56 protein-coding genes and 1 riboswitch (1 of these 57 only partly in view) are annotated in these 54,891 nt (G+C 70.2%); of the genes, 29 read left to right on the top strand and 27 right to left on the bottom strand.

Annotated elements, in window-relative coordinates:
- The 4 genes in view from ABF401_RS14570 to ABF401_RS14555 are tightly spaced (at most 37 nt apart) and all read left to right on the top strand, a layout consistent with a single transcriptional unit that may run on beyond the window.
- A protein-coding gene (locus ABF401_RS14570) for an acetyl/propionyl/methylcrotonyl-CoA carboxylase subunit alpha (RefSeq protein ID WP_353510293.1) crosses the window boundary here: on the top strand, nt 1–1,550 show its 3' portion. It extends 532 nt beyond the left edge of the window; the window shows 1,550 of its 2,082 coding nt (coding positions 533–2,082); the start codon falls outside the window, past its left edge; its stop codon occupies nt 1,548–1,550.
- Nucleotides 1,547–2,338, top strand: a complete 792-nt coding sequence (locus ABF401_RS14565; protein ID WP_353510292.1) for an enoyl-CoA hydratase family protein — start codon at nt 1,547–1,549, stop codon at nt 2,336–2,338. Before ABF401_RS14570 ends, ABF401_RS14565 begins: the two co-directional genes overlap by 4 nt.
- Before the next feature lie 37 nt (nt 2,339–2,375).
- Entirely contained in the window at nt 2,376–2,984 is a 609-nt protein-coding gene (locus tag ABF401_RS14560; RefSeq protein ID WP_353510291.1) for a TetR/AcrR family transcriptional regulator, read from the top strand.
- Nucleotides 2,985–3,007: 23 nt separating this feature from the next.
- Nucleotides 3,008–4,174 (top strand): NAD(P)/FAD-dependent oxidoreductase, encoded by a 1,167-nt coding sequence (locus ABF401_RS14555; RefSeq protein WP_353510290.1) that lies wholly within the window; start codon nt 3,008–3,010, stop codon nt 4,172–4,174.
- An 18-nt stretch (nt 4,175–4,192) separates the two neighbouring features.
- On the opposite strand, the gene ABF401_RS14550 is transcribed toward ABF401_RS14555, so the two are convergent.
- The 3 genes from ABF401_RS14550 to ABF401_RS14540 form a co-directional block, all read right to left on the bottom strand.
- On the bottom strand, nt 4,193–5,389 hold the full coding sequence (locus ABF401_RS14550) for a cytochrome P450 (RefSeq protein ID WP_353510289.1): 1,197 nt from the start codon (nt 5,387–5,389) through the stop codon (nt 4,193–4,195).
- A gap of 62 nt (nt 5,390–5,451) precedes the next feature.
- A complete protein-coding gene (locus ABF401_RS14545) occupies nt 5,452–6,654 on the bottom strand; it encodes an NAD(P)/FAD-dependent oxidoreductase (RefSeq protein ID WP_353510288.1) in 1,203 nt (400 codons plus the stop codon).
- A gap of 2 nt (nt 6,655–6,656) precedes the next feature.
- Nucleotides 6,657–6,845, bottom strand: a complete 189-nt coding sequence (locus tag ABF401_RS14540; protein ID WP_353510287.1) for a ferredoxin — start codon at nt 6,843–6,845, stop codon at nt 6,657–6,659.
- A 96-nt stretch (nt 6,846–6,941) separates the two neighbouring features.
- Between ABF401_RS14540 and ABF401_RS14535 the strand changes: the two genes are divergently transcribed.
- Nucleotides 6,942–7,898: a LysR family transcriptional regulator gene (locus ABF401_RS14535; RefSeq protein WP_353510286.1), complete on the top strand. Its 957-nt coding sequence runs from the start codon at nt 6,942–6,944 to the stop codon at nt 7,896–7,898.
- Nucleotides 7,899–8,043: 145 nt separating this feature from the next.
- Nucleotides 8,044–8,955 (top strand): alpha/beta fold hydrolase, encoded by a 912-nt coding sequence (locus ABF401_RS14530; protein ID WP_353510285.1) that lies wholly within the window; start codon nt 8,044–8,046, stop codon nt 8,953–8,955.
- Nucleotides 8,956–9,078: 123 nt separating this feature from the next.
- Here ABF401_RS14530 and ABF401_RS14525 read toward each other — a convergent pair whose 3' ends face one another.
- On the bottom strand, nt 9,079–10,344 hold the full coding sequence (locus ABF401_RS14525) for a GNAT family N-acetyltransferase (protein WP_353510284.1): 1,266 nt from the start codon (nt 10,342–10,344) through the stop codon (nt 9,079–9,081).
- A gap of 32 nt (nt 10,345–10,376) precedes the next feature.
- Nucleotides 10,377–11,939 carry a CYTH and CHAD domain-containing protein gene (locus ABF401_RS14520; protein ID WP_353510283.1) on the bottom strand — a complete coding sequence of 521 codons (1,563 nt, stop codon included), beginning with the start codon at nt 11,937–11,939 and terminating at the stop codon, nt 10,377–10,379.
- Between the two features lie 144 nt (nt 11,940–12,083).
- On the opposite strand from ABF401_RS14520, the gene ABF401_RS14515 reads away from it, so the two are divergent.
- Nucleotides 12,084–12,602, top strand: coding sequence for an SRPBCC family protein (locus ABF401_RS14515; protein WP_353510282.1), 519 nt, complete (start codon nt 12,084–12,086; stop codon nt 12,600–12,602).
- A gap of 116 nt (nt 12,603–12,718) precedes the next feature.
- Nucleotides 12,719–13,216, top strand: coding sequence for a hemerythrin domain-containing protein (locus ABF401_RS14510; RefSeq protein ID WP_353510281.1), 498 nt, complete (start codon nt 12,719–12,721; stop codon nt 13,214–13,216).
- Nucleotides 13,217–13,233: 17 nt separating this feature from the next.
- Here the strand turns inward: ABF401_RS14510 and ABF401_RS14505 are convergent, their stop codons facing one another.
- Nucleotides 13,234–13,974, bottom strand: a complete 741-nt coding sequence (locus ABF401_RS14505; protein ID WP_353510280.1) for a YqjF family protein — start codon at nt 13,972–13,974, stop codon at nt 13,234–13,236.
- Nucleotides 13,975–14,092: 118 nt separating this feature from the next.
- Between ABF401_RS14505 and ABF401_RS14500 the strand changes: the two genes are divergently transcribed.
- Complete coding sequence (locus ABF401_RS14500; protein ID WP_353510279.1) at nt 14,093–16,435, top strand: molybdopterin oxidoreductase family protein; 2,343 nt, start codon at nt 14,093–14,095, stop codon at nt 16,433–16,435.
- The gene (locus tag ABF401_RS14495) at nt 16,432–16,923 is read left to right on the top strand and encodes a hypothetical protein (RefSeq protein ID WP_353510278.1); all 492 of its coding nucleotides are present in this window, start codon (nt 16,432–16,434) and stop codon (nt 16,921–16,923) included. The genes ABF401_RS14500 and ABF401_RS14495 overlap by 4 nt, the downstream gene beginning before the upstream one ends.
- Nucleotides 16,924–16,940: 17 nt before the next feature.
- Here the strand turns inward: ABF401_RS14495 and ABF401_RS14490 are convergent, their stop codons facing one another.
- From ABF401_RS14490 to ABF401_RS14475, 4 genes are all read right to left on the bottom strand, one after another.
- Nucleotides 16,941–17,576, bottom strand: coding sequence for a LysE family translocator (locus ABF401_RS14490; protein WP_353510277.1), 636 nt, complete (start codon nt 17,574–17,576; stop codon nt 16,941–16,943).
- A 175-nt stretch (nt 17,577–17,751) separates the two neighbouring features.
- Nucleotides 17,752–18,192, bottom strand: coding sequence for an aromatic ring-opening dioxygenase LigA (locus tag ABF401_RS14485; RefSeq protein WP_353510276.1), 441 nt, complete (start codon nt 18,190–18,192; stop codon nt 17,752–17,754).
- Between the two features lie 124 nt (nt 18,193–18,316).
- Nucleotides 18,317–18,970: a CueP family metal-binding protein gene (locus ABF401_RS14480; RefSeq protein ID WP_353510275.1), complete on the bottom strand. Its 654-nt coding sequence runs from the start codon at nt 18,968–18,970 to the stop codon at nt 18,317–18,319.
- Between the two features lie 23 nt (nt 18,971–18,993).
- The gene (locus tag ABF401_RS14475) at nt 18,994–19,200 is read right to left on the bottom strand and encodes a hypothetical protein (RefSeq protein WP_353510274.1); all 207 of its coding nucleotides are present in this window, start codon (nt 19,198–19,200) and stop codon (nt 18,994–18,996) included.
- 145 nt (nt 19,201–19,345) lie between these two features.
- Between ABF401_RS14475 and ABF401_RS14470 the strand changes: the two genes are divergently transcribed.
- Nucleotides 19,346–20,086: a response regulator transcription factor gene (locus tag ABF401_RS14470; protein ID WP_353510273.1), complete on the top strand. Its 741-nt coding sequence runs from the start codon at nt 19,346–19,348 to the stop codon at nt 20,084–20,086.
- A 5-nt stretch (nt 20,087–20,091) separates the two neighbouring features.
- The gene (locus ABF401_RS14465; RefSeq protein ID WP_353510272.1) at nt 20,092–21,219 is read left to right on the top strand and encodes a sensor histidine kinase; all 1,128 of its coding nucleotides are present in this window, start codon (nt 20,092–20,094) and stop codon (nt 21,217–21,219) included.
- Between the two features lie 20 nt (nt 21,220–21,239).
- On the opposite strand, the gene ABF401_RS14460 is transcribed toward ABF401_RS14465, so the two are convergent.
- From ABF401_RS14460 to ABF401_RS14450, 3 genes are all read right to left on the bottom strand, one after another.
- Nucleotides 21,240–21,890: a TMEM175 family protein gene (locus ABF401_RS14460; protein ID WP_353510271.1), complete on the bottom strand. Its 651-nt coding sequence runs from the start codon at nt 21,888–21,890 to the stop codon at nt 21,240–21,242.
- Nucleotides 21,891–22,015: 125 nt separating this feature from the next.
- Nucleotides 22,016–23,608, bottom strand: coding sequence for an FAD-dependent monooxygenase (locus ABF401_RS14455; RefSeq protein ID WP_353510270.1), 1,593 nt, complete (start codon nt 23,606–23,608; stop codon nt 22,016–22,018).
- Nucleotides 23,609–23,621: 13 nt separating this feature from the next.
- The gene (locus tag ABF401_RS14450; RefSeq protein ID WP_353510269.1) at nt 23,622–25,097 is read right to left on the bottom strand and encodes an amidohydrolase family protein; all 1,476 of its coding nucleotides are present in this window, start codon (nt 25,095–25,097) and stop codon (nt 23,622–23,624) included.
- 215 nt (nt 25,098–25,312) lie between these two features.
- Between ABF401_RS14450 and ABF401_RS14445 the strand changes: the two genes are divergently transcribed.
- The 9 genes from ABF401_RS14445 (at nt 25,313) to ABF401_RS14405 (ending at nt 33,653) form a co-directional block, all read left to right on the top strand.
- A complete protein-coding gene (locus tag ABF401_RS14445) occupies nt 25,313–26,122 on the top strand; it encodes an IclR family transcriptional regulator domain-containing protein (RefSeq protein ID WP_353510268.1) in 810 nt (269 codons plus the stop codon).
- Nucleotides 26,123–26,198: 76 nt separating this feature from the next.
- Nucleotides 26,199–27,440: a CaiB/BaiF CoA transferase family protein gene (locus tag ABF401_RS14440; RefSeq protein WP_353510267.1), complete on the top strand. Its 1,242-nt coding sequence runs from the start codon at nt 26,199–26,201 to the stop codon at nt 27,438–27,440.
- The gene (locus ABF401_RS14435; RefSeq protein ID WP_353510266.1) at nt 27,437–28,240 is read left to right on the top strand and encodes a citryl-CoA lyase; all 804 of its coding nucleotides are present in this window, start codon (nt 27,437–27,439) and stop codon (nt 28,238–28,240) included. Before ABF401_RS14440 ends, ABF401_RS14435 begins: the two co-directional genes overlap by 4 nt.
- A gap of 35 nt (nt 28,241–28,275) precedes the next feature.
- Entirely contained in the window at nt 28,276–29,139 is an 864-nt protein-coding gene (locus ABF401_RS14430; RefSeq protein WP_353510265.1) for a DODA-type extradiol aromatic ring-opening family dioxygenase, read from the top strand.
- Nucleotides 29,136–29,498, top strand: coding sequence for a hypothetical protein (locus ABF401_RS14425; RefSeq protein ID WP_353510264.1), 363 nt, complete (start codon nt 29,136–29,138; stop codon nt 29,496–29,498). Before ABF401_RS14430 ends, ABF401_RS14425 begins: the two co-directional genes overlap by 4 nt.
- On the top strand, nt 29,495–30,478 hold the full coding sequence (locus ABF401_RS14420) for a quinone oxidoreductase family protein (RefSeq protein ID WP_353510263.1): 984 nt from the start codon (nt 29,495–29,497) through the stop codon (nt 30,476–30,478). Before ABF401_RS14425 ends, ABF401_RS14420 begins: the two co-directional genes overlap by 4 nt.
- 37 nt (nt 30,479–30,515) lie before the next feature.
- Nucleotides 30,516–31,034, top strand: a complete 519-nt coding sequence (locus tag ABF401_RS14415; RefSeq protein WP_353510262.1) for a DUF488 domain-containing protein — start codon at nt 30,516–30,518, stop codon at nt 31,032–31,034.
- Between the two features lie 142 nt (nt 31,035–31,176).
- Nucleotides 31,177–33,285, top strand: a complete 2,109-nt coding sequence (locus ABF401_RS14410) for a SpoIIE family protein phosphatase (RefSeq protein ID WP_353510261.1) — start codon at nt 31,177–31,179, stop codon at nt 33,283–33,285.
- Nucleotides 33,282–33,653, top strand: a complete 372-nt coding sequence (locus ABF401_RS14405; protein WP_353510260.1) for an STAS domain-containing protein — start codon at nt 33,282–33,284, stop codon at nt 33,651–33,653. Before ABF401_RS14410 ends, ABF401_RS14405 begins: the two co-directional genes overlap by 4 nt.
- Nucleotides 33,654–33,692: 39 nt before the next feature.
- Here the strand turns inward: ABF401_RS14405 and ABF401_RS14400 are convergent, their stop codons facing one another.
- The 4 genes from ABF401_RS14400 to ABF401_RS14385 all read right to left on the bottom strand — a co-directional run bounded on the left by ABF401_RS14400 (nt 33,693) and on the right by ABF401_RS14385 (nt 37,597).
- Nucleotides 33,693–34,376: a DsbA family oxidoreductase gene (locus tag ABF401_RS14400; protein WP_353510259.1), complete on the bottom strand. Its 684-nt coding sequence runs from the start codon at nt 34,374–34,376 to the stop codon at nt 33,693–33,695.
- Between the two features lie 103 nt (nt 34,377–34,479).
- Entirely contained in the window at nt 34,480–35,277 is a 798-nt protein-coding gene (locus tag ABF401_RS14395) for a C40 family peptidase (RefSeq protein WP_353510258.1), read from the bottom strand.
- 6 nt (nt 35,278–35,283) lie between these two features.
- A riboswitch (cyclic di-AMP (ydaO/yuaA leader) is annotated at nt 35,284–35,450 on the bottom strand.
- Between the two features lie 187 nt (nt 35,451–35,637).
- Nucleotides 35,638–36,351, bottom strand: coding sequence for an iron-dependent transcriptional repressor DtxR (locus tag ABF401_RS14390; protein ID WP_353510257.1), 714 nt, complete (start codon nt 36,349–36,351; stop codon nt 35,638–35,640).
- A 28-nt stretch (nt 36,352–36,379) separates the two neighbouring features.
- Nucleotides 36,380–37,597 carry an MFS transporter gene (locus ABF401_RS14385; RefSeq protein ID WP_353510256.1) on the bottom strand — a complete coding sequence of 406 codons (1,218 nt, stop codon included), beginning with the start codon at nt 37,595–37,597 and terminating at the stop codon, nt 36,380–36,382.
- Nucleotides 37,598–37,844: 247 nt separating this feature from the next.
- On the opposite strand from ABF401_RS14385, the gene ABF401_RS14380 reads away from it, so the two are divergent.
- Nucleotides 37,845–38,987 (top strand): hypothetical protein, encoded by a 1,143-nt coding sequence (locus tag ABF401_RS14380; RefSeq protein ID WP_353510255.1) that lies wholly within the window; start codon nt 37,845–37,847, stop codon nt 38,985–38,987.
- Nucleotides 38,988–39,084: 97 nt separating this feature from the next.
- Here ABF401_RS14380 and pdxH read toward each other — a convergent pair whose 3' ends face one another.
- Entirely contained in the window at nt 39,085–39,780 is a 696-nt protein-coding gene (gene pdxH, locus ABF401_RS14375; RefSeq protein ID WP_353510254.1) for a pyridoxamine 5'-phosphate oxidase, read from the bottom strand.
- A gap of 51 nt (nt 39,781–39,831) precedes the next feature.
- Here pdxH and ABF401_RS14370 point away from each other — a divergent pair, with 51 nt between their 5' ends.
- Entirely contained in the window at nt 39,832–40,236 is a 405-nt protein-coding gene (locus tag ABF401_RS14370; protein ID WP_353510253.1) for a hypothetical protein, read from the top strand.
- A 496-nt stretch (nt 40,237–40,732) separates the two neighbouring features.
- Here the strand turns inward: ABF401_RS14370 and ABF401_RS14365 are convergent, their stop codons facing one another.
- Complete coding sequence (locus ABF401_RS14365; RefSeq protein ID WP_353510252.1) at nt 40,733–41,374, bottom strand: pentapeptide repeat-containing protein; 642 nt, start codon at nt 41,372–41,374, stop codon at nt 40,733–40,735.
- A gap of 114 nt (nt 41,375–41,488) precedes the next feature.
- On the opposite strand from ABF401_RS14365, the gene ABF401_RS14360 reads away from it, so the two are divergent.
- A complete protein-coding gene (locus tag ABF401_RS14360) occupies nt 41,489–42,610 on the top strand; it encodes a citrate synthase 2 (protein WP_353510251.1) in 1,122 nt (373 codons plus the stop codon).
- 156 nt (nt 42,611–42,766) lie between these two features.
- On the opposite strand, the gene ABF401_RS14355 is transcribed toward ABF401_RS14360, so the two are convergent.
- Nucleotides 42,767–44,098 carry a vanadium-dependent haloperoxidase gene (locus tag ABF401_RS14355; protein ID WP_353510250.1) on the bottom strand — a complete coding sequence of 444 codons (1,332 nt, stop codon included), beginning with the start codon at nt 44,096–44,098 and terminating at the stop codon, nt 42,767–42,769.
- Nucleotides 44,099–44,304: 206 nt separating this feature from the next.
- Here ABF401_RS14355 and ABF401_RS14350 point away from each other — a divergent pair, with 206 nt between their 5' ends.
- Nucleotides 44,305–45,060 carry a helix-turn-helix transcriptional regulator gene (locus ABF401_RS14350; RefSeq protein WP_353510249.1) on the top strand — a complete coding sequence of 252 codons (756 nt, stop codon included), beginning with the start codon at nt 44,305–44,307 and terminating at the stop codon, nt 45,058–45,060.
- A gap of 127 nt (nt 45,061–45,187) precedes the next feature.
- Here the strand turns inward: ABF401_RS14350 and ABF401_RS14345 are convergent, their stop codons facing one another.
- Nucleotides 45,188–45,460, bottom strand: a complete 273-nt coding sequence (locus tag ABF401_RS14345; protein ID WP_353510248.1) for a hypothetical protein — start codon at nt 45,458–45,460, stop codon at nt 45,188–45,190.
- A gap of 207 nt (nt 45,461–45,667) precedes the next feature.
- Here ABF401_RS14345 and ABF401_RS14340 point away from each other — a divergent pair, with 207 nt between their 5' ends.
- The 3 genes from ABF401_RS14340 to ABF401_RS14330 all read left to right on the top strand — a co-directional run bounded on the left by ABF401_RS14340 (nt 45,668) and on the right by ABF401_RS14330 (nt 48,570).
- The gene (locus ABF401_RS14340) at nt 45,668–46,420 is read left to right on the top strand and encodes a helix-turn-helix transcriptional regulator (protein ID WP_353510247.1); all 753 of its coding nucleotides are present in this window, start codon (nt 45,668–45,670) and stop codon (nt 46,418–46,420) included.
- Between the two features lie 180 nt (nt 46,421–46,600).
- Nucleotides 46,601–47,746, top strand: coding sequence for a phosphoserine transaminase (gene serC / locus ABF401_RS14335; RefSeq protein ID WP_353510246.1), 1,146 nt, complete (start codon nt 46,601–46,603; stop codon nt 47,744–47,746).
- A 176-nt stretch (nt 47,747–47,922) separates the two neighbouring features.
- Complete coding sequence (locus ABF401_RS14330; protein WP_353510245.1) at nt 47,923–48,570, top strand: dihydrofolate reductase family protein; 648 nt, start codon at nt 47,923–47,925, stop codon at nt 48,568–48,570.
- A gap of 86 nt (nt 48,571–48,656) precedes the next feature.
- Here the strand turns inward: ABF401_RS14330 and ABF401_RS14325 are convergent, their stop codons facing one another.
- The 3 genes from ABF401_RS14325 to ABF401_RS14315 form a co-directional block, all read right to left on the bottom strand.
- Nucleotides 48,657–49,937, bottom strand: coding sequence for an MFS transporter (locus tag ABF401_RS14325; protein WP_353510244.1), 1,281 nt, complete (start codon nt 49,935–49,937; stop codon nt 48,657–48,659).
- A complete protein-coding gene (locus tag ABF401_RS14320) occupies nt 49,934–50,380 on the bottom strand; it encodes a MarR family winged helix-turn-helix transcriptional regulator (RefSeq protein ID WP_353510243.1) in 447 nt (148 codons plus the stop codon). The genes ABF401_RS14325 and ABF401_RS14320 overlap by 4 nt, the downstream gene beginning before the upstream one ends.
- Before the next feature lie 193 nt (nt 50,381–50,573).
- Nucleotides 50,574–52,070 (bottom strand): NCS2 family permease, encoded by a 1,497-nt coding sequence (locus ABF401_RS14315; RefSeq protein ID WP_353510242.1) that lies wholly within the window; start codon nt 52,068–52,070, stop codon nt 50,574–50,576.
- Nucleotides 52,071–52,153: 83 nt separating this feature from the next.
- On the opposite strand from ABF401_RS14315, the gene ABF401_RS14310 reads away from it, so the two are divergent.
- Entirely contained in the window at nt 52,154–52,402 is a 249-nt protein-coding gene (locus ABF401_RS14310; protein ID WP_353510241.1) for a DUF2530 domain-containing protein, read from the top strand.
- Nucleotides 52,403–52,430: 28 nt separating this feature from the next.
- Here ABF401_RS14310 and ABF401_RS14305 read toward each other — a convergent pair whose 3' ends face one another.
- The 3 genes from ABF401_RS14305 to ABF401_RS14295 all read right to left on the bottom strand — a co-directional run bounded on the left by ABF401_RS14305 (nt 52,431) and on the right by ABF401_RS14295 (nt 54,788).
- Nucleotides 52,431–53,345 (bottom strand): DUF3027 domain-containing protein, encoded by a 915-nt coding sequence (locus ABF401_RS14305; protein ID WP_353510240.1) that lies wholly within the window; start codon nt 53,343–53,345, stop codon nt 52,431–52,433.
- A gap of 4 nt (nt 53,346–53,349) precedes the next feature.
- Nucleotides 53,350–53,745 (bottom strand): cold-shock protein, encoded by a 396-nt coding sequence (locus tag ABF401_RS14300; RefSeq protein WP_353510239.1) that lies wholly within the window; start codon nt 53,743–53,745, stop codon nt 53,350–53,352.
- An 89-nt stretch (nt 53,746–53,834) separates the two neighbouring features.
- Nucleotides 53,835–54,788: an aldose 1-epimerase family protein gene (locus tag ABF401_RS14295; RefSeq protein ID WP_353510238.1), complete on the bottom strand. Its 954-nt coding sequence runs from the start codon at nt 54,786–54,788 to the stop codon at nt 53,835–53,837.
- Between the last annotated feature and the right edge of the window lie 103 nt (nt 54,789–54,891).

Here is a 54,891-nt window from a genome sequence, read left to right as displayed (position 1 = left end):
GCACCGTCGCCGGGGTTGCCGACGCCGTCGAGAGCGCCGCGCGCGAAGCGGCGAGCGCCTTCGGCGACCCGACGGTCTTCTGCGAGCGCTACCTCGACGCGGGGCACCACGTCGAGGTCCAGATCATGGCGGATGCACACGGCACGGTGTGGGCCCTCGGGGAACGCGAGTGCTCGCTCCAGCGTCGTCACCAGAAGGTCATCGAGGAGGCTCCATCCCCGCTCGTCGACCGGATTGGTGGCGACCTGCGCGAGCGCCTGCTCACGGCGGCCCGGAACGCCGCGGCGGCCGTCGACTATCGCGGGGCAGGGACGGTCGAGTTCCTCGCTGACGCACGCGGCCACTTCTGGTTCCTCGAGATGAACACCCGGCTGCAGGTCGAGCACCCGGTCACCGAGTGCGTCACGGGACTCGACCTCGTCGGGCTCCAGCTCGACGTCGCCGCCGGGCTCCCGCTGAAGGGCGCCGAGCCGACGATGACCGGCCACTCGATCGAGGCCCGGCTCTACGCGGAGGACCCGGCCCGCGACTGGCAGCCGCAGAGCGGCACCGTGCACGCCCTGCGCGTTCCGGGCGTCACCGCCGAGTTCGCCATCCCCGAACTGCACGGGATCCGCGTCGACTCCGGCGTGCAAGACGGGAGCGTCGTCGGCGTCAACTACGACCCCATGCTCGCCAAGGTCATCTCCCGTGCGCCGACTCGCGAGGAGGCGGCCCGAGAGCTCGCCGCTGCCCTGCGACGCGCCCGCATCCACGGCCTCACGACCAACCGGGACCTGCTCGTCGCGAGCCTGCTCCACCCCGAGTTCCTCTCCGGGAGCGCCGACACCCGGTTCTACACCGAGCACGACCCAGCCCTGCTGACGAGGAGCAGCGGGCTCGACCCGACCCTCGGCTCGATCGTCGCCGCGCTCGCCGACGCCGCGTCGGAGCGTGCGGAGGCCCAGGCGCTCCGGTCCATCCCGAGCGGATTCCGCATCGTGTCCGGAGAGTTCCAGCGACGTACCTACTCAACCGGTGACAACGAGCTGGTGGTGGGCTACCGCTTCGGCCGCGAGGGTCTCGAGCTCGAGTGGCTCCCGGATGGCCACAGCAGCATCAGTCTCCTCTCGGCGGAGCCGGACCGCGTCGTCCTGGAGCTCGACGGGATCAGGCGTCAGTTCGCCGTCAGTCGCTTCCCGTCCGGCGGTGCGACCTCTGTCGTCGTCGATGGCTCGGGCGGCAGCGTCACACTCGCGCGGGTGGCCAGGTTCACGGACCCATCGGCCCAAGCGCACGCGGGCGTGCTCGCGGCCCCGATGCCCGGGACCGTGGTCCGGGTCGCCGTCGAGGTGGGCAGCCGGGTCGAGGCCGGCCAGCCACTCCTGTGGCTCGAGGCCATGAAGATGGAGCACGCCGTGACCGCGTCAGCGGCCGGGGTCGTGACCGATCTCCACGTCGTCAAGGGTGAGCAGGTCGACCAGGGCACGACGCTTGCCGTCGTCGAGGACACGATGGACCGCCTGCGGGACCCGGACGAGGACGAGACGATGGAGGAGACCACGCCATGACCGATGCACCGACAGCCCGACGAGTCGCCGTGGAGACTGCGGACGGCGTGACCCGCATCGCCCTCGACTCCCCCCACAACCGCAACGCCCTGTCGGACCAGCTCGTCCGCGAGCTGCGCGACGCGCTGGCAGCCGCCGAGTCGGACCCGTCCGTTCGCGCCGTCGTGCTCACCCACACCGGTGGCACGTTCTGCGCCGGAGCCGACCTCACCGAGGCGTCGAGCCGCCCGGTCGGCGACCCAGCTCGCGAGCGCGCCGTTCAGCTGATCGACCTGCTCCATGCAATCATGGCGCTCGGCAAGCCCGTCATTGGGAGCATTGACGGCCACGTGCGGGCGGGAGGCATGGGACTCGTCGCGGCGTGCGACATCGTCGTCGCCGGCCCGCGGTCGACCTTTGCGCTGACCGAGTCCCGGCTGGGCCTCGCCGCATCCGTCATCTCTCTCACGGTGCTGCCCCGGCTCGCCAACCGCGCCGCCACGGAGCTCTTCCTCACCGGTGACATCTTGGCCGCCGGGCGCGCCGCGGAGATCGGGCTCGTCTCCCGCGCCGTCGACGCCTCGGACGATGTCGACGCGGCCGTCGCCGAGTTCGTCACCTCGTTCGCAGCATGTTCACCGCAGGGCCTGCGCGAGTCGAAGTCGCTCGTCAACCACCACACCCTCGCCGGCTTCGCCGCCGACCGCGACCGCCTTGCCGACCAGTCATCGCGGCTCTTCGCGAGCGAGGAGGCCAGGGAGGGAATGACCGCGTTCCGCGAGCGCCGACGGCCGCGGTGGGCCACGTGACGGGCCACGGTGCGCGGCTCTGGCACGATCGGACCCGATGAGCACCGCCACTGAGCCCAAGCAGGACCGCAGCCGCCTCACGCGCCAGCGGATCCTCGAGGCGACCGTCGAGTCTCTCGCGATCCGCGGCTGGGAGGCGTCATCGGTCTCGGTGATCGCCGCCGAGGCGGGGGCCAGCCGCGGCGCGCTGCAGCACCACTTCCCCACCCGCGAGGACCTCATCATCGCGGCGCTGGACTACATGTTCGAGCAGCGCACCAGGCTGGCCACCACGATGACCGTGCCCGACCTCAGCGGCACCGAGCGGGTCGCGCACGTCCTGAATGCCGTCGTCGATCTCTACGTCGGCATGCTGTTCAAGGCAGCACTGCAGGTGTGGAACGCAGCAGCGGCCGACCCGGCCTTGCGGGACCGCATCCTTCCGTTGGAGCGCAAGTTCGGCAGCGGTGTCCACGAGATGACGGTCCGGTTGCTCCACGTGGACGATGCCGATCCACGGGTGCGCGCCCTCATCCAGGGGACGCTGGACATGGCCCGCGGCCTCGCGCTGGCCGACGTCCTCACCGACGACTCGCGGCGTCGCCGTCGCGTCGTCGACACGTGGGCGGAGCAGCTCGCCGCCGGCCTCGGGCTGGCCGGGAAGTAGGCCTTCTTCGATTGAGTGACGAGGTGAGGTCCGCTGCAGCCGCAGATACCTACGACGTGGTCGTCGTGGGGGGTGGGGTGGCCGGCGTGTCGGTGGCCTACGAGCTGGCACTCGACCACACCGTGCTGCTCGTCGAGATGGAGCCGACGCTCGGCTACCACGCAACCGGTCGGTCGGCCGCGATGTATCTCGAGACCTACGGCGGGCCGCAGGTCCGCGCGCTGACGATCGGCAGCCGTGCCTTCCTGGAGGACCCGCCCGCCGGCTTCGACAGGACGCTCATGACGCCCCGTCCGCTGCTGCAGATCGCGCGGTCCGGGCGCGGCGAGATCATCGACGCCCTCCACGAGCAGGTTCGGGCCCTCGTGTCCGACGCGAGCACCGTCGACGCAGCCGTGGCGGCCCAGTTGTGCCCGATCCTCCGCCCGGAGGCCGTGGCCAAGGGGCTCTTCGAGCCGCATGCGATGGAGCTCGACGTGCATGCCCTCCACCAGGGCTTCGTCAAGGGACTGCGCGCCCGTGGCGGCACCGTGGTTCGGCGGCGGCCGGTCGAGCACCTGAGACAGTCGGATGAGGGGTGGCAGGTGCACGCTGCCGACGGGGTCGTCGCCCGGGGCCGCGTCGTGGTCAACGCGGCTGGGGCCTGGGCTGACCAGGTGGCCAAGGCCGCCGGGTGCGCTCCGGTGGGGCTCAGCCCACGACGGCGCACCATCTTCACGGTCCCCGGGGATGGTGCGCCGCAGGATCCACTCATGCCCCTGCTGTACGACGCGGAGGAGACCTTCTACGTCAAGCCCGAGGGCGAGCAGTTCCTCTGCTCTCCGGCTGATCGGACAGGCTGCGAACCGGCCGACGTCAAGCCGGACACCATGGAGATCGCCCGTGCACTCGACGAGATTCGTGAGGTCACCACGCTGGCGGCCAGGTCCGTCCGGACCTCATGGGCCGGCCTGCGCACGTTCGCACCGGACGAGGAGTTCGTCGTCGGTTTCGACCCGGAGGCGGACGGCTTCTTCTGGCTCGCGGGTCAGGGCGGCTACGGGATCCAGACGGCGCCCGCCACCGCTCGGCTGGCAGCGAGCCTCGTCCGTGGTTCGCAGGCCCCCGGCGACCTCACCCGCCTCGGGCTGGACGCTCCCCTGCTGTCACCGGGGCGCTTTCGGCGGCCCCCATGGCAGCACGCCCGCTGAGCGGTATCGAGACGCGAGTCAGGTCGTCTCGACGATCGTCACCGGCAGCGTGTCCAGGCTCCGCATCATGTTGCTGAGGTTGCGCGTCGACGGGCCGACCTCGAAGCGTTTGACCCGCGTGACGAGAGCGTTCAGCACCGCGTGGATCTCGAGGCGAGCCAGTCCCTGGCCGGCGCAGCCGTGCACTCCATAGCCGAAGGACAGGTGGTCGAGCGGGTTGCGACGCACGAGGAAGCTGTCGGGGTCCTCGTAGTGGCGGGGGTCGCGGTTGCCGGAGCCGAAGAGAACGGCAATCTGCTCGCCCGCCGGGATGACCGTGCCGTCCACGTCGACGTCCTCCTTGACGAGGCGCCCGAAGGCGTGCACCGGGCCCTCGAACCGCAACACCTCGTTGAGGGCCGACGGGATGAGGGAGGGGTCCTCGGACAGGAGCTCGTACTGGTCGGGGTGGGCACCGAGGTGTGCCAGGGCGTTGCCGAGCGTCGCGATCGTCGAGTCCACACCGGCAGCGACGTACTGGTGGATGATGTGGCCGCAGCTGTCCATCGGGATGTCGCCGCGCTCGGCCGCAGCGAAGATCGCTCGGCCCATGCTGCCCTCGCTCAGGTCCTTCGCCTGGACCGTCGTGGCCCACTGGAACAGCTCGCCGGCGATCGGGAAGTTGTCGATGGTGCGCTGGTTCATCGGGCCGAGCACGTTGAAGGCTGCCTCGCCCCACCGCAGGATGTTGGCCCGCACCTCGCCCTGGACACCGATCAGGTCGGCAACGATGAGGATCGGGAACGCCCGGGCCAGGTCGCCGATCCCGTCGAAGCTGCCCCGCTCGACGAGGCCGGCCACCATCCGGTCGGCCTTCTCGTCGATCTCGGACTTGAGCGAGCGCAGCGCGCGGGGCGACAGGTTCTCGGTCAGGGCCGCGCGCAGCCGGCCGTGGTCCGGCGGGTCGGTGGTGAGGCTGGTGCCCTCGAGCGCGCGGTTCATGTCGTCGTTGAACGCGACCTTGTTGGAGGAGAAGGTCGCCGGGTCGCCAAGGGCGTCACGGATCGCGTCGTAGCGGGTCAGCGCCCAGGCCCGGTTGGTCTCGAGGTAGACCACCGCGGCAGTCTCGCGGAGCTCGGCGAACGCCGGGTAGGGGTCGATCAGCACCTCGTCGGAGAAGAGGTCGATGGCTGAGGTCGCGGGAGCGGTCGATGCGGTGGCGGGGGTAGTGGTCATGTCAGTACCTCTGTCGTGGGTGGGCGCAGGGTTTGGTGGTCGAGGGCGAAGGGTCGTGGCAGTCACACGGCAATGCGGTCCGGAGCCGGCGTCCCGTGGGCCAGGCGGCGCAGACGTGGGACCGGGATCCGGTAGTTGAGCGCCACCGCGGCGCCCGGTCCCGCGGGGGCGTCCCCGGCCCAGCGGAGGAGGGCCGAGCCGGCGCTGAGGTCACGGTCGACCACCTCCGGTGATCCGACTGGTGGCAGCTGGCCGCTCGCCTTGAGGTTGAGGCCCCACTGCTCGGTCCAGAAGTACGGACGGAAGTCGAGCTCGGGCGCTGCGTCGCCGAGCAGCAGGGTGGGCGCGGCAACCTTGGCCTGGTCGATGGCCGCCGTCCACAAGGGCACCCGCATGGTGCCCCGCACGGTGGGGAACGTGGCCACATCGCCGGCGGCGACCACGTCGGGACGGGCCCGGCCGCGCATAAGAACCCTGCCGCGCGAGTCCACCACGAGCCTGCCGTCGGTCAGCAGCCCGCTCGGCGCGAGGAGCTCGAGGTTCGGCAGGTCCCCGGCTGCCGTCACCACCACCTCGCCCTCGAGGATTGAGCCGTCCTCGAGCACGACGCTGGGGTGCGGGCCGTTCCACCGGATCGCGGCACACGAGGTCGTCACGACGTGCAGGCCACGCTCGATTGCAGCCGTCACGAGCAGCTCCGAGAGGTCGGGGCCGAGGTGGCGCAGCATGGGCGGCTCGTCCGAGACGAGGGTGACGGTGCAGCCGGCGTCCACCGCACCCGAGGCGATCTCCATCCCCAGGGGCCCACCTCCGACGACGACGACCGACGGCCGGCCCTCGAGCCGGCGGCGCAGCAGCCTGACATCGTCCAGGCCGCGGAGTGTCAGCTCTGGCGGCGCGTCCAGGCCCGCGGCGTGGCCGGTCGGGACCAACCTGCGAGCCCGCGAGCCGGTGGCGATGACGAGTCCGTCCCAGGCCAGCTCCTCGCCGTCGTCGAGTCGCACGAGGGAGCGGTCGAGGTCGACGTCAGCTGCGCGCCTGCCGAGCAGCTCCGTCGCGCCGTGGCTGGACGCCGGGAGCCTGAGGGCAGTCAGGTCGTCGTCGATCAGGGCAGCCTTGGAGAGCGCGGGTCGGCTGTACGGCTCATGGGGCTCGTCGCCGACGATGGTCAGCTCACCGTCGAAACCGGTGTCTCGTAGGGACTCTGCGGCAGTGAGGGCGGCGATGCCGTAACCGAGCACGACGATCCGCTCTGGGCGTGCCATGGTCACTCGAGTCGCAGCGCGGCGACCGGGCAGACCCGGACGGCCGCCCTGGCAAGGTCGAGGTCACGGTCGTCGACCTGCTCGACGTCGAGGACGAGATCGCCGTCGTCGTCCAGGTGCATCAGCCTCGGTGCGGCCTCCTCGCAGAGGCCGTGGCCCTCGCAGCGCGGCTGGTCGAGGATCAACTGCATGGCGTTCTCCACTACATCGTGTCGGCTCACTTGACGGTGTATCAAGTGTGTGCGGAGAAGCCGGCTGTCGTCCAATGCATGTCTAGCATGATTAACATGTCTGAGATTCATGAGGTCTCGAAGGAGACGCTGCCTCCGCGTGCCGGAGCGGAAGACGCCGAGCTGGCCCGGCTCGCGGCGATCGACCTCAACCTGCTCGTGCCGCTGCTGGCACTCCTCGAGGAGCGGTCGGTGACCCGGGCCGCGTCGCGCGTCGGTATGACCCAACCGGCGATGAGCCACGCGCTGCGGCGGATGCGGCGGCTCCACGGGGACGAGCTGCTCGTCAGACAGGGTGCGACCATGGCCCTGACTCCCCGCGCCATGGAGCTCGTCGCGCCGCTGCGGCGAACGCTGCGGCAGGCGGTCCAGGTCGTGCGCCCGACGCCGTTCGACCCGGCCACCGACCGGCGCGCGGTCACGCTGGCGATGACGAGTAGCACCGCGTCCGTCCTCGGCGGCGAGGTGGCGCGGTTGCTGGCCGAACGCGCACCCCAGGCCGTGCTGCGACTGCGCACGATGCCAGTGCTCTCGGTGTCGGACTCGGTCTTCACCCAGGAGGGGCTCGACGCGATCCTCCTCTCGGACGTCTTCACCGCCCCCTTCCCCCGCGAGCGCCTGTACGACGACCGGTGGGTCGTCGTGACCCGGCCGGACGTTCCCGACGAGCCGGTGGCCGAGCTGCTCGAAACCCTCCCGCACGTCGTCCTCGAGTACGCCACCTTCCGCACCCGCCCCTACGAGGTCCTCGAGGAGCGAGGGGTGCGCTACACCGTTCGCGCCCGGGTCTCGGACACGCTGCTCATTCCCCACGTCATCGCGGCCGCCGGTGGCGTGGGGTTCCAACGGAAGTCGGTCGTGGCGGCGCTGCGGCACCTCGGGCTGCGCACGCATGAGTTCCCGTTCCCGATCGGCGGGCTGGGGATGGACGTGGTCTGGAACCCCTGGCTGGCGGACGACGAGCTGCGCACCTGGCTGGGCGCACTGCTGCGAGAGGCCGCCCCCAAACACTGAGCCCCCTTCAGCGACAGACGAACTCAGCTCAGCCAGAAGCAGTGCACGTCATCACGCTCCAGCTGGCTGCGGCATGGGCGGGTGCCTCGCAAGGCAGCGGTGTGGATAGCGTGGGGCCGTTGTGTCCCCGCTCGGAAGGGTGCCGATGAGTGACCATCCCCGCACTGCCGCGTCCACGCCAACTCACCTCCGCATCGAGTCGGGCGACGTCGTGCTCGCCGCAGATGCCTTCGGTGACCCGGCCGACCCCGCCGTCGTGCTCTTCCACGGTGGTGGGCAGACCCGGCACTCCTGGGGATCCACCGCGGCCGACCTCGGAGCCGCCGGCTGGCACGCCATCACCGTCGATGTTCGCGGGCACGGCGACAGCACGTGGTCGCCGACCGGCGACTACACCCTCGACAGCTACTCGAGCGACGTGCGGGCGGTCATCGACCACCTCGGCCGGCCCGCGGTGCTCATCGGGGCCTCACTCGGCGGCAACGCGGCGCTGGAGGCGATCGGTCGTTGGCCGGAACTGGCCCTGGGCCTCGTTCTCGTTGATGTCTCCCCGTTTCTCCAGCCGGAGGGCGCGCATCGGATCAGGGAGTTCATGATGACCCGGGCCGAGGAAGGGTTTGCGTCGTTGGAGGAGGTCGCGGACGCGATCTCGCTGTACCTGCCGCACCGCCCGCGTCCCAACAGCCTCGAGGGCCTGCGCCGCAACGTCCGCGAGCGGGACGGGCGCCTCTATTGGCACTGGGACCCGGCCATGTTCCGCTCCGACCGCGACGAGGCGGTCCAACGTGACCGGCTCGTCGACCCGGCTCGGCTCGGCGCCGCGGCCGAGTCGCTGCGGGTGCCGACACTGCTCGTGCGGGGCGGGGCCTCGGACGTGCTCAGCCCGCAGGACGCGGCGCGCTTCCTCAAGCTCGTCCCGCACTCCGAGTTCGCCGAGGTGTCCGGAGCTCACCACATGGTCGCGGGCGACGACAACGTCGCCTTTGAGTCCGTCCTCGGGGACTTCCTCGACCGACGAGTCCGCATGCGTCTGGACTTCATCGCCGCCTACTCCTGAGCCGATCCCAGCGGCGAGAATGACTCGGCCACAGGCCAACCGAGCCGTATGCCGCTGAGCAGGCTCAGCGGCATACGGCTGAGTTGGTCTCCTCCCGCACTCACCTGGCAGGGAAGGGCGGGGTCAGAACCCCACCGCCGCGGTGGGCGCGGCGTCGGTGCGCAGCGCGCGCCAGAGCTCGGCAGCGGCGCCGCGCCGGCGTTCCTCCACGAGCCCGGCACGCTGCATCGCGACGAGGTTGCCGCCACCGAGGTACGCGGCCCCCAGCGCCCCGACCGGCAGGTGCAGGTCGGCCTCGGCGGAGGTCCGTTCGACGGCTGCCTCGCCCTCCCCGCTGACAGCGATGCGCCACGTGGCCTGGTTCCACGGCGCGGTGGTGTCCTCGACCTCGACCACGACGTCGCACGGCGCACGCCAGGTCCGGTCCTGCAAGGACTCGGGAAGGTCGACGAGGCGGAGCCACAGGCTGTCGTAGGTCTCGACGTCGGACGTCGCTCGCGGCCCCCCGGCCCAGTGCAGCAACGGGGCATCGACGCCGACGGTGCGCACCTTGACGGTTCCCATCAGGTCGAAGTCGACCAGTCGTCGGATCAGGGCCAGCTGGGCGGCCGCCTCACCGATCACTGCCCACACCTCGAGGTCGCCGGCCGGGCGGGCCTTCTCCCACTTGTGGCTGCGGCGGAACATGGCGAACCCGACGTCGTTCCCGTCGCGCCGGGCGAACAGGATCCGCCACGGCTCGCGGTCTCGGAGATGCTCTGGCTGCTGCTGGCAGATCCGCGAGTAATAGCCCGCGTCGCCCACCACCGACCCGAGGTCGGCATGGGCCAGGTGGCACTCGCGCATGCGCTTGGAGACATCCGGATCCGAGGTCGTCGCCAGCTGCGTCGTGATTGCTGCAGCCGCCTCGTCGAGATGGGGTGCCGTCATCGTCGTGCCGCGGCCCAGGCTGACGGACAGCTCCGTCGACGCCAGCCCGTAGCCGTAGCGGCCGTAGATGGCCGGCTCGCTGGCATGGAGCGCGGAGACGTGGGTGCCCGGCACCTCGTGAACCCGCTCGAGATGGTCCTTGATCATGGCGGTGAGCACGCCCTTGCGCCGCTGGTCGGGATGCACACCGACCCACGTCAGGCCGGCGCAGGAAACTGGCCGGGTACTCGTCTGTGGCCCGGGGATCGCCAGTGTCAGTGGAAAGACACCGTAGATCCCGGCATAGCTGCCGGGCTCGGCGCCATCCACCTCCGCCGCGAACCGTTGGTTCTCGGCCAGGCCGAGCAGCTGCTCCTCCGCGGGGCGGTCCGGTATCTCGTCGAACCAGACGATGTGGTCCGTGCTCACGTAGCGGTCGGCGTCCGTCGCGGTGTCGACGCGGATCCGGTTCTCAGTCATGGGCCCAGCCAATCCCCCGTCGGCCCCGTGGTTCAAGCCGGTTTCCCGGTCCAGCGGCGCAGCTGCTTGCGGCGGAACGAGCGCCAGCGGTCCTCGAAGTCCGCCTCGACACCGTCGGCCCGGGCCTGCTCCAACGCGTGCAGACGCCCATAGGTGAAGGCGTTGTCCCCAGCCAGATGCGCCTGCATGGCCAGCTCGCGCAGCCGCTGTCGCGCGACAACCGTGTCCTGGTGCACCCCGAGTGCCGTCTGGATCTTCTTGGTCGCCTTGGTCAGGGACCGGGCCCGTTTGCCCAACGCAGGTGTGGCCATCTCGGCGGCGTAGCGCAGGCGCTTTGCCTTCTTGCGCGCCTCATGGAAGGCGTGGTCGCGTGCCGTCGAATCCTCGGCCGAGTCGATCGCACGGACCTCCCGGCGCAGCCGCTTGGCGTCGCGCGCCAGGAGTCGAGGCATGACCTTCCTGGCGGGCGCGTCTGCCTCTTCGGTGAACGGGGGTGATGCGACCAGCTCGTCGAGGGCGTCGAGCAGGCGCAGGTATCGGGCACTGTCGAGCGACTCCAGGGCGCGCTCGCGACCGGTCTGGAAGTCGGCACTCAGCTGGTCCTCGACCCGGGCGGCCACCGCGCCGACCACCAGGTCAGCGGGCTGCTGGTCCAGCTCATCGTTCAGGTGCTCCCGCAACACTTGGGCATCCCGAGCCGGGGCGAACACCTCCCCGAGCCAGCGCAGCTCGTCACGCACGGGGTCGGTGACCTCGCGGTTGAGCAGGGGACGGCACGTCGTGAGCGCCGATCTCAGCCGACGTGCGGCGATCCGCAGCTGGTGGACGCCCTCGGCCTCACCGGTCCGCACGGCCGCGTCCTGGGCCTGCAGCCGAGCGATGTGCTCGGCCAGGCGCGCCACGAGCAGCTGCCCGGCAGTGCCCTTCCGCAGCTCCTTGTCCGACGGCTGTGCGTGCGTCTCGGGCGACACGTCGCCGAGGGTTCGGCTCAGCTTCGACGCGGCCGTGGCCGGGGAGGCACCCGCGGCCAGCAAGTGTTCCTCCACGACATCGAGCAGGTCCCCGGCCGCGCCGTCGAGCTCCAGCTCCCACTCGCGCCACGTCTGCACCGCGCCGGAACGGCTCGAGCCCTCGAGGCCCTGCGGGACGGCCAGCACGGTCGCGTGCACCTCGTCGTCACAGACCGTCGCCATGATGGTGCCGTCGCCGTCCTGCAGCGCGTACTCGCGCCGGAGGGTGTTCACCTCGGCAACCGGGACGAGCGGACGGTCGCGGATGATGCCGCGCACGCGGGCCTGCAGGGCGGCGGGCACGCCGTCCTCGGCATCCCCGAGCGGCTCGTGCACCTCCGTGCGGGAGTCGCCGGACCGAGGCAGCTTGAGGTGCCATCCGGCGTCGCCGCCCCCGATGCGCCGTCTCAGGGTCAGGCCCTTGCGCGCGAGGTCGAGCTCCGGCGTATCGAAGTAGACCGCCTCGAGCTGGAGCTCCTCCGGCTGACGGACCGAGCCCACTCCCTCGACGAGAGCCAGGTTCGGGAACACGACGTCCGAACCGACGTCGTACTTGCGCTCGATCTCCTCGTGATCCTCAGCCATACCCCCACCTTGCCCTACCTCTTCCGGCCACGGAACCGGCGGAACCCGGTGAGCCGGACGCGGCCCATGCGAGCGGGTGGACCTCGGGCGGGCACGCGTCGGAGACTGGAGCGACAGCCCAGCCAAGAGCGAGGAGCACAGCGCATGACCATGGAAGCAACCGGCCGTGTCGTGCAGTCGGTGAGCGGAGCCGTCATCGTCATCGAGCGCACCTTCGGCGCCCCGGTCGCGAAGGTGTGGGACGCCATGGTGGACCCGGATCAGATGAGTCGCTGGATCGGCACCTGGACGGGGAAGCCCGGCGCAGGCAGGCGAGTGGCGTTCGTGATGACCGCCGAGGGCGCGAGCGAGCCCGAGGACGTGCTGATCCATGGCTGTGAGCCACCGACCCACCTCGACGTCGAGGCGTTCCAGGCGGGCACCTCCTGGCGGCTCATGGTCGACCTCATGGAGACCGAGGGCGTCACCACGCTGGTCTTCCGGCAGGGTGTCGACCCGTCTGACGAGGCAGCGAGCAGCTACGGGCCCGGGTGGGAGTACTACCTGGATCGTCTCAGTGCCGTGCTGGAGGGCAGGGACTTCGCGGCCTGGGATGACTACTACCCGGCGCAGCAGGCCTACTGGCAGGAGCAGCTCCGGGGGCTCACCTCGGACGAGCCCTGAGGGCGGATCGGCGCTGCGGCCGCTACGACGGCGCGCGACGGGGTAACCCATGGTCGTGCTGGTCCGCCTTCGGCGAGCCGGCACAGCGCTTGTCCACCCGCCACCGAGGAGGCACCATGTCCACCGACGCCATCGTCATCCTTCGCGACGACCACCGCGAGGTTCGCGCCCTCTTCCGCGAGCTCGAGAAGAGCTCGACCACGGAGGCGCGCCGCGGCCAGATCGTGGGCAAGGTCATCGAGCTGCTCACCGTGCACACCTACATCGAGAACGAGGTCATGTACCCCCAGGTCCGCGCCCTGCTGCCCGACCTCGAGGACGAGATCCTCGAGTCCTACGAGGAGCACCACGTGGCCGACGTGCTGACGATGGAGCTCTACGGGATGAGCCCGGCCGACGAGCGCTTCAGGGCCAAGACCATGGTCCTCATCGAGAACGTCACGCACCACATGGACGAAGAGGAGAGCGAATGGTTCCCCAAGGTGCGTGACAAGCTCGGGCGCAAGCAGCTCCAGGAACTCGGCACACAGCTGTTGGAGGCGAAGAAGCGCGCTCCCCGCTCACCAGCGCAGCCCAGCGCGCTCAAGAAGGCGGTCGACGCCGTCGTCTCGTGAGGTCAGCCGGGGACCGCTCACCGCACGACCCGGGGCAGCCCGACGCGCACCCTGGTCACGCCATCGGAGAAGTGCACGACGGGGTCCTCCACGCTGGGCAGGCCCGCCGCAGCTGTGAGGCTCTCGCTGCAGGACCGCAGCGTCCCTGACCGCAGTGGCCAGGGCTCGTGCTCGACCGGCGTGGCCAGAAGGCTGCCCAGGTGCTTGGTGTAGGCGAGCCAGCGCCCGGTCAGCCAGTCGTCCCGCTCGGACGGCTCGATGAGTGCACCCGGTTCGATGGTCAGGTCGAAGAGCTCGGGCCGTCCCGCGCGGGCCCCCGCATACCGCACGCAGCCGCCGTTGCGCTCGATCCGCAGCCGGGACGCGAAGTAGGGGGCACCGACGAAGGCGCGAGCAGCCGCGGCCACAGCCGTATTGGCCACGTCCAGCGAGAGGAACCACAGGCCATCCCTTCCCTCCGGCCCGCGTACGTAGGTGCGCAGGTTGATCTCCGGAGCGCTCGAGAGATCGGGCAGGCACCGTCCGGGGAGCTGCGAGAGGTCCGGCAGCAGCCGGAGCCCCAGCGGCCGCAGGTCCCACATGACATGTGGGACCAGCGTGACCCATGCCGACCCGTCATGGACATCTGCAGTGAGGCCCGGCGGCAACAGCGCGTCAATCGAGGGTGGCGGCACTCGCCAATGCACGAAGCCGGCCTCGAGCCACGACGTTCGCAGGACCGGCGCGGTGACGCGCTGCTCTGCCCTCGGGCCTGCCATGCCTGGACCGTACCCAGTGACGGTGCGGACCCGATCACGGGTTCCGGTCAGGCGCCGCGCGGGTAGAGAAATGGTCAGGGACCGCAGCGCGCCTGCTGCGGTCCCGTGGGAGAGAGCCATGAGCACCGATCGCATCCAGGACATCTGGGGAACACGCAGTCCCCACCGTGCCGGCGAGACGTGGCCGAGCCGCGTCGACATGTTCCTCGATGACGGCGTCAGCGAGTCGGAGGTCGAGTGGCACCAGTCCGCGTGCGTGCTGTGCTCGAACGGTTGTGGCATGGACATCGCGGTCCAGGCCGGCCGGATGGTGGGCGTGCGAGGTCGTGAGCAGGACCGTGTCAACCACGGACGGCTCGGCCCGAAGGGACTGTACGGCTGGCAGGCCAACCGCTCCCCCGACCGGCTCACGACGCCCCTGCTCCGAGTCGACGGGGAGCTGCGGCCCGCCTCGTGGGACGACGCGATGAGGCTCGTCGTCGAGCACACGCGCGAGGTGCTCACCAGCCATGGCCCGCTCGGGATGGGCTTCTATACGAGCGGCCAGCTCTTCCTCGAGGACTACTACACGCTCGGCATCATCGCTCGGGCCGGCATCGGCACACCGCACCTTGACGCCAACACGCGCATGTGCACCGCCACCTCCGACTTCGCCCTCAAGGAGTCCTTCGGGACCGACGGTGCCCCGGGGAGCCTGACCGACTTCGACCTGTGCGACACCCTGTTCCTCGTCGGGCACAACATGGCCGAGACCCACACCGTGCTCTGGGCGCGGACTCTTGACCGGCTGGACGGTCCCGAGCCCCCGCGGCTGGTCGTCGTCGACCCCCGGCGGACCCCCGTCGCCGAGCGAGCGGACGTGCATCTGGCGATCCGCCCGGGGACGAACCTCGCGCTGCTCAACGGCATCCAGGCAGCACTCATCCGAGATGGTGCCATCGACACGGATTTCGTGGCCCGGCACACGGTCGGTTTCGAGCGGCTCGCCGAGGTCGTGCGCCACTACGACGCCGCGACCGTCGCGGACATCTGTGGCGTCCCTGCGGCCGACATCGAGCGCGCCGCGGAGATCATCGGCAGCGGCACGAGGCTGGTGTCGACGTGCCTTCAGGGCGTCTACCAGTCTCACGAGGCCACTGCGTCCGCCTGTCAGGTCAACAACATCACGCTGCTGCGCGGCATGATCGGCAAGCCGGGTTGCTCTGTGTTCCAGCTCAACGGCCAGCCCACCGCGCAGAACACCCGCGAGACCGGCGCCGACGGTGACTTCGTCGGCATGCGCAACTGGCAGAACCCGGAACACGTGACCGAGCTCGCGCGGCTCTGGAACGTCGAGCCGGCCCAGATCCCGTCCTGGGCGCCGCCGACCCACGTCATGCAGATGATGCGGTATGCCGAGGAGGGCGCGATCCGGTTCCTCTGGGTCAGCGGCACCAACCCGGCGGTCTCCCTGCCCGAGCTGCACCGGATCCGGTCGATCCTCGCACAGGACCGGCTCTTCCTCGTCGTCAGCGACGCGTTCCTCACCGAGACGGCGGCCCTGGCCGACGTCGTCCTGCCTGCGGCCATCTGGGGGGAGAAGCTCGGCACGTTCACCAACCACGACCGGACGGTGCACCTGTCGGAGCGAGCGGTCGCCCCACCGGGTGAGGCCAGGCCCGACCTGGAGATCTTCATGGCGTATGCCGCGGGGCTGGGTCTCACCGACAAGGACGGTGGGCCACTCGTCAGGTGGCACACACCAGAGGAGTGCTTCGAGGCCTTCAAGGAGGTGACGCGAGGGCGGCCCTGCGACTACACCGGCCTGACCTACGAGAAGCTGCGCGGCGGGTCAGGGATCCAGTGGCCCTGCAACGCCGACGCGCCCGAGGGCACGGAGCGTCTCTACACCGACCATCGGTTCAACACCCAGACCGACTACTGCGAGGACTACGGCCATGACCTGACCACCGGCGCAGCCTTCGAGCGCAAGGACCACGCCGACATCGGGGCTGACGGCCGAGCGATGCTCAGGGCCGCACCTCACCACCCGCCCCACGAGCCGGTCAGCGAGGAACGCCCGTTCCTGTTCACCAGCGGTCGCCGGGTGTATCACTTCCACACCCGCACCAAGACGGGGCGTGCACCGCAGCTCCAGGAGGCGGCGCCCTCGCCATGGGTCGAGCTCGCTGCCGCAGATGCGCAGGCGCTCGGCATCGCCGAAGGTGACCTCGTGCGCGTCGAGTCCGCTCGTGGGCATCTCGTGGCGCCCGCCCGCATCACGGGTTCACGAGAAGGCGTGGTCTTCGCACCGTTCCACTACGGCTACTGGGATCGCATGGAGGACCTGACCGCGAGCGCGAGGGCCGAGGAACGCCACCCCACCGCCGCGAACGAGCTGACGATCACGGCCTGGGATCCCGTCTCGAAGCAGCCGCAGGTCAAGCTCGCCGCAGTCAGCGTGAGGAAGGTGTCCTCGTGAAGCTGGACAAGGCCATCGAGCTCGTCACCGAGGCGGAGGAGGACCTGGCGAAGAAGCTGGCCGAGCTTGCCGGCAAACATGCCACCGAGCAGGACGTCTACCACCTCGGGCACCAGCTCGCCGAGCAGAGCCGCGAGCGTCTCGGCCGGCTGGAACCGTTCGGCGACGAGCTCGGCGCGGACGCACCGAACCTCGAGTCCGGCAGCGCAGTGGGCGGGCTCACCGACCGGTTGCGACGCGCCACTGCGACCGCTCTCGGACGGTCGGAGGCGAGCGGGATGATGCTGCTGCTCGACCTGCGGGACGCCTATCTCATCGCGCAGCGCGTCGAGATCAGCTGGGTGATGCTCCTTCAGGCCGCCCGCGCGGCCCGTCAGGTCGAGCTGGAGAAGGTCGTCACGTCATGCCACGAGGAAGCCGAGGGAACGGCGAAGTGGCTGCGCAGCCACATCAAGGTCAGCGCACCTCAGGTCCTCGCCTCCGGCTGAGACGTCGCCGGCGTTCCTCAGGGGCCTTCCGCGGCGAGCCGGACGCCGAACCCGAGCATCGCGGCGCCCGTGAGCCCGTCCATCCAGCGCCGGACGCGCTGCCGCGACAGGACCCACCGGGCCCGGTGAACCGCCACGACGACCAACGCCAGGTATAGCGCGGAGATCGCGGCGTGGGTCAGGGCGAGAGGCACTGCCTGCCAAGGAGACTGGCCGCCAGCAGCAAGGAACTGCGGAAGCACGGCGAGATAGAAGGCCAGCACCTTGGGGTTGGTGATGTTCGAGATGAAGCCCTGGCGCAGTCCCCTGATGACCGCTCGGCCGCCCCCTGCCGTGCCGGCCAAGGGCGCGTGGACGTCGGTCGCTCGCATCGCACTCCGCAGGGCCTGGACGGCGAGGAAGAGCAGGTACGCCACCCCAGCCCACTTGATCGTCACGAAGAGCGGCTCTGACGCCACGATCACCGCACCGAGGCCGAGGGCCACAGCGGTCCCCTGGATCGCGCTCGAGCAGATGACTCCCGCGGTCGACGCCAGCCCGCGGCGGCGACCCCCCGACACAGCGTTCCTGACGACCACGGCGAAGTCAGGCCCGGGAACGAGCGTCACCACCAGGGCGAACAGCGCGAAGGAGCCGTAGGTCTGCCACGTCATGAGCAAAGAGTGACATGGCTCCTGACAGCATGACCAGCCCCCGTTCCGCCTGGTGAACGTTTCCCGGGAAGGAAGTCCCTGATTGTGGACTGTGCCACCGAACAACGCAGCCGTATGCCGCTGAGCTGGCTCAGCGGCATACGGCTTGGTTGGCTTTGTGCGGGTTACGCCCTGGTCAGGCAGGTGCCCGCTCGTAGGCGACAGCCTCTTTGCGACTGAGGGAGACGAGCGCCCAGCCGATGAACACCTGCATCAGGCCGAGCACGATGGCCATGGCGGCGACGCCGAAGGCGACGACCGACGTGAAGAGCGAGGCACGCAGGAAGGATGCGGACATCGCCGTCTGGCGCAGCGGGTCGTCGCGGTCCAGCTGGGCGTAGGTCTTGCCGCCGGTCGCCTCGAGGGCGTGCTTGTCGATGATCTGGGCCTGGGCGTAGGCCGAGAACGGACCGTCCACCTCGTCGCCGGCGAGGAAGGCAGCGTCCTCGGCGACGGTGATGTTGGCGGCCTTGAGCTCGTTGTGGACCATGTAGTAGGTGATGCCGCCAGCGATGATCATGACGATGCCGACGATGGCGACGATCGTCCCCAGGGTTCTTGCGGTACGGCCGGGCATGCGCGTTCCTCTCTAGGTGAACAGTGCGGCTCAGTATGGCGCCCAACGGGACTCACTGGGTGGATGTCGAATTCCCCCGTCACGGCGTGTCCTTGGCGCATGCCCTGCGGCAGTTCGGACGGAATCAGGTCAGCTGCAGGGTCGTCAGGCAGGTCGGTGCCTTTCGACCGGTGGAGATGGCCGAGGTCGCCGTGCGCCCTTCGTGCGTCACGGTGATGGTGCCCTCGATGTCCCGGGGCAGCCAGAACCCGACGAAGCCGTTGGCATAGGTCCGGGCCGGGCCGTCGACGAGGGTCTTGCCAGCCGAGTCGACGATCGTGACATCGACGGGCTGGTCGGCCAGCTCGCCCTTGCACGTGGTGAGGCTGTGGTAGTAGCACTCGTGGGTCTGGCTCACGTACGGCGCGACCGACAGGTAGAACTGTCCGTCCGGCAGCTCGATCCTCGACTCGCCCGAGTCGTCCTTGAGCACGAGCGAGTCGTAGCGGACCGACGCGAGGACGTCGCCTTGGCGCTCGCCGCTCTTCTGGTCGAGGGCCTCGATGACCTCAGTGGCACTGCGACCGGTCTGGCCGAGCTTCGTCAGGATGGCCTGCGCCGTGGAGTCGGCCGGCGCGGCCACGGAGGATGCGGCGGCCTGCGGCAGGTTCGTCGGGCTGCCTGTGCCGCTGGCACAGCCCGCGACGAGCATGAGCGTGGAGGCGGCGGCTGCCGCCACCACGAGGGGGGCGCGGCGGGTCCGGTGCTGGCGGTGGGCTGGGCGCTGTCGGTTGGTCACGGCATCACTGTCCCCGAGCACCCTCAGCGTTCGGCAAAGGGTCCATGAAGGTCTGATGAAGGCGTCCGCTCCGACCCTGCAGGCGAGCCGGTGTCCCGCGGTCGACGGTCCAACAGAACCGTCCGCACGACATAGCCCACGAACACCCAGAAGGCGATGGTGCCGGCGAGCATGAACGCCCACATCCACCACGCGACGTAGCCCCAGCCGTGTCCCATCATGATGACCATCTCCTCACCTCGGCCAGCTGCCCTCCAGATTCATGCTCCGTCGGCCGGGTCTCCACTCCGCGAGGATTCCCTGAAGGTTTGACGAAGTTCGCGCTCCAAGGGACGCGCGCCCGTGTGGCGGCCCGGGAGCGAGCAGACTGGCGCCATGGACTCCCCTCGGCCCGAAGCCGCCTCGTCCACGCCCAGGGTGCTCGTCGTCGACGACGAACGTGCGCTCGCCCAGATGGTCGGCTCCTACCTGACCCGGGCCGGCTACGCCGTGTCCGAGGCCTACACGGGACCGGACGCGGTGTCCCTGGCCCGCGAACTCGATCCCGACGTCATCGTGCTGGACCTCGGCCTTCCGGGTCTCGACGGCATCGAGGTGTGCCGCCAGGTGCGGACCTTCTCGGACTGCTATGTCCTCATGCTCACCGCGCGAGGCGACGAGGTGGACCGCATCGTCGGCCTGACGGTCGGTGCCGACGACTACATCACCAAACCCTTCAGCGCCCGCGAGCTCGTCGCCCGGGTCCAGGCAGTGCTGCGTCGTCCGCGCCGCCGCGGCGGTGCGGCCGGTGACGGCGGCGGGCCGGACGAGGAGCCGGTTCGGGTCTTCGCGGAGCTGTCCATCGACCCGGCGGGGCGCAGTGTGTCCGTGGCTGGGCAGCCAGTCGCACTGACCCGGACCGAGTTCGACCTCCTCGACGTGCTCTCGGCCCGGCCGAGGTACGCCTTCTCGCGGCGCCAGCTCATCGATGAGGTCTGGGACATCGCCTGGGTCGGCGACGAGCACATCGTCGACGTCCACATCGGCCACATCCGTCGCAAGCTCGGGGACGATCCCGCCGCTCCGCGGTACATCGAGACCGTTCGGGGCGTCGGCTACCGGATGGGCAGGGGGTGAGCGCGATGAGTGGCGTGAGAACGAGCCGCTCGTTGGGCGGACGCGGCGGGCTCGCGTCGCGGCTCCTGCTCGCACAGGTCCTCGTCCTCGGCGCCAGTGTGGTCACGGCAGGCGCTGTGGCTGCCCTGTTCGGGCCGCCCCTCTTCCACGAGCATCTGCTCGAGGCGGGTCAGGCGCCCGACTCGCCGCAGCTGGCCCATATCGAGCAGGCGTACCGTGACGCCTCGCTCGTCTCGTTGGCCGTCGCCCTCGTCATCGCCTTGGCCTGCGCTGCTGCGGTCACGTGGTACGTGACGCGTCGCATGCAGGCGCCGCTCGATGCCCTGGCCAACGCGGCCCGGGAGGTCTCGCGAGGCCACTTCGGGGCCAGGGTCGGACCCTTGGGCGCCGGAACCGAGTTCGACGAGCTGGGCCACGCGTTCAACCTCATGGCACGTCAGCTCGAGCAGACGGAGGACACCCGCCGGCGCCTGCTGTCCGACCTGGCCCACGAGCTGCGCACACCGATCGCGACGCTCACGGTCTACTGCGAGGGACTGCGTGACGGCGTGACGACGTGGAACGCCGACACCGAGCGGGTCATGACCGAGCAGACCGAGCGGTTGGCCCGGCTCGCCGCCGACCTGGACGACGTGTCGCGAGCGGAGGAGGGGCGGCTGGCCCTCGACCTCTCTCCGACGCCAGTCCCGGAGCTCATCTGGTCGGCGGCCGAAGCCAGACGCGAGGCCTTTGCTCGCCAGGGCGTCGAACTGCACGTCCGGCCTGACGCGGCGCCGGACGTGCACGTTGAGGCCGATCCGCGGCGAATCGGCCAGGTGCTCGACAACCTGCTCGCCAACGCCCTGCGCCACACGCCTCGGGGCGGTGCGGTGCAGCTGTCCGCCCGGGCGGTCCACGACGCCGTCGAGATCGTCGTCGCGGACACCGGCGACGGGATGAGCGCCGACCAGCTGCCGCACGTCTTCGAGCGGTTCTACCGCGGCGACACCGCGCGGGACCGTGACCGGGGTGGCTCCGGCCTCGGGCTGACGATCAGCCGCGCCATCGCCGATGCGCACCGGGGCAGTCTCGTGGCCTCGAGCGCCGGTCCCGGCGAAGGGTCGACCTTCACCCTCACCCTGCCCTGTGCCTGACCGGGCCACTCGAGGAGGCGCTAACCGCCCTCCGCTCGGACTGCCGCTGATCGCCTCATCCGATGGATCGGGACGATGAAGAACACGGCGATGAGCAGGTAGCCCACGGTCGCAACGACAGGCAGGAAGAGCCCAAGGGCGATCATGACGACGTAGCCGGCCAGACCGGGTGTCAGCTTGCGGGTGAGGGCGACGACCTCCTCGTCGCCGGCATCGGGCCGGACCAGGTTGCGGGACCGGGCATGTCGCCACAGCGCCGACATCGCGAGGGCCGAGCCGAGCAGCGTGAGCCCATAGACCGTGGCGGCAACCTTCGCTGCGTCAGGGTTGCCGATGCTTCCAGCGAGCAGGCGGCTCGGGAAGGGCAGGAAGGAGACGAGCAGCAGGAGCAGGAGGTTGATCCGCAGGAGCCACACGTCGCCGTGATGGAGGTACTCGCTCATCGCCGTGTGGGCGAGCCAGATCGCGCCGACGGTCGCGAAGCTGACCACGTACGCCAAGTAGGACGGCCACTGGTCGAGCACCGCTCGCAGCAGGTCGCTGTCCGAGCCCTCCGGCACGGTGATCTCGAGCACGAGCAGGGTGATCGCGATGGCGAAGACGCCATCGCTGAACGCCTCCATCCGGCCCATGCGCAGCTGGCGCACCGGCCACTCGTCTTCCCGGCTCACGAGGGTCTCCTTCCTGCCGCCCTACCTGCAGGATCCACCCGACCACCCACGCGTGTCAGCGGTATGCCGCTGAGCCGGCCCAGCGGCATACGGCAGAGTCGTTCTCCTCCCGCAGTGGCGCGCCGTCAGCCTGACGCCACCTGCGCCGGCGTGGAGAGCAGTGCGGCGAGAGCGTCGGGCAGGCTCGCGGCGCCGGCTTCCGCGTCGGCGGAGGCCCAGGCGATGACGCCATCCGGTCGGATCAGAACGGCGCCGGGCGCATCGACGCCCGAGCCCACAGCGAGGTGGTGGAGCTTCACGCGCAGTCCCATGCCGGTCTCGATCTGCTCGACCGCCGGATCGTACCCTGCGTGTCCGGGAGGCACGACGAGGGCGAAGCCGTCGGAGACGAGGTCCAGGGTGGACACCGATCGGTCCTCGTCGAGCCAGCGGTGCGGGACCCGTGCGCCGACGCTCCACGTGCCATCCCGGGGGTCCTCGAGAGGCGGCTCCGGTACGTCTGCGCCTGCCGCGGCGGATGACGCGACAACCGCCCCGAGCTCGATCGACGGGTCGTCGAGGGCTGGTTGGAGATCCTCTTTCGGCAGCGATGGGTCGACGCGCAGGACGTAGCGGGTGTAGGCCTGCTCCACCGTGAGGTCGGCGATGGGGCGTCGCTCCTGGTCATAGGTGTCGAGCAGCCCGGGGCCCGCGATGCCGCGGTGCACCAGAGCGAGCTTCCACGCCAGGTTGTGGGCGTCGGCGACGCCGGTGTTGCCACCGAAACCACCCGTCGGTGGCATGACGTGGGCAGAGTCGCCCGCCAGGAACACCCGGCCGCGACCGAACGACGTCGCCGTGGCGGCGCTCGCAGTCCAGTACTGCACGGTCTCGATGTCGACGGGCCGATCGTCGGCCGCCCCCAGCGCCGTTCGGACGAGCTCGACGCACCGGTCGGGTGCCAGGTCCCGCGAGACGTTGTTGTCGCGAACGCCGTCGGCGTCGAAGGTGGCGAAGACCGCCAGGAAGCCCGACTGCGCGTCGATGGCGAAGCGGAAGAAGCCCAGCAGGTGCGGGTGGTTGACGTAGACGACGCTGAGGTTGCGGTCGCCGATGAGGTCACGCAGGTCGGCCCTGAAGTAGATCGTCACGCAGTCGGCGACGTCCCCGTGCCCGGCCAGCGGGATGCCCAGCTGCTCGCGGATCCTGCTGTGGGCACCGTCGGCAGCCACGACGTAGTCGGCCGTGATCTCGAGGTCGGCGCCGCCCGCGCGCGGCCGAAGGACCGCCGCAACGTGGTCCGGGTGCTCGCGCAGTGACACGAGCTCCGTCCCGAAGAGGTGCTCCGCGCCGAGGGCGAGCGCGCGATCACGCAGGACCGGCTCGAGCCCGACCTGGGTGATGAAGAGCCGGGACGTCGGGCTGAGGTCCTCGACGCCGGCGTTGAAGTTCGCGAAGAACGTCGCGAGCTCACGGCCACCGAGGCTCTCCACGGCGACGATGGCGCCGTTCTGGACGAACTCCAGCGCGGCCGCCTGCTCGACCTCGGACTGGATGCCGACGGATCGGAACACTTCCATCGTCCGCTGGTGGAAGGAGGCCGCCCGGGGGTGGATCGCCGTCCCCGAGTGGTGCTCGACGAGCAGATGTGGCACGCCGTGGTGCCCGAGCAGGACGGAGGTGGACAGGCCGACGAGGCTGCCGCCGACGACGAGGACGGGGACGTGGCGGGCGGTCATGGCACTCGGTGTCCTACTCGTTCCGAGTGGCGTGCGTCGCTGAGGACGCGTAGTCCGTGTACTGGTACGGGTTGTCGAGGACCTTCGTCTCGGGGACCTCGGGATTCATCCCGGCGATCCACGCCTCCTCGCCGAGCTCGGACCGGAGGTGCTCCACCGTGCTCTCCACCTCGCGGCGCACTGCTGGCAGGTCGATCCCGATGAGGGCGTGGTCGTGCTTGACGACGCGGCCGTTGACGATGACGGTGTGCACGTCGCCACGCTGTGCCTGGTACACGACGTGACCATAGGGGTTGAGCAGCGGGAACATCGCCGGAGAAGCGTCGTTCTTGATGAGGACGAGGTCGGCGAGCTTGCCCGGCTCGAGCGAGCCGAGCCGCCCGCCGAAGCCGAGCGCGTGGGCACCACCGAGGGTCGCCCACTCGACCGCCTGCTCCGCGTGCAGGTGCACGTGCGTGACCGTCTCGCCCTTCGCGTGGGCCTCGAGGTGCTCGCGGGCACGGTCCGAGCCGACCGTCGCACGCATGGCGGTGAAGAGGTCCCCGCTCATCCAGACGGATGTGTCGATCGACAGCGACGTGTTGATCTCGTGTGCTCGCAGCGCCCAGCTGGGCGGGTAGCCCTGACCGCAGGTCTCCTCGCTCTCGGAGGCGAGCGACACGTTGCCACCCGTTGCGGCGATGCGGTTGTAGGAGTCAGCGGTCAGGGTCGCGGCGTGAACGTAGATGGTCCGGTCCTCCATGAACCCGTTCTCGTACATGAGCCGGATGCCGTCGTCGTTCGTCGCGCCCCAGACGCCGGCATGCGTCGTGACCGGAGCATCGAGGTCGCGCGCGACCTCGAACGCCGCCTTCTCGGGGAAGGCCGGGTCGCCGGTCACGTCGAAGGCCATCTGGAAGCCGAGCATGTCGGACCCGGTGAAACGACGACTGACGAAGTCACGGAACTCCGGTTGCGCGGACCACTCCCACGGTCCGGCCTGGATGTTGCCGTAGGCGAGGACGAACCGGCCCGGGACCGACTCGAGCGCGTCGACGGCTGCGTCCGCATGGTCGACCGTCTGCAGCCCGTGCGACCAGTCCACGCTCGTCGTGACCCCCGCATCGAGCGCCTCGATCGCCGAAAGGACGTTGCCCGCATGGATGTCCTCGGGCCGGAACGCCTTGCCGTGCTGGAGGTAGTACCAGACGAAGTACTGGGTCAGCGTCCAGTCGGCGCCGTAGCCACGCATGGCGGTCTGCCACATGTGGCGATGGGTGTCGATCATGCCAGGCATGACGATGCCGTCCCTGGCGTCGATCTCGATCGTCCCCTCGGGCACGTCGAGGTGCTGCCCGACGGCCTCCACCTGCGTCCCGACGACGAGGACGTCCGCGTCGTGCAGAACCGTCCTGCCCGCATCCATGGTGATGACCGTGCCGCCACGGAGGACGAGCGGCCGGCCGCTGTCGAAGTCGCTGCTGGTGACGCTGGGGCCTTGTGCTGTCATGGCTACCTTCCCGCTCGCGCAACCGCGGACGAGTGTCCGCAGATCGGTCCACTCCCGTTCAGGTCAGCGTCCTCCCGGTCTGTTGCGGTGTCAAGACCTCCTGCCTTGGGCTACAGTCGTAGCGAATCGGACGAACGTCCGGCTTCCTCGTCGTCAAGCGCGGGCAGGTGACAGACCTGGCCACCAGGCCGCCGCGGACCCGTAGGGAGGTTGTCATGGCCCGTCGCGACGCCGATCCGGACTTCATCGAGTCGATCGCCCGCGGCTTCGACGTCATCCGGGCGTTCCAGCCGGGCACGACAGCGATGTCGCTCAGCGACGTGGCGACCGCGGCCGGCCTGGCCCGGCCCACCGCACGACGCATCCTTCGGACTCTCGAGGCCCTGGGCTACGTCCGATCCGTGGAGGGGCGCCACACGCTGACGCCACGCGTCCTCGAGCTGGGTCTGGCCTACGTCCAGTCGGTCGGCCTCTGGGACGTCGCCCGGCCGCACCTGGAACGACTGGTGGCCCAGACACACGAGTCGAGCTCCATCGCGCAGCTCGACGGCTCGGACATCGTCTACGTTGCGCGCGTGTCGGTTCCGAAGATCATCGCCCTCGCCGTGCACATCGGCACCCGGTTCCCGGCCCCCGCCACGTCGCTCGGCAAGGTCCTGCTCGCCGACCTGTCCCGAGAGGAGCTCGACCGGGCTCTCTCCCAGCCGAGCCGCTCCGGCGTGGAGCCGCGGCACCTCCCCGGGCGCGAGGAGCTGGAGGCGATCCTGCGAGACGTGCGCGCCAAGGGCTGGGCGGCGACGGATGAGCAGCTCGCCCGGGGCGTCCGCTCGGTGGCCGTCCCGCTCCGCAACGGCGAGGGGCGGGTCGTTGCCGCCGCCAACGTCACCGTGCACGCGGCCGAGACGTCGATGGACACCCTGCTGGGGTCGCATCTTCCGCTCCTGCTTCGCACCGCCGCGGACATCAGTGCCGACTTCGCGGCACGCGACGCACTTCCGCTGGCCACGGCCCGCACGGTTTCTTGACAGCGTCCCCTCACGGTCAGACACTCGGAAGGTCGCGGACGTTCGTCCGCTAGACGGACGGTGGAAGGAAGCCCCTGTGGCGGACCCGCGTGACTCCCGGACCTCGAATGCGCCCGCCGCGGACCGCGCTCGAGCCGGTGTCGGCTCGTCCGGTCCGCTCACGGGCCTGCTCGTCGCGGACTTCTCGCGGATCCTCGCCGGACCCTACGCGACCATGCTGCTCGGCGACCTGGGGGCGGATGTCGTCAAGGTCGAGTCACCGGGCGGTGATGACACGCGAACCTGGTTGCCGCCCACCCGCGGCGACGTGGCGACGTACTACCTGGCCATCAACCGGAACAAGCGCTCGGTGACGCTGGACTTCGCAGATCCGGAGGACCGAGCGCTCGCGCACGAGCTTGCGGCTCGCGCCGACGTGGTCATCGAGAACTTCAGGCCCGGTGGCCTGCGGAAGTTCGGTCTGGACTACGCCTCCGTGGCCGAGCGCAACCCGTCCGTCGTCTACGCCTCGATCAGTGGCTTCGGGTCCGGGGGCGGGGCGTCCCTGCCGGGCTACGACCTCATCGTCCAGGCGATGTCCGGCCTGATGAGCCTCACCGGAGACCCCGACGGCCCGCCCTACCGCGCGGGGATCTCCGTGTTCGATGTCATGTCCGGCATGCAGGCGACCATCGGCATCCTGGCAGCGCTCCAGCACCGCGCCCGTTCCGGCGAGGGGCAGCAGGTCGAGGTCAACCTGCTGTCCACGGCCCTGTCCGGGATGGTGAACCAGTCGAGCGCCTGGGTCGCCGGCGGCGACGTCCCCAACCGGATGGGCAACGCGCACCCCAGCCTGTTCCCCTACGAGCCGTTGCCGACCTCTGACGGCGACCTCATCATCACCGCCGGCAACGACGGCCAGTTCCGCCGGCTCTGCGACGCGCTCGGCATCCCCGACGTCGCCGATGACCCTCGCTTCGAGCACAACCAGGACCGCAACACCCACCGGGAGGCGCTGCGTCCGCTGCTCGTCGCGGCCCTCGCGAGGCGGACCCGAGCGGAGTGGTTCCGCGCCCTCACGGATGCGGGCGTCGCGTGCGGCCCGATCAACACGGTTGAGGAGGGAGTCCGCTTCGCGACCGAGATCGGTCTCGACCCCGTCGTCACGGTCGGCGAGGGAGACCAGGCGGTTCCCACGGTTCGCAACCCGATCACGTTCTCTGCCACGCCTGCCCGCTACGTGCTCCCCCCGCCTGGTCTGGCCGAGCACGACGCCGAGATCCGTGCCTGGCTGACGGGCCAGCCCACGACCGCGACGGCGACGAGGGGTGCCCCATGACGACGCCCGGCTACCCGACGTCCCTCGGCGTCTCCACCGAGGCGACGATCTCCCTGCTCGGGGAGGACATCACCGACCTCATGGGATCCGTCGGCTTCGGCGAGCTCGCGTACTGGCTCATGACGCTCCGCCGCCCGAGTCCGGGCGAGGCGCGGGTCCTCGAGGCGGTGCTCGTGGCCCTCGCCGACCACGGTTTCACCCCGACGGCCATCGCGGCCCGCCTGACCTACCTCTCGGCACCGGACGCGCTTCAAGGCGCAGTCGCAGCCGGACTGCTGGGTGGCGGGTCTCGATTTCTCGGGGTCACCGAAGACTGCGGCACCTTCCTCGCGAAGGTGCTTGAGCGGCATACGGCAGACATTCCGTCCGTTGACGACACGTCCGGCTGGGACGAGCTGGCACGGATGGCCGTCCGGGAGGCGCGCGAAGCAGGCAGCTACGTGCCCGGGCTCGGGCACCCGGTCCACAAGGTCGAGGACCCGAGGACCCCTCGCCTCCTGGCGATCGCGGAGGAGGCCGGCACGCTGGGACCCCACCTGCGCCTCTTCGGCGCGATCGGCCGGGTCCACGAGGACATCCTCGGGCGGCACCTGCCCCTCAACGGCGCCGGCGTCTGTGGCGCCGCCCTCGCCGACATCGGCATCCCGCTCGCCATGCTGCGTGGCGTCGCGCTGCTCGCGCGGACCGCGGGACTGTTGGGCCAGCTCGCGGAGGAGCAGCGCCGGCCCGTAGGCATGGACGTCTACCTCTCCGTCGACCGGCACGCGACCTACGTGCCGCCGGAGGAGCCACGTGACTGACCGCATCACCATCAACCCACGGGAGGGCACCAGACATGGCCGAGGTCGTCGCCGTCATCGCCTCGACGCATCACCCCTTCTACCTCCGGGCCAGCACCGCCACGGGTGATGCCAGGCCACCCTTCGCGGACGAGTGGGTCGCCAAGGTCGAGACCTTCCGTGCGACCCTCACGCGCGTCAACCCGGACCTGCTCGTCATGGTGGGCAGCGACCACTTCCACCAGCTCTGGCTCGACAACATGCCGCAGTTCCTCATCGGCAAGGCGCCGTTCTATGACGCCAACTGGTACAACGAGGAACGCGAGTTCGGTTTGCCCCGAATGCGACTCGCGGGGAACGTGGACCTTTCCTCCCACCTGTTGCGTCAGGGACTCGACGCAGGCTTCGACCTCGCCTTCAGCAACGAGCTGCGAATCGACCACTCGATCACGTGCCCGATCATCACGCTGCGCCCACAGGCGGATCTGCCGATCGTACCGATCTACACGAACATCTTCGCGCCACCACTGCCCCAGCCGGCCCGCTTCGTGGAGCTGGGTCGCACCATCCGCCGGCTCGTCGAGAGCTGGCCCTCCCACCTGCGCGTGGCCATCATCGGGACCGGGCACCTGTCCCTCGAGCTCGGCGGCCCGCGGCAGTTCGGCCCGCACGGTCCCGACCCCGAGTTCGACCGCAGGGCCGTGGACTGGATCGCGAAGGGCGACATCGAGGGCTGCCTGGCCGAGGTGACGCTCGACAGTCTCCACACGCCCGGCAACGCCACCCACGGCTTCATGGACTTCATGCTCATGATGGGCGTTGCGGGCGACCACGTCGCTGCTGACTACGTCGACACCCTCGACCTCTTCCACACGATGGAGGCCTACTTCACCTGGTACCCGAAGGGAGCCGTCTCGTGAGCCGGTACCTGCTGGACAAGTTCCTCTTCACCATCGACCGGGACCCGGAGCTCGTCGAGCGCTACCGGGACGACCCGGTCGGGACGGTCGCCTGGTGGGAGGAGACCATGGCCGGTCGCCTGTTGGGGTGTCCACCGCTCGAGGCGAGCACATGGCAGGAGCTGACCGCCGAAGAGCGTGAGGCGCTCGCGACCCACGACTATCCCGCGCTGTTCCGGCTGGGCGCGCACCCGTTCCTCACGCTCACCCTGTTCATCGCGATGTTCGAGCGCGACTACGACGAGCCACTCGGCTTCCAGCTCGCCTACGCCACCAAGCTCGCCCACTTCTCGCTGCCCTACCCGGACATCGCAACATGATCCGCGCGGCCCACCTCATCGCCCACGGTCGGCCGCCGGAGCTGGTCGAGACAACCGCGCCGACGCGGTCGACCGGCGAAGCCGTCGTCGCCGTGACGGCCGCGCCGATCACGCCACTGGACGTCCTCTGCGCGACGGGCACGTCCTACTTCGGGGCTCCCGCGCTCCCGTACGTCCCCGGGGTCCAGGGCGTCGGGACCATCGTCGAGGCCAGCCACCTTGCCCCGGACACCCGGGTCTGGTTCCCCTCGTCGGCCGGAATGACGGCTGGGGACGGCAGCCTGGCCGAGCGCGCCCTCGCGACCGAAGCCGAGCTGGTCCCGCTCCCCGACGGCGTGACGGACGAGCTCGTCGCCGGCCTCGGGCTGTCGGCGATCGCCGCCTGGATGTCCCTGACGTGGCGCGCCCGCCTCCAGTCCGGCGAGACCGTCCTCGTCCTCGGCGCGGGTGGCGTGGTCGGCCAAGTGGCCGTGCAGGCGGCACGGATCCTCGGTGCCCGTCGCGTCGTGGCCGCCGCGCGCAGCGCCGACTCCCGCGAACGCGCCAGGTCGTATGCCGCTGACGACGTTGTCGAGCTACGCGCCGGTGAGGACGTGGCGGGCCTCGCCGCCCGCTTCGAGCAAGCGTGTGGCGGCCCGGTCTCCGTCGTCATCGACCCGCTCTGCGGCGTCCCGGGATCCGCTGCGGCCGAGGTGCTGGCGGAGGGAGGTCGCCTGGTCAACCTCGGCAGCTCAGCAGGCGCGACCGCCCAGTACACCTCGGCCACCCTGCGCAGCCGTAGCGCGGCGATCCTCGGGTACACGAACAACTCCTTGACCAACGACCAACGCCGCGAGGCGCTGACGTCGCTGCTGCACCATGCGGCGGAGGGCCGGCTCACGGTCGACCACGAGACCGTAGAGTGGGACGACCTTCCCGACGCCTGGGCCAGGCAGGCTGACGGTCTGGCGAGGCGCCGGATCGTCGTCCGGGTCACGTAGGTGCCACGGGCCCTCGATCCGGAGGGGGTCGGCGAACATGAGGATCCACACCATCGGCCACTCGACTCGGCCACTGGAGGAGTTCCTCGCCATCCTGCGCGCCCACGACCTCTCTTGCCTCGTCGACATCCGCACCGTGCCGAAGTCCCGTCACAACCCGCAGTTCCACATCGACGCGCTCTCCCGGACGCTTCCGCCTGCCGGAGTCGAGTATCGACACCTGCCCTCCCTCGGCGGGCTGCGTCAGGCCGGCACCGACTCGCCCAACCGGGGCTGGCGCCATGCCAGCTTCCGCGGCTTCGCCGACTACATGGCCACGCCGGAGTTCGCCTCCGGCATCGAGGACCTGCTCGCCGTGGCCCGCGCGCAACCGACCGCGATCATGTGCGCGGAGGCGGTCCCTTGGCGCTGCCACCGCTCGCTCGTCGGCGACGCCCTTCTCGTCCGTGGTATCGACGTCATCGACATCTACGACGAACGCAAGGCCACACCAGAGACCCTGACCTCCTTCGCGGTCGTGGACGGCCTGGCCATCACCTATCCCGCCAGCCACTGACCACCGCAACGTCGCCAGGGCGAAGCCCGTGCGCCACGACACGTCGTGATTCTCACGCACCTCAAACTGCGTGAGGTTGTCCTTTCATCAATACGCTCATCCTGTGGCGGTGACCACCGAACGTGATGGTCCAAGCCGGACGATGACCTCGGATCGCGTCCGGTGGTGCATCGCCATCGCCCTCGCCTACTACCTGCTGGCCCGCCTGGGCCTGGAGCTCTCCCTCGTCGCCGATAGCGTCACGCCCCTCTGGCCGCCAACCGGCATCGCGGTGGCGGCCTTCGTCGTCCTGGGACGCTGGGTGTGGCCAGCGGTGGCTGTCAGCGCCCTGGTGGTCAACCTGCAACTGGACGTCGGGGTGTTGCCGGCCATCGCGACCGCGGCCGGCAACACGCTCGCCCCCCTGGCAGCCGCACTGCTGCTCGAGCGAGTTGGCTTCCGGCGTCAGCTGGACCGGCAGCGGGACGCGGTCGCCATCGTCGCGGCAGCCTTGGGCTGCACGCCCATCAGCGCGACGATCGGCTCGAGTGCCCTTGTCCTCTCCGGCGCCATCCCCAGGGAGCAACTGCCAGGAGCATGGGCCGTGTGGTGGACCGGGGACACGATGGGCATCCTCGCCGTGACACCGTTCCTGCTCAGCCTGCTTCTCTTCCGCGAGCTGCCACGGTGGCCGTGGCGGCAGTGGTTCGAGCTCGTCGCCATCCTCCTCATCGTGGTCCTCACCACGACGTGGGCGACCCAGTCGTTGCAGGTGCTCTTCCTCGCGCTGCCAGCCGTGGGCTGGGCCGCGTGGCGGCTGCAGCTCAGGGGCGCCGCGCCGGCCGCCCTCATCGCGTCGCTCATCGCCACGTGGAACGCCGCCAATCAGACCGGTCCGTTCCGGGGGCAGCCGCTCTTGGGCCAGACGCTCACCCTGCACGCCTTCAACGCCTGCGTCGCCCTGACGTCCTTCGTGCTGGCCGCGCTCGTCACGGAGCGCAACAACGCGGCGGCGGCTCTCCACGAAGCGGCCGCCGACCTCGAGGCCCGGGTCGAGGCTCGCACAGAGCAGCTCTCCGCACTCAACGATCGCCTCGCCACCGAGGTCCGCGACCGGTTCGAGGCCCAGCAGCAGCTGGGTCGGGAGGAGGCTCGCACTCGACGGGAGCACGACATCGCAGAGACGCTGCAGCGCACGCTCCTGCCCGAGCGCCTCCCCGACCTGCCCGGGGTGGGGCTCGCAGCGCGCTACGTCCCGGCCACGAGCGACGTCCAGATCGGCGGCGACTGGTACGACGTCCTGCCGGTGCCGGGCGGTCGGGTCGGACTCGCGATCGGCGACGTCGCAGGGCATGGGCCGTCGGCCGCCGCATCCATGGCGCAGCTCCGGATGGCGCTGCGCGTCTATGCGCTTCAGGATCCATCCCCAGCCTCGGTGCTCCGCAGCGTCCATCGGCTCGTGTCGCAGCTGCCGATGCCGGAGATGGTCACCCTGCTCTATGCCGTACTCGACCCGGTCACCCGCACCGTGCGGTATGCCACTGCGGGACATCCGCCCATCCTTGCCTTCGACCGCACGAGGACGTCCTACCTGAGCGGCGGACTCGCACCGCCCATCGGCGTCACCGCCGAGGCTTTCTACCAGGAGGAGGTCCGGGAGCTCGACCCCGGCTCCACCCTGTTGCTCTACACCGACGGCCTCGTCGAGCGTCGGGGGGAGTCGATCACGGAAGGGCTGGACCGGCTCGGCGAAGCCGCGAAGACCATGGCCGGCGAGGACCTCGAGCGCCTGTGCGACCACCTGCTCCGTTCGATGATCGTCCTCGGGGATGTCGCCGACGACGTCGCCCTCATAGCGGTGCGTCCGCTGCCGATCGCCGGGGGGCCACTTCGCGTCACCGTCAAGGCCGAGGCACGGATGCTGGCCCAGGCACGGGGCTCCCTGCGGCGGTGGTTGCGTGATGCCGGAGTCGCGCCGGACGTCGAGCACGACCTCCTCGTCGCATCCGGCGAGGCCTGCGCGAACGTCGTCCAGCATGCGTACGCCGCGGCTCCGGGCGACCTCGAGCTCGAGGCCAGCCTCGATGAGGGCCTCCTTCAGGTGTGGGTCCGCGACCGCGGTCACTGGCGGGCGCCAGCCGACCGCGGCGGTGGCTGGGGGCTGCAGCTGATGCGAGCCCTGACGGACACTGTCAACGTCTACCGCACTGCCGAAGGGACCGTCGTGCACCTCCAGCGCTGGATCGGCCTACGCCACGGGAGCCGCCCATGACCGGGCGGGCGCGGATCACGTCCGAGGAGCACCCGGACCGGGTCACGCACGTCCACGTCTCCGGTGAGATCGACCTGGCCAACGTCGACGAGGTCCGCCACGCCATCACCACCGCCCTGTCCAACGATCCCGCCCGAGTGGTCCTCGACCTGCGGGACACGACCTATCTCGACAGCGCGGCCATCGCCATGCTGTTCCGGCTCGCCCAGCGACTCGGGCATCGGCGGCAGCAGCTCCGCCTCGTCGTCCCCAAGGAGGCCCCGATCCGGGCGGTGCTCGACCTGACCCGGATCGACACGGTCATCCCGCTGGACGACGCGGTGGAAGCCGCGGACCCGATGACTGAGCCACTGGCTCCGGAGACCTGACCACCGGACTGAGCTCAGCGGCATACCCCTGAGGACCGGTCACACGCGGTCGGTGACCACGCCGCGAAGGAACGCGAGGTAGTCGTCGACGGATCGCGCGCCAGAGACGGCCGCGTGACCATTTGCGAGGACGAACGGCACGCTGTGGACGCCCATCGAGCGGGCGAGCTGCTCATCTGCACGCACCTCGGCCGCATAGTCCTCGGCGGCGAGGACGGCCGCCACGCGCCTCTCGTCGAGGCCGGCCTCGGCGGCGAGCCGCTGCAGCACCTCGTGGTCGTCGATGGCCAACCCTTCGCTGAAGTGTGCGGAGTGGAACCGCTCGTAGGCGGCGCACTGGAGCGCTGGCCCGCCCATCTCGAGGGCGAGCTCGCACAGCCGGTGGGCATCGAAGGTGTTGGCCCGGACGGCCGTGTGCCAGTCGAAGCTGAGCCCGTCACCGGAGGCCTCCTCGCTGACCCGCGCGTTCATCAGGCGGCCACCCTCAACCCCGCCGCCGTACCTGCGGCCGAGATGCTCCGCCACACCCATGCCTTCGCCGACGGGAACCGTCGGGTCGAGCTCGAAGGCCCGCATCCGCATCGTGACGTCATGGGGCCGCTCGAAGGCGGCGATGGCGGCCTCGATGCGCCGCTTGGCGATCCAGCACCAGGGACACACGAGATCCGACCAGACCTCGAGCGCGACGTGGGTCGAGGACTCCGCAGCGGACTGGTTGGTCATCGGCTCAGTCTTGCATGACCCGACGCACCCTCCGAGCCGTCGAGGCCCCCTCCGCTCGCAGCGGTGGGGGCCTCGTGAGGTGGCCTGGCGCGTGGGACCAGAATCAGTAGCGGCCGTAACCGGACGGCGTCGTCCAGATCGAGTGGTAGCCGATCACGGTGCCGGGACGCTGGGCGTCGATCATGCGGCCGGGGCTGACGTAGATCCCGACGTGGTAGGCCGGGTAACCGAAGAAGACCAGGTCACCCGGCTGCGGGTTGGTCACCCGTGCTGCCGACGCCTGCTGCGCGGACGCGGTCCGCGGGATCGAGATGCCGGCCTGGCGGTAGACCCATGAGGTGAAGCCGGAGCAGTCGAAGCCGCTCGTGGAGCTGCCACCGTAGACATAGGGGACGCCGAACATGGACTGGGCGATGCCAACGATGCCGGAGGCGGAGGGCGCCGGGTCGGCGATCGGGGTCCGCTGCGTCGTGCGGGAGGCTCGCTGCGCTGCGACGCGACGCTCCTGTGCGGCCCGCTCGGCTGCATCGGCGCGCTCCTTGGCCTCGGAGCGCTCCTTCTCGAGGACGACGTCCTTGATGACGAGCGGCTTGGAGGCCTTGACCTGGTGCGTGGTCGCCTGCTGCGCGAAGCCGATGGCGTTGAGGGCGCTCGCCGTCTTGAGCGTCGCCGACTGGGGGCCGACGACGACTGCGCTGCTCGGGGCGGCGTTCACCGGGGCGGCGAGCTGGCCGTCGGCGGCGGCGGGCTGGGCGAATGTCGCGACGAGCCCGCCGGAGGCTGCGACGATCGCGGCACCCTTGACGGCCGGCTGCGCCGACTCCTTCGCGATGAGCTTGAGCTCTGAGAGCGGGTTGTAGCGTTCGGGGCTGCGGTGACGGCCGGCAACGATTTGAGCCACGTGTCCATTACCTCTCGACGCCTGCGAGGTGAGCTGTCGGGTTCGGGTGGGAGGTACTACCCGGCCCTCGCTCGGACCCGAAGGTCCTCGGAGGACTACACCCCAAGGACGTCTCGCGACGCCCGGAGATTGGTTCCCCCGCTCCTGCCATGCGGTCTTGTCACGGCCCCTGACCGGCGGCAGGACTTGGCGATCCGGTCCGAAGCACTCCCTCGATCCGAGCGAGCCCGCTCAAACTATCCAAACCGCCCACGGTTGTCACGCTCGGATCACAGGTTGGGGACAACTTTTTTCGGCGGGGATCAGCCGGGTCGGCCGCCGTCGAACGAACCTTCGAGCGGCGGGACGTGGAGCAGCGACTCAGGCGGTCTCGGCCGGCGGCCCGGCCTGCGCGAACACGTGGACGGCCACGTCATCGGGAAGCGCCACTCCGGCTGACTGGTCCGAGCCCTCTGGGCTGACCATGACCCGGCCGTCCTCTCGTGTGACCGAGACGCGTTGTCCTGGCATGAGACCCGCGGAGGTGAGCAGCGCCAGCGCGTCGGGCTCGACCTGCACCGGCTCGCCGATACGACGGATGGTCACGGTGACGGGGGCCGCACCGGCCGCCTCGCTGAGCGCGACCAGGCCGGTGAGGAACTCACCCGACACGTCGAGCCCCAGCTCCTCGAGACCCGGGATCGGGTTGCCGTAGGGCGACTCGCGACCGTCCTTGATGAGGCGCAGGATCTTGCGCTCGACCTTCTCGGACATGACGTGCTCCCACCTGCAGGCCTCGTCGTGGGCGTACTCCCACTCGAGGCCGATGACGTCGACGAGCAGCCGCTCGGCCAGGCGGTGCTTGCGCATGACGCGCGTCGCCAGCAGTCGTCCCTCATCGGACAGCTCGAGGTGGCGGTCACCCGAGACCGACACGAGTCCGTCGCGCTCCATGCGTGCGACCGTCTGCGAGACCGTGGGGCCGGAGTGCCCGAGCCGCTCGGCGATCCGGGCCCGGAGGGGGACGATTCCCTCCTCCTCGAGCTCGAAGATCGTGCGGAGGTACATCTCGGTCGTATCGATGAGGTCGGTCACGGTCCTACTCTCTCAAATCCGTCACTCGTCAGGGCGCTCGCGCGGCGGCCCTGGTCGGGTCGTGGCGCGGAACCCAGATCCGCAGCCAGACCGCCCCCAGGGCGGCTCCTGCACCGAGGACCACGGACGCCGCGCCGAGCGTCATGATGGCAGTCAGCCCCGACAACGCCAACGGACCCGCTGCCCTTCCCACGTCGGCACAGAGGCGCCAGCCTCCGAGGAACTGCGAGCGCGCCTCGGGAGGGGACGCATCGGCCCCGAGCGTCATGATGAGGCCGGCGCCCAGTCCGTTCCCGAACCCGAGGACGGTGGCGGCGGCCGTCACGGCCACGAGCGTCGAGCTAAGCGGGAGCAGGGCCATGCCGAGGCCGAGGATGACCATGCTCGGCACCGCCGCCGCGACCCGGCCGTGCCGGTCCATGAGCCAGCCCGAGGGATAGAACAACAGCATGTCGACCGCCCCCGAGACCCCGAAGACGAGGGCGGTCTGGGCCGGCGAGAGCCCGACCGACTCGGCCCACAGCGGCACGAGGGCCTCGCGGACGGCACGAGCCCCGGAGACCCACAGGGCCCCGACCCCGAGCGTCATGAGGACCCGCCGGTGCTCCCTGAGAACCGAGCCCACCGACCGCTGCGGCGACTTGGCGGCGGTGGATCGCTCGGCGGACGTGATGTCGGGCGCGACGAGGACGAGCACGAACGCCCCCAGGCTCGCGACGCCACCGACGACGTAGGCAGCGCTGACGTCCCACCGCGCGACGACGATCGCCCCGAGGAACGGCCCGAGGAACCAACCGATCCGGTGCACCCCGCCGAGGGTCGACAGGGCCCGCGCGCGCATCCGGACCGGGACCGCCTCGGTCAGGTACGCCTGCCGAGCGAGTCCGAAGAGCGAGCCGGCGAGCCCGACGAGGATGATCCCGACGAAGAGGACCGCGAGCGAACCGGCGACGGCGGCCACGAGCATGCCGATCGCCTCGAGGATCGCCGCCACGAGCAGAGCGCGCCGCTCCCCAATGCGTGCGGCCAACGCGCCGGACGGTAGGTCGCCCAGGAGCGTCCCGAGCCCGAGCGCGGCGACGAGCAGGGCGGCGACACCGACCGAGGCGCCCAGGTCGCGCGCCGAGACGGCGATGATCGGTGCTACCGCGCCGGTGCCCGTGGAGCCGAGCAACGTCGGGCCGTAGGCCGACAGCGCGATGGCCCGCAGCGTCCCGCGCGTCCCCGCCTCGTCAGGCACGGTCATCCTTCGCACATTACGGCTCCGGGGCGGGTCGTTCCGACGGTGGCCACAGTGTGGTCACGCTCGCCGATGGCTCTCGTGCTCAGCGGTATCGGACGTGCCACGAGGGCCTAACGATTGCGTATCTGCGCTCGCTCGCGCCCCCGCCTTCACCGAACCATGGCGCTGTGGCCGGACTCTGCGACACGACCCTCCCTGGCCCGCCGTATGCCGCTGGGCTCACCCACCAGCGGGCGGCGGGGTGGGTGCCGTGACCGTTCCCGGACCCGCGTGGTCGGGTCCCCGTGGGACCGTCCTCTCGCTCGCCTTCGTCGCGACGGCGGCTGCCGTTCTCGCCGCGACGCTCGCGTCCGCCGTGGCGGCGGTGGTCGTCGGGGTCATCCTGCTCGGGGTCCTGCACGCCATCCTCGAGCTGCGCTACGTCGCGGGTCGCTTCTCCGGTCTGCCCCTGGGTCTGGGACACCGGTTCGTCGGGGTGCTGGGGCTGCTCCTCGCCGGCGCCATCGTCAGCCGGTTGCTCGCCGGCATCGTCGGTCGACCCGCGCAGGTGCTTGAGATCGTCCTCTCCTACGCGATCGTCTGCTGGGCCATCTCCCGAGTCGTGCCGGCGAGGCGACGGAGGTTCGCGTGGACCCTGACCGGACTGGCGGCGATGGCATCCCTGGTCTGGCCGGACCATCACTTCGTCGTCCTGGCGCACCTGCACCTCCTCGCGGTCGTCGCCTTCCTCTGGGACTGGTCACGGAGGCTGCCCACCGCCAGATCGCGGCGGGCCTTTCGGCTGGTGCAGCTGGGATGGGCGACGGGCCTTCCGCTGGCCATCCTGCTCGGGGCTGCCGATGCCTGGCTGGGAGCGGACACCGCGGTGGTGCGAAGTCTCGTGGAGGACGGCCACGCCGTCATCGAGGGGGTGGTGCCACCGGGCGAGGCCGGCACCGTTCTGGGCATGCGGCTCTTCGCCGTCTTCGCGTTCCTCCAGACCATGCACCTGCTCGTCTGGGTAGTCTTCTTCCCCCGCTACGCGCCGGAGGCCGCCACCGATCTCGAGGATCGGCTGCCGTGGCTCACGGGGGCTCGAGTCTGGGCCATCGGCTTCCTGGCGGCCGCATTCTTCGCGGTCCTGCTCGTCGGTGACTACTCGAGCGCCGTGCTGGTCCACGACGCCATGACGCTCCCCCACGTCTACGTTGAGGTGCCGCTGTTGCTCGCGCTGGTGGGGCGCTACCGGCCGCGTGACGACACCGTGGCCCCTGGCCCTGTCACGAGGCTGGCATCCGGTCCCGCCGAAACGCCTGTGCAAAACCACTTGGCGCCCGCTGGCACGGCGACGTACGGTCGTCCAAGAGCTACGGAAGGAGGTGATCCGAGAAGTGATTTCTTCCGGAACGTGTGAGGTGGCCACGCGATAGCCGCGTCCCCACCCACACTCAAGGATGAAGCAGGGCAGTCCGGCCAGTTCGGGCTGCCCTGTTCCTATGCCCAGTGGGCCCTCAGGGTTGGCGTCGGGACAGCGTCCACGAGCCGGTGTCGCTCAGGCTGCCGTCACCGGTTCGCGTGAACACGAGCCTGTCGTGGAGCCTGTTGCGGCGACCGGCCCAGAACTCGACCTCGTCGCACCTGATCCGATAGCCGCCCCAGAAGTCGGGAACCGGCACGTCTCCGCGCTGCCCCCGGTCCGGGTAGCGCTCGAGCGCCTCGTGCCACCGGCGCTCGAGCTCCTCCCGACCTGAGGCTGGACGCGACTGCTCGGACGCCCACGCCGACAGTCGCGAGCCATAGGGACGCGAGTCGAAGTACTCCGCGACCTCCTGCCTGCTCAGGGGCTCGGCCACGCCCCGGAAGCGGATCGCCCGGTGCATCGCCGGCCAGGTGAGCCCGGCCGCGATCCGCCGGTTGGCCGCGAGCTCGACGCTCTTGGTCGACTCCAGGTTCGTCACGAAGCCCGGCCCCCGGTCGTCGAAGAAGCGCATGAGCACGGTCCGCAGGTTGGGGGCGCCGTCCGGATCGACCGTCGCCACGGCCAACGCCAGGGGCTCGGATCCCTCCACCCACGAGTGCGCCGCAGCGAGCGCGCCGTCCACCCAGGCTCGGATCTGCAGGTAGGGCGACGCGAGGACGTCGCTCTCCGCGAGACCGTCCCTCGGGGCGTCGAGGCTGCCGGTGTCGGTGGGATCGGGTCCGGGCATGCGGCCAGACTAGGGTTTGTTCCGAGGCAGCCGACCATGAGGAGTCAACAGATGGCAGGCAAGGGGAAGGCGGTCGTCAAGGTCGTCAAGGTGGGAGCGAAGTACGGCCCACAGATCTGGGTCGCGACCAAGGCGTTCCACGGACCGGCGAAGGAGGCGGCCCAGAAGGTCATGGCCAGCGAGAAGGCCCGCAAGAGCGCCTACGAGCACGCCAAGACCCTTGCCGACGGCAGCATCCTCAAGGTCTACGAGGGCGACCGGTCGCTGTGGCTCGTCTTCAGCGGCGACACGGCGATCACCGTCTACCCCGTCTCGCCGACGCCGCTCCCCCGGCTCCTCCAGGGCGCGGACCTGACCAAGCGCATCCGCCCCGCGGACCGGCTGACCGCCAAGGACCGAGCCAAGGACGCCGCGACCTCCGCGCTCCGACGGGGCAAGCCCGGCAGCATCAACTGACGGGCCGGCCAGGCCATCTGCCACTGGGCTCCCTTCCCGGCCCACGCCGCCGACCGCTCGAGTGTGCACTCCGCGCCGGCTCCCCTCCCTCGAGTGTGCACTCCGCGCCAACAGCGACGGGAGCGATCACGGGACCAACCGCCGTCACATCCGATGCCCACACAAGAGGTGCCACGCCTCGTCCCGTCAATCGTCCCCGGCGCGATGCGAGCGGCGCGAACTGCACACTCGACGAGAGGGTGGGTGGGGCGGGTAGGTCAGTCGGCGAGACGCCCGAAGCGAGCCGGCGCCCTCGGTCGAGTGTGCACTCCGCGCCGGCCCCCCTCGGTCGAGTGTGCACTCCGCGCCAGCAGCGACGGGAGCGATGACGGGACCAACCGCCGTCACATCCGACGCCCACACAAGAGGTGCCACGCAACGTGACGTCAATCGTCCCCGGCGCGAGGCGAGCGGCGCGAACTGCCCACTCGACGAGAGGGTGGGTGGGGCGGGTAGGTCAGTCGGCGACCTTGATGCCGAGTTCTCCTGCCAGGTGCTCGGCCAGCTCGATGAGCTGGACCCGGCTCACCGTCGCACCCTTGAGTGCGGCCACGCCACGCGGGGAACGCAACGTCGCGCCGGAGAGGTCGACAGCGGCATACGACCCCGTGCCGAACTCCGGCTCCACGAGAGTGCACCCGTCGAAGCTCACCCCAGCCACGGTCGCCTCGCCGAGGTCGAGCTCGCTGACGACGCAGTCGACGAACTGCACGTCCTTGAGGACGGCACCGCGCAGGTTGAGGAAGTCGATCTTGCCGCCGCGCACGGTCACGTCGCGCCACGTCGACCCCCACGCCGACACGGCAGCGAGCCGGCAGCCGTCGATCGTGACGTCGCTGAGGCTGGCCTGCGCCAGCACCACCCCGACTCCGCGGACGCGCTCCCAGGTGCACTCGGACCATCGTGAGGACTCCAGGTGCACGTCGTCGAGGGTGCAGCCGACGAGCGCGCACTCGAGGAAGCTGGTGCCCTCGAAGTGTCCGCGGCTCAGGTCCGTCCCGTCGAAACGGACCAGGTCGAAACCGTTATCGCGACCAACGGCGGGGCCGCCCGTGAGAACGGCGTGCGGGTAGACGGTCTGGTCGGCAGGGCCCAGCATCCCGTCAGTCTGACAGCCCCGTCGGACCATGCCGGCCGTGCCGTGCAGAATGGCTAGTGGCCCACACCGGGGTGGCGGACCACGCCGGTGACCTCGAACGCGACAAGGACCGTCATGGCAGACCACGCGCCCGACCCGGACTTCAAGCCAGGCCTCGAAGGAGTCATCGCCTTCGAGTCGACGATCGCCGAGCCGGACAAGGAGGGCGGCGCCCTGCGATATCGCGGGGTCGACATCGAGGACCTCGTCGGGCACGTGTCCTTCGGCAACGTGTGGGGACTGCTCGTCGACAACAAGTTCAACCCCGGGCTGCCGCCGGCTGAGCCCTACCCGCTCCCGGTCCACACCGGTGACGTTCGGGTCGACGTCCAGTCCGCCCTCGCGATGCTCGCCCCGGGCTGGGGCTTCAGGCCGACGCTCGACATCGAGCCCGAGGAGGTCCGGGAGAACCTGGCCCGCGCCGCCGTCATGGCCCTCTCCTTCGTCGGGCAGTCGGCCCGTGGGCTCGACAAGCCGATGGTGCCGCAGTCCGAGGTCGACAAGGCCGGCACGATCACCGAGCGGTTCATGATCCGCTGGCGCGGCGAGCCCGACCCCAAGCACGTCCAGGCCGTCGACGCCTACTGGGTGTCGGCCGCTGAACACGGCATGAACGCCTCGACCTTCACCGCGCGGGTCATCACCTCGACCGGGGCTGATGTCGCGGCTGCTCTCTCCGGAGCGGTCGGCGCGATGTCCGGCCCGCTCCACGGCGGGGCGCCCTCACGGGTCCTGCACATGCTCGAGGGCGTGGAGCAGCTGGGCGACGCGACCGCCTACGTCAAGGGTGTGCTCGACCGTGGGGAGCGGCTGATGGGCTTCGGGCACCGGGTCTACCGGGCCGAGGACCCCCGCGCCCGGGTGCTGCGATCGGCTGCCCAGCGTCTCGGCGCCCCGCGCTTCGAGGTCGCGGCCGCGCTGGAGAAGGCGGCCCTGGCAGAGCTCCAGGCCCGTCGCCCCGACCGCGTCCTCGCCACGAACGTCGAGTTCTGGGCCGCAGTCATCCTCGACTTCGCCGAGGTCCCGCCGCAGATGTTCACCCCCATGTTCACCTGTGCCCGCACGGCCGGGTGGTCCGCCCACATCCTCGAGCAGAAGCTGACCGGTCGCCTCATCCGCCCCTCAGCCCGCTACATCGGGGAAGGCCCTCGCAAGCCGGAGGACGTCGATGGCTGGTCACGGGACATCGCCCACTGACTCTGCGGCGCTGCGAACAGGCCCGTCAACGCGCGGATGTTCCACTCCCACAATGCAGCCCAGCGGCATACAACTCATGCCGTATGCCGCTGGGCTCGTTCCGCCGTCCCGCTGAGTCACGTTGTGGCCGGCCAACGCTCCCTGCCGAGTGGCGGGTCACCCCGTCGGCTGGAAGTAGTGCCTGTCCATCCAGTGGACGACCTTCATGCCGATCACGGCACCCTGCACGTCGGCCGATCGGAAGTGGATCCCACCCCAGACGCGCGCGTCGATGATCTCTTTGAGCGCATCGGAGAGCCGGTCGAAGGACCGTGGCTCGGCGGGGAAGCGGCCGGAACGGATCGTAATCCTGACCTTGTCCGTGCCGAAGAAGGACTGGGTGGCATCGAGCGCGCCCCCACTGACGCACCCGTGCCCGGACGGGTGGTCGGGGAAGGGTGGCGTCGCCAGCGGCGGCGTTGTCGGAGTGGTCGGGTCGAACAGTGATCGCCACGTGGGGTCGCCGACTGTCGCCGGGTTGCCGTCCGAGTTGCCCTCGCGGATGGCGGTGATTGGCCGCCAGAAGTTCCAGTAGTTCTTGTTGTTCCAGCAGGCGATCGCACCGTCGGCCGCGGCCAGGTTCACCATGGCGAGCAGGCGCGCCCCTTGGACTGCATCCAGAGCGTGCCCCGAGATGAGGTCGCGCGCCATGCCGTTCCACAGGGCCGTCGGGGCGAACTGCCAGAAGATCGCGGCGGTCGTCTGGTCCGCGGTGCGCCGGGTGCTCGTCAGGGAGCCCAGCTCCTTGACCTCGTTGTACTCCTTGGCGTACTTGTCGCTCGTCAGGGCGTTGGGGCCGGAGGAGCGGAACTGGTCCGGACTCGTCATGAGGAACGGCCGCATGGAACCGACCCACCCATCGGGGTCGGTTCCGGTCGGCGGCGTCGGGCGCCACTCACCGGGGCCGGTTCCGATCACCGGGGTGAATGCACCCATGAAGCCATCACCTGCGCGAGCGGCGAGCATGGCTGCCGCGGCGGCGGCTCCGGCGCGGACGCCCTCGCTCTCGGCCACACCGTCCGGGATGCCGGCCAGGGTTGCGGAGTAGATCGCGTCAAGCCCGGCGACCTGGTCGGACGGGACGATGGCCACGAGCACGTGGTGGGCCGCCGTGGCGATCGCGGCATCGACCGATGCCGCGGGGTCGACGTCCAGGGCCGAGACGTCGACGAGGTACGACTGGTGCCCACGATCGACGGCGTTGACGGCGTCGTAGACCGCCCCCTGGACCATCGCGATCCCACGCGTCTGGCCATGCGCCGTGGGGCGCAACGGGATGGTGTACTGCTGCGCGGTGAGATTCCAGGCGCGCAGCACGTCGGAGTCAGTGGATGCCACTGACGAGGACGCAGGCCCAGCCGCCGAGACGGTTGCCCCGGGAGCGATCGCGGCGGCCAGGACCACGGCGGTGGCGACTCCCCAGATGGTGCGTGAGTTGGTGCTGTGCATCTCTTCCTCCTGTCCGGGCATGACCGGCCCGAGGGCTCGGTCGCCGTGTGGTCGCCCCAGAGTGAACGAGTACACAAGCCCGGCGGAATACGACGTTCTACGTATGCAGGGGGTCGCTCGGACCTCACAGCACGACGCAGATGCGTATTCCACCAGCCTGACTCGAGACCTACCCTCGTAGGAGGGCGAGGCCGGAGGGAGGCGTCGTGGGTGAGTCGTTCGTGACGGGCCGGGACGCGCGCCGGATCCTCGACATCGTCGGCGACGCGACAGCTGAGGACCCGGGCGAGCTGTTCTACTCGAGCGTCCTGCGCGGAATTGCCGAACTCGTCCCGTGCGAAATGGTGACCCTCCAGCTCTCCGACATCGGGCACCACAGCATCGATGGCCTCCGCCTCGTCGGCGGAAGGACGGTGCGGCACGCACAGAGCCTTGACGAGACCTATGCCTTCTGGTCCGCATACTTCGAGCCGGGCGGCTGCTCGTACGACGCGATCCGGCCGGGACTGCCCGACTACTCGTTGGTCGTGCGCCGTTCCGACCGGTTCGGTGACCGCGAGTACCTCCGGTTCGCGATGGGCCGGGTCATGCGGGGCTGGAGCGTGCGTCACGAGCTGCTCGCGGCGATGCAACCCTTCGGCGCGCTCGACCGCCGGCTCCTCCTCTTCCGCTCGGACGGCACGGACTTCACCGATCGCGAGGTGGAGATCGTCCGCCTCATCCGCCCCCACGTCGGTGAGCTCCATCTGCGCCGGGTCCGCGAGCTGGCCGGCGAACCGAACCTCACGAGCCGGCAGTGGGAGGTGCTCCGCCTGGTCTCCCTCGGGGCGAGCAACCACCAGATCGGGAGCCATCTCGGCATCTCTGAGGCCACGGTGCGCAAGCACCTCGAGAACATCTACCTGCGCGTCGGCGCCGCGAGCCGGACGGAGGCGATCCGCAAGGTCAGCGGTTTCCTCTGAGGCGGGGCGACTCCCCTCTGGCGTCCGGCTGGCGCAACGGTGCGCCCCGAGCAGGTCGAGCACGTCGCAACGCTCGGTCGCACGACCGAGCCCAGCGGCATACGCCATCTGTCTCCCCTGCCTGAGGTCACGCGTGACGAGCGGCCCGGGGCCTCGCCCCCGAGCGGTACAGCGCCACGAGGGTCGCCACGAGGACGAGGGCAACGCCGGCTGCCACGAGCACCGCCCAGTTCGTCCCGGACGACACCGGGGCGATGGGGTCCATCGGCGGAAGCGGAGCAGGCTCGCCGCCCCCCGGGGGCGGCACGTTGACGGCGAGGGCCGCTCGCCCACTGGCGACGACCGTCGCGGCGACGACGACGAACATCGCCGCGAACCGAGCAAGCTTGTGCCTGAACATGATTCCCACCCTTCTCGGCTGGCGCCCTGTCTGGGCGCCTCGATGCCTCCAGAGTGCGGACCGGGGCAGCCACAGCGGAATACGACGAACCGCGTACGCCGATGTGCGAGCGCCGCAGCCGTCGGCGGCCGGCTAGCGGAAACGCGTATTCCCTGGCGCCGATGACGCGACCTACCCTCGATGGAGGGGCAGATGGAGGGAGGCCCCGTGGGTGAGTCCTTCGTGACCGGCCGTGACGCGCACCGAATCCTCGAGATCGTCCACGACGCGACGGCTGACAACGACGACGAGGTGTTCTACTCGAGCGTCCTGCGCGGGATCGCCGAGCTGGTCCCGGGCGACGTGTCCTTCCAGCTCGCGGACATCGCGCAACACCGGAACGAGGGACTGTGCCTGGTCGACGGGCGGGCGGGGCCGCTGACACCGGGCGAGGACGATGACTTCGCGTTCTGGTCGGCGTACTTCGCCCCGGGCGGCTGCTCCTACGACGCCATCCGTCCGGGGCTGCCGGACTACAGCGTGGTCGTGCGACGCTCGGACCGGTTCGGCGACCGCGAGTACCTCCGGTTCGCGATGGGCCGGGTCATGCGAGGCTGGGGTGTCCGTCACGAGCTGCTCGCGGCGATGCAGCCGTTCGGCGCGCTCGACCGCCGCCTCCTCCTCTTCCGCTCGGACGGTCGAGACTTCACCGACCGCGAGGTGGAGATCATCCGGCTCATCCGCCCCCACGTCGGCGAGCTGCACCTGCGACGGGTTCGCGAGCTCGCGGGTGAGCCACACCTGACGGCACGGCAGTGGGAGGTGCTGCGCCTGGTCTCCCTGGGAGCGAGCAACCACCAGATCGGGCGGCGTCTCGGCGTCTCGGAGGCCACGGTGCGCAAGCACCTCGAGAACGTCTTCCTGCGCATCGGCGCGGCGAGCCGGACGGAGGCGATCCGCAAGGTCAGCGGCTTCCTCTGAGGGGCGGGCTCCCTCCAGTGCACCGCCCGGGCAGCGCCGGCTGTGGCTGTTCACACAGCGGTCGGCCGTGTCGTGCAGTCAGGCGCCTGCGGTTGAATGAAGGGTGACAACGGCGTCACCCGTCAGCAACTCACCCGCCACGCGACCCGCGACCGTGGCCCCCACCCCAAGGTGCAGACCGTGACCGACGCCCCCGCGACGACCCAGCCGACCATCACCATCCCCGCCGAGCTCATCCCGTCCGACGGCCGCTTCGGCTCCGGTCCCTCGAAGGTGCGCCCCGAGCAGGTCGAGCACCTCGCCAGCCTCGGCCGGACCGTGCTCGGCACGTCGCACCGGCAGGCCCCCGTCAAGAACCTCGTCGGCTCCGTCCGCGAGGGCCTGCGCAGCCTCTTCAGCCTCCCGGAGGGCTACGAGGTGATCCTCGGCAACGGCGGCTCGACCGCCTTCTGGGACATCGCCGCCTTCGGCCTGGTCCGCGACCGCGCGCAGCACCTGTCCTTCGGCGAGTTCTCGAGCAAGTTCGGCAACGTCACGCAGGCGGCCCCCTTCCTCGGCGACTCGACGATCATCAAGGCCGACCCCGGCACGCTCGCCACGCCGCGCGCCGAGGCGGGCATCGACGTCTACGCCTGGCCGCACAACGAGACCTCGACCGGCGTGATGGCCCCGGTCCAGCGCGTTGCGGGGGCCGACTCCGACGCGCTCGTCCTCGTCGACGCCACCTCCGGTGCCGGCGGCCTCCCGGTCGACATCACCCAGGCCGACGTCTACTACTTCGCCCCGCAGAAGTGCTTCGCCTCCGACGGCGGTCTCTGGCTCGCGCTCTTCTCGCCCGCCGCGCTCGCTCGGGTGGAGGAGATCGCCGCGACCGGCCGGTGGGTGCCCGACTTCTTCAGCCTTCCCACCGCGATCGACAACTCGCTGAAGAACCAGACCTACAACACGCCCGCTGTCGCGACCCTGGCCATGCTCGACGCGCAGGTCCAGTGGCTCAACGGCAACGGCGGCCTCGACTGGGCGACCGCGCGCACGAAGGACTCCTCGAGCCGCCTCTACGAGTGGGCCGAGACGACCTCCTACACGACGCCCTACGTCACCGACCCCGCCGCCCGCTCGCAGGTCGTCGGGACGATCGACTTCGACGATGCGGTGGACGCGGCCGCCGTGGCCAAGGTCCTGCGCGCCAACGGCATCGTCGACGTGGAGCCCTACCGCAAGCTCGGCCGCAACCAGTTGCGCGTCGCGATGTTCCCGGCCGTCGAGCCCGACGACGTGAGCACGCTGACCACGGCCGTGGAGTACGTCGTCTCCCAGCTCGGCTGAGTCTCAACGCCTTTCGCCGTATGCCGCTGAGTCCCTTCCCCTCGCGGCCGGCCTGACGCTCCTCCCGCACCAGCAGGCACGTGCCGCGCGGAGCACACTCGACCCTAAAAGACTGGGACGCAGCACATCGGGGATCCATGCTGATGTCCTACCGACACCCAGCGAAGGGGACTCAGATGCCGCAGGTCCGCGTTCACAATCTTTCGATCTCGCTCGACGGCTTCGCCACCGGCGACGGTCAGAGCCTTGAGGCCCCGTTCGGCCATGCCGGGCAGCGACTTCACGAGTGGTATGTCGGGACGCGCTTCTTCCATCGGATGGGCAACCAGCCGGGTGGCACCACGGGTGCCGACAACGCCTTCGCCGCGCAGCACAACCCGGGGATCGGGGCCGAGATCATGGGTGCCGGGAAGTTCGGTCCGCCCGGCTGGCAGGACGACCCGGACTGGAAGGGGTGGTGGGGACCGAACCCGCCCTTCCACACGCCGGTGTTCGTGCTCACCCACCGGCCGCGCCCGTCGATCGAGATGAAGGGCGGCACCACGTTCCACTTCCTCGACGCCTCCCCGAGCGAGGCCCTCCAGCGGGCTCGGGAGGCCGCGGGAGACCGGGACGTCCGGATCGGTGGTGGGCCGACCGTCGTGCGCGACTTCGTTGCGGAGGGCCTGGTCGACCACCTGCACGTCGCCCAGGTTCCGATCGTGCTCGGACGCGGGGTGCGCCTGTGGGACGGGCTGGAGTCCGTCGAGCAGAGCTACGACATCGAGGCGGTCTCGACCCCGACCGGCGTGACGCACCTGACGTTCACGGCAAAGGGCCGGTGAGGGGACTCAGAAGAAGGCAGCCACCACGGCGATGACGATGAACAGCGCAAGGGCAGCGACGGTCAGCCGGTTCCGGGTCCGGAAGTTCACTTGGCCACCAACTGTCGCGTCTCCGGCCGGTCGAGCCGAACTCGCAGCCGCGGCCGGCGCTGCGTCTGGAAGGTCACCGCTACATTGTGCCTCCGCGCGAACCACAGGGCCACGGCGGCGACACTGAGCCCCACCGTGATGGTGCCGATCGCGATCGTCCAGCGCGCGCCCCATGCGTCGCCGATCCAGCCGATCATCGGCGCACCGAGCGGGGTGCCGCCGAGGAAGATCGCCATGTAGAGCGCCATGACCCGGCCTCGCATGACCGGCGAGACGCTCATCTGGACGAGCGCGTTGGCCGTCGTCAGGGCAGTGAGCGCCGCGAGACCGGTCGGGACGAGGTAGATCGCGAACAGCTCGAAGGTCGGCGCCGTCGCAAGCAGGAAGGTCGAGACGGTGAACCCCGCGAGCGCGACCATGAGGACGCGGATCCGGGGGCGTCGCCGGGCCGACATCAGGGCCGCCGACAGTGAGCCGACCGCCATGATGGAGCCCAGCACGCCGAACTCCCCCGGGCCCTTGTGGAAGACCTGCGTCGACATGAGCGCCATGGTCATCTGGAAGTTCATCCCGAACGTCCCGAGCACGAAGACCAGCGCCATGATGAGGATGAGGTCGGGCCGCCGCCGTACGTACCGCACTCCCTCCCGGATCTGGCCCTTGCCGCGGGCTCGTGGGACCAGCTGCAGGCTTCTCTGGTCGATCCGGAGGAGCGCGACCAGTACGAAGACGAAGGAGATCGCGTTGATGTAGAGGGCGGGCGCGAGGCCGAACCAGGCGATGACGAGACCCGCGACACCTGGGCCGAGGAGCCGGCCGAGGTTGAACGACGCGCTGTTGAGAGCGACCGCGTTGGCGACGTGCTCGTGGTCGACCATTTCGGAGACGAAGGCTTGACGCGACGGGTTGTCGATCGCCGTGGCAACACCCTGCAGCAGGGCGAGGGTGTAGACGTGCCACAGCTCGACGACGCCGGCACCGGTCAGGACGGCGAGCGCCAAGGCTGTGACGAGGAGCGCGGTCTGCGTCCAGAGGAGGATCTGCCGCTTGGGGAACCGATCGGCGATCATCCCGGCCCACGGGGCGAGGATGAGGAACGGCAGGAACTGCAGGCCGGTCACGATGCCGAGCGCGGAAGCCGAATGGTCGGTGAGGACGGTGAGGACGAGCCAGTCCTGCGCCACCCGGCCCATCCAGGTGCCGACGTTGGAGACGAGTGCACCCGACGCGTACCGCCGGTAGTTCGGCACCCCCAGCGAGTGGAAGGTCGGACTCACTTGGTCGCCACCTTCGCGAGGACGGCACTTGCCTGCTGGAGCAGGGCGAGCTCGTCCCCGGACAGGTTGGCGAACCGGTCCAGCATCCACTCATCGCGGTGCCGCCGGATCCGCCTGACCGCCTTGCGGCCCTCGGGGGTCAGGGACAGGATCACCTGGCGCCCGTCCAGGGGGTCGTCCGCACGGGCGATGTAGCCCTTGTCGACGAGGCAGCCCGTCGTGCGCTTCATGCTCGGGGCCGATACGCGCTCGACCTCGGCGAGCTCGCTGTTGGTGTGCGGGGCGTCCTCCAGCCGCGCGAGCACCGAGAACTGGTGCGGCGGCAGCTCGCGGTCGGACTCGAAGCGGACCCGGCGAGAGATGCGCATGCAGGCGAGGCGGATGTCGTTCGCCATCGTGACGCGTTCGGATCGGGAGAGCGGCTTGGCGGCGGGGACGGTCACGAAGGTTCCTCAGAGTCAGAGTCGGGCACTGATTAGCCTAACTCATTAGCCTTGCTAATCATTCCCTGCGCCCGTCCCTGCCCGTCCCTGCCCTCCCAGCCCCTCCCCCGCAACACACCGAGCACGGGTCAACCCCTGACGGTTATTTCCGTCAGGGGTTGACCCGTGCTCGGTGTGTTGCGGGGTGTGAGGGCTACGTCAGGATGTTCTCGAGCGGCGTCTTGATGAAGTAGATGACGAAGAACGCCGTCACGATCCAGAGCAACGGGTGGACCTGGCGGGCGTGCCCGCGGGCGATCTTGATCAGGACCCAGGCGATGAAGCCAGCCCCGATGCCGACGGTGATGTTGTACGTGAACGGCATGAGCACGATGGTCAGGAACGCCGGCAGCGCCACCTCCATGTTGTCCCAGTCGATGTTCTTGACCTGCATCATCATGAGGAAGCCGACGATGACGAGCGCGGGCGCCGCGGCCTCGGACGGCACGACGGCGAAGAGTGGCGCGAGGAACGTCGCCAGCAGGAACAGGACGCCCGTGACGACCGAGGCGAGGCCCGTCCGGGCCCCCTCCTCGACACCTGCCGCCGACTCGATGTAGCTCGTGTTCGAGCTGACCCCACCGGCGCCACCCGCGATCGCCGCGACCGAGTCGACGACGAGGATGCGCTCGGTGTTCGGCGGGTTGCCTTCCTCGTCGAGCAGCTCGGCCTCGGTGCCGATGGCGACAACCGTGCCCATGGTGTCGAAGAAGTCGGCGAGCAGGAGCGAGAAGACGAACATGATCGCGGTGACGAACCCGAGCTTCTCGAACGACCCGAGCAGGCTGAACTGGCCGAGGATCCCCAGGTCCGGCGTGTTCGTGATCGACTCCGGCAGCGCAGGCACGGTCAGCGACCAGGCCTCCGGGTTCTGCAGCCCCTGGTCGGTGAAGATCCGTGGCCCGATCTGGAAGACCGCCTCGATGACGATGGCCAGGACCGTTGCCGCGGCGATGCCGATGAGGATGGCGCCCTTGACCTTGCGGATGAGCAGCACCGCGATGAGGAAGACGCCGAAGACGAAGACGAGCGTCGGCCAGCCGTTGAGGCTGCCGCCGATGCCGAGCTCGCTCGGGACCGACCCCGGCGACGTCGGGCGGCGCGCGAAGCCGGCGTCGATGACCCCGATGAAGGCGATGAACAGGCCGATGCCGACCGAGATCGCGACCTTGAGCGGCGCCGGGATCGCGTGGAAGACGGCCGTGCGGAAGCCGGTCAGGACGAGGACGAGGATGATGACGCCCTCGATGACGACCAGCCCCATGAGATCCGCGAAGGTGATCCCCTCCGCCGCATGGGTGAACACCATGCCCGCGATGAGGCCGTTGATCCCGAGGCCGGCCGCGAGCGCGATGGGGAAGTTCGCGACGAGTCCCATGAGGATGGACGTGATGCCGGCGATGACGGCCGTGCCCACGGCGACGAGCAGCTTGCTCTGCTCGAGGTCGGCGACGCCGCCGATCATGAGCCCGGAGCCGTCCGTCGCGCCGGACAGGATGATCGGGTTGAGGACCACGATGTAGACCATCGTGAAGAAGGTGACGAATCCGCCTCGGACCTCGCGGGCGACGGTCGACCCGCGCTCGGTGATCCTGAAGAAGCCGTCGAGTCGTCCGGTCGCTACCGGACGCTGGGTGGTTTCGGTCGACATGGCGGGCACTCTAGTGGTGCAGAGGAGGTCCTTGGCCGTTGGTCCGCGACGGATCGCGCCAGGGATCACCTAGGCTGGCCCACGTGACCGACCAGACCCCTCCCCGCCAGCCCGGGGAGCCCCTCGAGCCGGTTCACGTCCCCATGCTCAAGATCGTCGAGGCCGGGATCGTCGCGTGGGCAGTGGCGCTCGTCGTCACCCTCGTCGTGCCGGCCCTGCACGCGGGTGACCGCGACTGGTGGCCGTGGACGTGCGTCGCCGGCATGGGCCTGGGCGCTATTGGCTGGGTCTACCTGCGCCGCGGCCGCGGCAACGCGAAGGACGCCGCCTGACGCAGACTGTGGCCGTATGCCGCTGAGCTCAGTCCCGCTCGCGCGTGCCCTCGCCCTCGTCCTCCGTCTGCGCGACGACCGCGTCCCCCTCGATCGAGTGGACAGCTTCCGGGGCCGGCTCGTCCGCGCCCTCCTCGGCCGAGTCACTCGCAGGTGTGGCGTCCTCGTCGGCCGGCAGGACCTGCTCGACGTCGACGGCGAGCTCGTCGACGATCGGCTCACCGATCGGCGTCGGCTCGGGCTGCTCGATGTCAGTCTCCGAGTGGGCACCGCACCCGTGGTCGAGCGAGACGACCCGCCCGTCGGACGGGCTCCACTCGTTGGCGCAGACACCGAAGACCGCCCGGAGCGCGCCGGCCATCGGCACGAAGTAGCCGCACGTCGAGCAGCGAGCGGTGGCCTTGAGTGCGATCTCCGCCTTCGGACCACTCTCACCGTCGTACCAGCGCGTGGCCGCCGCGTCTCGTCCCTCGGGGGACAGGACCCTGGGTCGGCCCAGGCCCAGCTCGACGATGGCCAGCTGGTCGACGTCCTCGTCGCCGGTCGCCTCGAAGCCCGCCTCGAGGTTGGGGTCGTCCTGCCGTCGCGGCAGCACGTCGCCGGGACCCAGGTCGCCGGGCGCGAGCCGGTCGGCATAGGGCAGCCACTGCGGCGCGAGGACCGCCTCGGGCCCTGGCAACAGGTTCGTCTCGCAGACCGTGGCCACCTTGGCCCGCGGGACGCGAGCCACGCTGACCCCCCACCGCCAGCCGTGGTAACCGGGCGAGAGGCACTCGAACCAGTGCATCGCGAGGCGCTCCCCGAGCATCTCCATCCCCGAGTGGGCGCCGACCGTGCCCGGCTCGGCAACCTCCTCGAGGGCGGCCCGGGCGAGGTCGACGGCAGCGAGGAGCACCGCGTCCGACCTGGCCGCGTCCCGCTTCGACGTGAGCGTTGGCACCATCGCGTCAGCCCTCGAGCTGGTCGGCGACCTTGCGCAGCGCTTGAGCCACCTTGGAGCCGAAGTCCTTGTCCGGGTAGCGCCCCCTGCGCAGGCCGTTGCTCACCTCGTCGAGAACCTGCATGGCGTCCTCGACGATGACGACCATCTCCTCGGTGGGCTTCCGGTCGCGCTCTCGGCGCTTGCTGACGAGGGACGGTGCCGGATCGAGGACACGCACCTGCAGCGCCTGCGCCCCCTTGCGGCCCTGGACGACGCCGAACTCGACGCGAGTCCCCTTCTTCAGGGTCGTCACGCCCTCGGGCAGCGCGTTGGCGTGCAGGAACACGTCAGCGCCATCGTCTTCCGCGATGAAACCGAAGCCCTTGTCGGCGTCGAAAAACCTGACCTTGCCAGTCGGCACAGTCCACCTCGTTGCTCGTCTGATTGGCGCCCACCAGTGGCCGCGCCCCGCCAAGCCTATCTGCTGGTCGCCCGACCCAGATCGTGCATTCAGCGGGGTGAGATCCCCCACGTGCCGGTCCACTCGTCGCCGGGCGCGAGCGTGATGAGCGAGTCCCCGGAGTTGAAGGCGTCAGCCGGACACGTCATCGGTTCCACGGCTATCCCGGGAACGCCGAGACCCTTCTCGACCGCACCGGTGAAGACCTGGACCCAGGGGAACGCCGCGTCGGCCCACACCACGATGCGGCCGACCGCTTCGGTCGCGACCTCACAGCGCCACATCCCGTCGTCATCACGGACGAGGTCGGTGAACGCAGTGTCCAACCGGGTGTCGCCGAGCGGCCGGCGCTGACGGAGGTCAACGCCGCTGCCCTCGACGCCGAGTCGCCGCGTCGGTATGAGGCGGTCATCCACCTCGAGCCAGGTCGAGGCGGGCACCGTGACCTGCACCTCGGGCAATGGGGTGGACCCGATTGCGAGGTAGGGATGGGCCCCGTAGCCGAACGGTGCCGGTGTCTGGCCCACGTTGCGGGCAGCGGTCGTCACGACGAGGCCGCTGTCGTCGAGGACGTAGGTCGTGCGCAGGTCGAGCGGGTGTGGCCAGCCGGGCTGCGGGTAGAGCCGATAACCCACCGTGACCGACTCCGCCTCGTGCTCGATCAGCTCCCAGACGGCCCAGCGGACCAGCCCGTGGCTCGCGTGACCGCGTGCGACCTCGGTGATCGGCAGCTGCTGCTCCGTGCCCTCCCAGGTGTACCTGCCGTCCCTGATGCGGTTCGGCCACGGCATCAGCTGCTGGCCGCGACCGGTCTGCGGCGACTCGTCGGCGCCGTAACCGGCGACGAGGGGCGATCCCTGCCGAGTCAGGGCGCGCAGGCCGCCGCCCACCTCGACGACCGTCGCCTCGAAGGGGCCATGCCCGATCGTCCACTGCTGCCCGGTGGGTGCCGCCGATGACGCCGCGAAGGACGGACGGCCGGGCTCCGGGAAGAGAGCGCTCATGGCTCCACGCTAGTGGAGCCGCATAGGTTGGGGGCGTGGCCATCAACAGCCTGGAGAGGCGGTCGCCCCGCAGCCTGGCCGACGACATCCGGGGGCGTGACGA

The sequence above is a fragment of the Intrasporangium sp. genome (assembly GCF_040414665.1).
Classification (GTDB): domain Bacteria; phylum Actinomycetota; class Actinomycetes; order Actinomycetales; family Dermatophilaceae; genus Intrasporangium.
This window is presented reverse-complemented; position numbering and strand designations above follow the sequence as displayed.

What these genes read in the sequence shown, in the direction of transcription:
- ABF401_RS14305 (WP_353510240.1), bottom strand. Translation starts at nt 53,345, where the DNA reads ATGGTGCCAACGCTCACGTCGAAGCGGGACGCGGCCAGGTCGGACGCG.
- ABF401_RS14410 (WP_353510261.1), top strand. Translation starts at nt 31,177, where the DNA reads ATGACCTCGGATCGCGTCCGGTGGTGCATCGCCATCGCCCTCGCCTAC.
- ABF401_RS14485 (WP_353510276.1), bottom strand. Translation starts at nt 18,192, where the DNA reads ATGCCCGGCCGTACCGCAAGAACCCTGGGGACGATCGTCGCCATCGTC.
- ABF401_RS14535 (WP_353510286.1), top strand. Translation starts at nt 6,942, where the DNA reads ATGTCTGAGATTCATGAGGTCTCGAAGGAGACGCTGCCTCCGCGTGCC.
- ABF401_RS14525 (WP_353510284.1), bottom strand. Translation starts at nt 10,344, where the DNA reads ATGACTGAGAACCGGATCCGCGTCGACACCGCGACGGACGCCGACCGC.
- ABF401_RS14360 (WP_353510251.1), top strand. Translation starts at nt 41,489, where the DNA reads ATGGCAGACCACGCGCCCGACCCGGACTTCAAGCCAGGCCTCGAAGGA.
- ABF401_RS14295 (WP_353510238.1), bottom strand. Translation starts at nt 54,788, where the DNA reads ATGAGCGCTCTCTTCCCGGAGCCCGGCCGTCCGTCCTTCGCGGCGTCA.
- ABF401_RS14515 (WP_353510282.1), top strand. Translation starts at nt 12,084, where the DNA reads ATGACCATGGAAGCAACCGGCCGTGTCGTGCAGTCGGTGAGCGGAGCC.
- ABF401_RS14330 (WP_353510245.1), top strand. Translation starts at nt 47,923, where the DNA reads ATGCCGCAGGTCCGCGTTCACAATCTTTCGATCTCGCTCGACGGCTTC.
- pdxH (WP_353510254.1), bottom strand. Translation starts at nt 39,780, where the DNA reads ATGCCCGGACCCGATCCCACCGACACCGGCAGCCTCGACGCCCCGAGG.
- ABF401_RS14510 (WP_353510281.1), top strand. Translation starts at nt 12,719, where the DNA reads ATGTCCACCGACGCCATCGTCATCCTTCGCGACGACCACCGCGAGGTT.
- ABF401_RS14430 (WP_353510265.1), top strand. Translation starts at nt 28,276, where the DNA reads ATGGCCGAGGTCGTCGCCGTCATCGCCTCGACGCATCACCCCTTCTAC.
- ABF401_RS14435 (WP_353510266.1), top strand. Translation starts at nt 27,437, where the DNA reads ATGACGACGCCCGGCTACCCGACGTCCCTCGGCGTCTCCACCGAGGCG.
- ABF401_RS14565 (WP_353510292.1), top strand. Translation starts at nt 1,547, where the DNA reads ATGACCGATGCACCGACAGCCCGACGAGTCGCCGTGGAGACTGCGGAC.
- ABF401_RS14530 (WP_353510285.1), top strand. Translation starts at nt 8,044, where the DNA reads ATGAGTGACCATCCCCGCACTGCCGCGTCCACGCCAACTCACCTCCGC.
- ABF401_RS14420 (WP_353510263.1), top strand. Translation starts at nt 29,495, where the DNA reads ATGATCCGCGCGGCCCACCTCATCGCCCACGGTCGGCCGCCGGAGCTG.
- ABF401_RS14345 (WP_353510248.1), bottom strand. Translation starts at nt 45,460, where the DNA reads ATGTTCAGGCACAAGCTTGCTCGGTTCGCGGCGATGTTCGTCGTCGTC.
- ABF401_RS14470 (WP_353510273.1), top strand. Translation starts at nt 19,346, where the DNA reads ATGGACTCCCCTCGGCCCGAAGCCGCCTCGTCCACGCCCAGGGTGCTC.
- ABF401_RS14560 (WP_353510291.1), top strand. Translation starts at nt 2,376, where the DNA reads ATGAGCACCGCCACTGAGCCCAAGCAGGACCGCAGCCGCCTCACGCGC.
- ABF401_RS14450 (WP_353510269.1), bottom strand. Translation starts at nt 25,097, where the DNA reads ATGACAGCACAAGGCCCCAGCGTCACCAGCAGCGACTTCGACAGCGGC.
- ABF401_RS14385 (WP_353510256.1), bottom strand. Translation starts at nt 37,597, where the DNA reads ATGACCGTGCCTGACGAGGCGGGGACGCGCGGGACGCTGCGGGCCATC.
- ABF401_RS14405 (WP_353510260.1), top strand. Translation starts at nt 33,282, where the DNA reads ATGACCGGGCGGGCGCGGATCACGTCCGAGGAGCACCCGGACCGGGTC.
- ABF401_RS14520 (WP_353510283.1), bottom strand. Translation starts at nt 11,939, where the DNA reads ATGGCTGAGGATCACGAGGAGATCGAGCGCAAGTACGACGTCGGTTCG.
- ABF401_RS14445 (WP_353510268.1), top strand. Translation starts at nt 25,313, where the DNA reads ATGGCCCGTCGCGACGCCGATCCGGACTTCATCGAGTCGATCGCCCGC.
- ABF401_RS14540 (WP_353510287.1), bottom strand. Translation starts at nt 6,845, where the DNA reads ATGCAGTTGATCCTCGACCAGCCGCGCTGCGAGGGCCACGGCCTCTGC.
- ABF401_RS14550 (WP_353510289.1), bottom strand. Translation starts at nt 5,389, where the DNA reads ATGACCACTACCCCCGCCACCGCATCGACCGCTCCCGCGACCTCAGCC.
- ABF401_RS14415 (WP_353510262.1), top strand. Translation starts at nt 30,516, where the DNA reads ATGAGGATCCACACCATCGGCCACTCGACTCGGCCACTGGAGGAGTTC.
- ABF401_RS14355 (WP_353510250.1), bottom strand. Translation starts at nt 44,098, where the DNA reads ATGCACAGCACCAACTCACGCACCATCTGGGGAGTCGCCACCGCCGTG.
- ABF401_RS14370 (WP_353510253.1), top strand. Translation starts at nt 39,832, where the DNA reads ATGGCAGGCAAGGGGAAGGCGGTCGTCAAGGTCGTCAAGGTGGGAGCG.
- ABF401_RS14500 (WP_353510279.1), top strand. Translation starts at nt 14,093, where the DNA reads ATGAGCACCGATCGCATCCAGGACATCTGGGGAACACGCAGTCCCCAC.
- ABF401_RS14365 (WP_353510252.1), bottom strand. Translation starts at nt 41,374, where the DNA reads ATGCTGGGCCCTGCCGACCAGACCGTCTACCCGCACGCCGTTCTCACG.
- ABF401_RS14545 (WP_353510288.1), bottom strand. Translation starts at nt 6,654, where the DNA reads ATGGCACGCCCAGAGCGGATCGTCGTGCTCGGTTACGGCATCGCCGCC.
- ABF401_RS14465 (WP_353510272.1), top strand. Translation starts at nt 20,092, where the DNA reads ATGAGTGGCGTGAGAACGAGCCGCTCGTTGGGCGGACGCGGCGGGCTC.
- ABF401_RS14400 (WP_353510259.1), bottom strand. Translation starts at nt 34,376, where the DNA reads ATGACCAACCAGTCCGCTGCGGAGTCCTCGACCCACGTCGCGCTCGAG.
- ABF401_RS14455 (WP_353510270.1), bottom strand. Translation starts at nt 23,608, where the DNA reads ATGACCGCCCGCCACGTCCCCGTCCTCGTCGTCGGCGGCAGCCTCGTC.
- ABF401_RS14315 (WP_353510242.1), bottom strand. Translation starts at nt 52,070, where the DNA reads ATGTCGACCGAAACCACCCAGCGTCCGGTAGCGACCGGACGACTCGAC.
- ABF401_RS14505 (WP_353510280.1), bottom strand. Translation starts at nt 13,974, where the DNA reads ATGGCAGGCCCGAGGGCAGAGCAGCGCGTCACCGCGCCGGTCCTGCGA.
- ABF401_RS14490 (WP_353510277.1), bottom strand. Translation starts at nt 17,576, where the DNA reads ATGACGTGGCAGACCTACGGCTCCTTCGCGCTGTTCGCCCTGGTGGTG.
- ABF401_RS14475 (WP_353510274.1), bottom strand. Translation starts at nt 19,200, where the DNA reads ATGGTCATCATGATGGGACACGGCTGGGGCTACGTCGCGTGGTGGATG.